Genomic DNA, 57,032 nt, shown 5'->3' with positions numbered 1-57,032 from the left:
ATTTTTATTTGATAAAAGAAATGAAAAAGAGATTGCAAAATCATTTCACGATTTGGGAGCAGAGACTGTTGTCGTTAAATTAGGGGAAAATGGCGCATATTATTCAACGAATGAAGAGAGTGGTCATGTCCCTGCCTTAAACATAAAAAGGGTTGTTGACCCTGTAGGTGCGGGTGATGGATTTGCTACAGGTTTTCTTTCGGGAATACTGGAACAGTTACCAATTCAAGAAGCTGTTGCTAGAGCTTGTGCAATAGGAGCAATCGTTGCAACAGTTAATGGAGATGTGGAAGGTTTACCTGATAGAGCAGGTTTAGAAAAACTCATGCATACCACTAATAATGAAGATGTTAAACGATGATGCGATTATATTGGAAAGGAAGAATAGATGATGGATACACTTTCGGCCATTCAAGATCAAAAATTGATAGCGATCATAAGAAATCTACCTCCAGCTGATGTATTAAAAGTGTCTAAAGCTTTGCGTGATGGTGGTGTACGAATAATTGAAATTACGATGAATTCACCTAAAGCACTAACAGTAATTGAAGAGCTAACGAGTGAACTTGGAGATGACATAATAGTTGGAGCAGGTACTGTGCTGGATCCGGAAACTGCACGTGCTGCTATTTTAGCAGGTGCAAAATTCATTTTATCTCCAACGGTAAACCTTGAAACGATTAAGTGCACGAAAAGGTACGGAGCTTTAAGCATTCCAGGTGCATTTACACCAACCGAAATTTTGACTGCATTTGAACACGGAGCCGATATAGTCAAGGTTTTTCCTGCTTCATTAGGATCAGATTATATTAAAGATATACTTGGACCATTGTCACAAATCCCGTTGTTACCCACTGGCGGTGTAAATTTAGGGAATATCCAGTCCTTTATTAGAGCAGGTGCGATTGGCTGTGGTATTGGGGGCTCACTGGTGAACTCAGAAGAACCAGTTACTGAAAAGTATTTAGCAGGGTTAACAGACAAAGCAGAACAATTCATTTCAGTCGTTCGTAATCTGTGAAATCTATTAACTAAATTTTCAATCAGCAAGATTCTGGGGTTTGCAAGAATGTATTTAGGGGGAGAGGGATGACTATGAAAATCACAAATATGGAATGTTTTATCGTTCCACCACGCTGGTTGTTTTTAAAAATAGAAACGGATGAGGGTATTGTTGGATGGGGCGAGCCTATTGTGGAAGGAAGAGCCCATACAGTAAAAGCGGCAGTCGAGGAGCTTAGTGACTATTTAATTGGTAAAGATCCTATGAGAATTGAAGATCATTGGCAAACTCTTTATCGTTCTGGCTTCTATCGTGGTGGCCCGATATTAATGAGTGCCATTGCTGGAATTGACCAAGCGTTGTGGGATATTAAAGGGAAATTTTACAATGCCCCCATTTCTGATTTGTTAGGTGGGGCATGTCGCGATTCTGTTCGTGTTTACTCTTGGATTGGTGGTGATCGGCCAATTGATGTAGCTAAAGAGGCTAATGAGAAGGCAGATGCTGGTTTCACAGCTATTAAAATGAATGGGACAGAAGAATTACAATATATTGATTCACATAAGAAGATTGATGAAGTACTTGAAAGAGTCGCTGCAGTGCGAACCGCAGTTGGAATTGATTTTGGGATTGGCATAGACTTCCATGGCCGTGTTCATAAACCGATGGCTAAAGTTTTAGCTAAAGAGCTTGAACAATTTCGTCCGATGTTTATTGAAGAGCCCGTGTTAGCTGAGAATAATGAAGCACTGCGTGAGATTGCACATGCAACTACAATTCCAATTGCGACCGGGGAGCGCATGTACTCTCGTTGGGATTTTAAAAAATTATTATCTGATGGCTATGTGGATATTATTCAACCGGATCTTTCGCATGCGGGTGGCATAACAGAATGTAAAAAAATCTTCGCGTTGGCAGAAGCATATGATGTTGCGGTTGCTCCACATTGTCCATTAGGTCCTATTGCGTTAGCTGCTTGTTTACAAGTGGATGCTACAGCACACAATGTTTTTATTCAAGAACAGAGCTTAGGGATTCATTATAATGAAGGTAATGATTTATTAGACTATCTCGCAGATCATTCTGTTTTCGAATATAAAGATGGCTACGTAAAAATATTGGACAAACCTGGGTTGGGAATTAGTGTGGATGAAGAGTTTGTAAGAAAACAGGCGCAAGTTGGTCATAGTTGGAAAAACCCTGTGTGGAGGCATAAGGATGGCACCATTGCAGAATGGTAGCTCATAAACTTAATTTTAACTAGACAAAATAGTGACATATATTATTTGTGGCTAGAAACTAAATAAGCAATTGGAGAGATGAATATTTCTTTACAGTTATAAATATGAATTTACTCGTAGATAGGCTTTTGATTATCAAAATGTGCTAATCAGTAGTAAACTAATCTGTGGCACTGGATTTACAAGTGAAAAATAACACGGAAAATGTTTTTCGTGTTATTTTTGTTGCAGAAATATTATATTACTAGAACTAAAAATATAAAAGAACGACTTTGTATTCAAATAGTTCATGCATCATCTTGCTATATACATCGATTTTATTATTTTAACGAGAAAATTTGCATCAGCAATCCCTACTTCATTTGTTTGTGACTATCTTTCTAAAAATTCCATCATAAATCTGATATAGGTATTATGCACTCACCTTGATAAACCCGAACATTACAATCGATTTCACTTTTGCGAAACGGACTTAGTATTGGGCTAGACTAACCAATTATAGGGAAACTTTTGAAGAGAGCGTTTTATGAATCTTTCAATCATGAACCTATTCGAATAACTCTAATCTATACTTAATTTGTAAGGCAATTGAAAAATAAATATATCGGAAGAAGTTGCAGTTATAAATTTCTATTTAGTGCACATCGAAAAAAATCCCAGGGAAATATATCTTTTTCACTACTTTAGCTCTTATTTAGAAAGCGCATCAGTTACATATAATCAAAGCGAAGTTGCTATTAGAAGACTGAAGACACGGCCTTGTCATGGATCCAAAAATAAGGCTTCTGGATCTTTATCAGATGGATACTTATATTGAACAATCAAATAAAGCACAATGAATAAAGGGTTGTCCAAAAGAAGTAAATTCTGGACAACCTATTAAAATTTCGAAATAATTGATTCACATCGCCGAGGACAGGCACCTTTTTTTAGCATGAGCCTATTGATTCATATGTCTTTGATATGAAGATGTGGCAAATCATATTAAGCTTATTATTGAAAGTGATTTCGCAGACTGGAAAACAAAGGAGAAGACTTTAATTAATTTAATGTTCCATACTTTAAGTTACTTAAAGGTAAGGATTAAAAATGGAAGATATAAATGCCTACCAGAAATTTTCTAAATAAATAAGAGGGGCTTGATCTAAATGTAGAGAAACATCATGAAATGGAAGATAGGCCAAATCAATATGCGGTTAGCGGTGTCAATATCTATTGTAAATATGGATTTTTAAATACAATAATATAGGTATTTGCATATTCATTGGGAAATTGTGTTCCACCCATATGTCTCAAAGTGGAATTGATGCAGTTATAGAATTTTAACTTTGTTAATATTTGTGACGGCAAATAGTTAAATTATAATTTTGAATGAAAATGAAAGGATAAGGAGAATTTATGATTACATTAACATCGCTTGACTCGGTAGAAAAATTTATCAGGGATCATCAATTTAGTTTTTTATATGTATCAAGAACTAATTGTGGAGTATGTCATGTTATACTGCCTCAGTTGATAGATTTGCTGGAAGAATTCCCACTAATACAGCTAGGTCATATAAATGCCGATGATCTCGAAGAAATAGCAGGACGCTTTTCGATTTTTACTGTACCGGTACTGCTATTATTTGTAGATGGTAAGGAAGTTATAAGGGAAGCTCGATTTGTTCATATGCAATCTTTGCATGAAAAAATAAGCAAAATTTATAACATGATGGTTGAAAAGTTAGATTAATATCAAATGCAAATGAATTAAATCAGCGCTCTGTAAATGATCAGGGTTTATAGGCATTGGATAAAGCTCCATAACTAATTTCGGTTAATTTACCTTATAAAGTAAGAAATTAGTTCCAATCATGTCACTTTGCAATTAGAGATTCAGAAATTACAAAGAAAGGATGATAAATAGATGAATCATTGGCATACCCGCTTTCAAACAGAGAATTACGTTTATGGTAAGGAAGCAAATGCATTCTTGACGGAATTTCAGAAGGAAATAAAAGTAACCGGTGACGTTTTGGCTATCGCTGAAGGGGAAGGTCGTAATGCAGTTTATTTAGCTGAGCAAGGAATGAACGTCACAGCATGGGATTACGCAGAATCAGGGCTCGCAAAAATAAACAAGCTCGCAGAAGAAAGAGGGGTAGTGGTATCGACTGAACTGGTTGATTTAAAGGAAGCTAACTGGAGTAAAGCCAAATGGGATGAAATTGTATGTATCTTTGGGCACTTTCCAGTAGAACTTCGAAAAAGAACACTTCAAGGTATTAAGGAAGCCGTAAAGCCAGGTGGTTATTATCTGACAGAGGTGTATTCACATTACCAAATCCCTTATAAGAGTGGTGGACCGAAAGATCTGAATTTTTTATATACACCGGAAGAGTTTTTGCAAAACTTTGCCGATTGGCAGATCATTCACTTTTTCATGGGAGAGGTTGTCCGTCATGAGGGAGAACTCCATAATGGACTGTCACATGTCATTCAATTTGTTGGAAAAAAACCAGTGGAATAACAGAATTAAAGCAATAATATTGGTTTGGAGAAATGATTCAATATAGTTAATCAATAATAATAGACGACTCTGGAAAATTTATTCCAGTCGTCTTTTTTGATGAAGCCATTTAAATTGAATGATTATCCATTTTCATCAAACTTTCATAAACCTTTCGTAACATAGACATTGAGCAATCTTTATCTGGAGGTTTGAGTGTGGGAATGTCGAGTATACAATCGTCAATCGGTATTATCATTTTAAGTTTCAGTGTGGGATCTCTCACATACTACTTATTAAGTGATTTAGCAAAAGAAAAAAAGAAAATCTATGTGGAAGAAATAGTGGGTCAACTGACAAACTTTATTATTTTTATTTGGCTTGGGAAAATCTTATTAAACTTTTCGGTCTTTATAGCAGATCCGTTGGCCATATTGTCTTATCCGAGTGACGCATATGCATTTTACTTAGCTATTCTATTGAGTGTAATAACAATCATGATTCAATCTAAACGTGGAAGAATAGATATACTTCCATTTTTAACGACCTTTACACATATATTTTTAATCTCCTCATTTGTGTATGAATTTATGCAAATTATTTGGAATGACAATACTTATTCAATCCGATATATGGGTTTAATCGCTTTATTAAATGTAGCATTTGTAGTTTTACGTGAGTATGTATCTATTTATTGGTTGAATCTATTGATATTCCTTGGATGGAGTGTGGGAAGTTTAGGATTGACAGTTGTGATGCCAATCACAATGGTATTTGGTTATACAATGGCATCATGGTTTTTGGTTTTACTTCTCATAATATGTTGTCTATTAATTGTTTTTCGGAAAAAGAAGGAGGGTGGCATAAGTGGGTGGGATTGAGACAGATACGATGTTAGTAATAGGAATGTTTTTGGCGTTAGGAGCAGGGACAATATCATTTTTATCGCCTTGTGTGTTACCAATTTTTCCTGCGTACTTATCTTATGTTACTGGAATCAGTGTTAAGGAACTGCAAGGAAATCATGATATTAAAATACGGAGTAAATTATTAAGTCATTCAATATTTTTTTTGCTAGGTGTATCCCTTGTTTTTATTAGCTTAGGCATTGGAGCTTCCTATTTAGGGCAGTTTATTCAAACACTATTAGTTGGTGATACAGGGCTCTTTATTCAACGTTTAGCCGGAGTGTTCATTATCTTCATGGGTCTTTTCGTCGGAGGGTGGATTAATTTATCAGTATTAATGAAGGAAAGACGTTTTCAATCTTCAAAAAGACCAGTAGGATATTTAGGCACTTTTTTTGTGGGCATGGGTTTTGCAGCTGGGTGGACACCTTGTATTGGGCCTATCTTCGGTTCAATTTTATTTTTGGCAGCTAGTAATCCGGGTCAAGGAATCATATATACGGTCATGTATGTAGTTGGGTTTGCATTGCCATTTCTTCTCTTAACATTTTTCCTAGGATCAACCAAGTGGATTACTCAACATAGTCTAGTAATTATGAAAACAGGCGCTTTGATTATGATCATTATGGGGTTTATCTTATTAACTGGCCAGATGCCACGGATCACCGAGTTTTTACTAAAGTTAGTGCAGGATACATGGTTCGAAAAATTAGGGTGAAGGGGGTAGTGAGGAATGAAGAATGTAGTATTTATTGTCATAGTCATAGGGTTAGTTGGTTGGACAACTTATGAGTTATTAGCCGCTTCAAATGAAAAAGCTGCTCGGGAATATGGTAGTGCAACCTCGGAGCAAATATATAATTCAGGAGAAATTAGTGAATATAGTAATCCAGGAATTCGTAAAGGTGAGCTTGCTCCTGATTTTGAACTTACTACTCTAGACGGAGAGGTAGTGAAGTTGTCGGATTATAGAGGTAAACGAGTCATGCTAAATTTTTGGGCAACATGGTGTCCGCCATGTCGCGCCGAGATGCCTGATATGCAAAAGTTCCAAGATAATAAAGATGTACAAGTATTAGCTGTGAATTTATCTGAAACGGAATCGAGTTCAAAAAATGTTCCTAAATTTGTTGACGAATTAAACCTGTCGTTAAAAATACCTTTGGATAACGAATCAGCTGTCTCAAAAGAATTTCAAGTTTTGGCGTACCCTACAACCTATATGATTGATTCGAATGGGCGCATCCAATTTGTAATGATGGGTGCAATGAATTATGATTTCATGGTACAGCAGTTTGAAATGATGCAATAGGACTCTTCTATTGTATAAACTAAGAATAGAGGTGATTCCTATGAAACAAAGGATTATGGTTGTCGAAGATGATAAAATGATTCGAAATCTCATACTCATCTATTTAAAGAAAAATGGATATGATGTTGTGGAAGCAAGTGATGGAGAAGAAGCGAAAGTGGTTTTTCTAGAACATCAACCTTGTTTAATCATATTGGACCTCATGCTTCCAAAGGTTAGTGGCGAAGAATTTTGCACTTGGATTCGTGAGCAAAAGCATAATGAGGTTTCGGTTATCATGCTTTCAGCAAAAGTACGAATTGAGGATAAAATTTGTGGTTTAAGATTAGGAGCAGATGCCTATCTAACAAAACCATTTGATCCAAATGAACTTATCGCTCAAATGGAGGCTGTATTACGGCGAACTGAACAGTTTTGTCAAAAAATTGTCTACGAGGGGTTATGTATCATGCCAAGAAAAGGAGAAGTCTTACTTTACGGAAAAGCTATAAAACTAACAAAATATGAGTTTAATCTATTGTATTACTTCATGCAGAATCCAGATATCGTATTGTCACGTGAGCAACTTATCGGGCAAATTCACCCTAGCATGGAAAGAAGTGTGATGGACCGTACCATTGACGCGCATATAAAAAAACTTCGTGAAAAAATTGAAGTATATCCATCGAAACCAAAGCGTGTCCAAACTGTTAGGGGAATGGGGTACAAGTTTGTCTCGAATATATAACTTTTTTGTCCGCTTCATACCAATCGGATTTCTATGGCGTTTAACGTTTTTAAATATTTTAGTTGTTGTGATGGTAACTGCCATAAGTGGTTGGGCTATTTATAGTACTGCATGCTTTTTAGCGGTAGAAGTAGGGAATTTGGATACACCCCGGCAACAGCGATTTAATCGTACCCTGCTTAGTTACCTATGGATCTTAATGATTATGGCTGCTTTTATTGGTAGTGTTCTACACTTTTATTTTATTAAACGTTTTATTCAACCGATCCGAGGTTTGATACAATCTACCAAAGAGTTGAAGCTTGGTCATTCTCCAGAACCAGTAGAAGTATATCAAGATGATGAAATCGGTCAGTTGGCTATACAGTACAACGGGCTAATTGCTCAGTTACAAATGAATGAACAACATCGGAACAGACTTGTTACAGACATATCACATGAAATAAGAACCCCCTTATCGAATTTAAATGGTTATCTGCTAGCATTGAAAGATGGAGATATTATAGGAGATCAGGTACTTTTCGCATCCCTACATCAAGAATCAAACCGATTGTCTCAAATGCTTGAACAACTTGAACAATTAAAAGAATGGGATTACCTGTCAGTCCAATCGATTGTTGAAAAAGAAACATATGAAATCAAACCTATACTGAATCAATGCGTTGCGATGTTTGAAAGGACTTTGGAACAAAAGAATATTCCGATACTACTAGAGATTGAATCAGGAAAGGTAGATATCCATGTCGTGGGAATACAACAGGTCATTAGCAATTTGCTGGAAAATGCTATTCGCTATTATGAGGGAGACGGGCCAATTTTATTGGCAGGAGAGAAGCGAGGAAAGGATTACTGTATTTCGGTTACAGGACCAAGCAAACCAATACCGGAAATAGAAAGAGAAAAAGTATTTAGCCGGTTTTACCGACTTGATTCTTCCCGAAGCCGCATGACTGGAGGTTCGGGATTAGGACTTGCGATCTCAAAGGAAATTATCGAACGACACCATCAAGGTGAAATTGGAATTGATACGACTAGTACGAGCAATACTTTCTGGGTGACTTTACCGGGAATTATATAATGAAATACCCTGGTATGGGCTCTTCTCGAACGCATGAAATTTACTAACATGTGTAGTGAAGGGAGACGGTTTTTCCCTTTAAAATTAACACTTTATATACCGTGTTGGGTATGTTGGAGTAGTTTTAGGAATAATAGTAATTATTTTTGGAATTTTAAATACCCCCTCGCGTGTTTTATCGTAGGATGGCCATCAGTACAGGGGCTGATGTAGCAATGGAAACGGCCAATGTGATGATCATGATCATTCGCGAGGATTTAAAACAGTATGGACGATGCAATCAGTATGTGTCGTTAAACAAAAACTTATTTGGATAATGGGCTAAGATACACTTAGTATTTCAATCGCTGCAATCAGGATATTCGACCCTTGGTTTGCGGATGCCGCATTGACATTTAGTTCCGTGTCAGTTGTACTAAACGCTTTATGTAAACAAAAAGTCAGATTAGAAGAGTGATAACTATCATCCGTAGAGTAAACTGCTTTCTTGATTGTTTTACTCTACAGTTTACATATCAGTTACTATGTTAATGAATAAATGTAGAAATGGGTGAATGAAAACAGATGTGAAGGCTGTTTGGAATGGTGCGAAATCCAAATGAGCTTATCGTATCTTTAACAACCACCTATTATATAGCTTCACTCGCTTTTATGATAGAAAGTAGAAAGTTACTCGTAGATGAACTAACTTTAAATTTTTGCAGCAATTTTTGATAATGGGTTTAACATTACTCACTATCTGTAAATGTTTTGTCCGTGGGCACGATAGAAGATCATGTTCAATTTGCACTAGAAGCAATAGAAAGTGCAAAAAGAGGATTTGAACTTGGAATTTTATAGAAAAAGCGAAAGTTGCTTTTGAAGCCAAAGGGAAAGTTTCTTGAAATAAGTTCGCATAGTTACTTTATTTAAACTATATGGAAGTTTCTGGAGTAAGGAACAATTTGAAGTGATTTCAATTGAATAATATCCTAGAATTTCCATAAAGTAATATATTTCTTGGGGAATTGTGGTCACTGCAGTTTAAAGAGATTGTTGAAACAAAGGATAGAATTACCAAAAGTCATTTCATTTCCTCAATGTTAGACAATTTAATTTGGTAAAATATTGCGATAAACTTAAGACGTTTGCCTACTAAAGATGACTTAAAGAAAAAAGAATGAGAGTTATCCGGCTAATATTCGATGAATGTTTCTAGAAAACGAAAAAAAAAGCATTTGAAAATAAGATCATTTACAAATGCCTTTTACATTTTTTTTGTTCTTGTGAATTTTGTTAGTTTTGTTGCAGGAAATCTTCAGTCGATTTTACATCGCAGTACATACCATTAAGTGCGCTAACAAATGCATAATGGACTTGCTCAGCTGTAACGGTCTTACCTTCATAAGACATGTCTCGAGTCGCACATGCATCTTCAATAAGTGTAGTTTCATATCCTAAATCCACTGCAGCTCTGACTGTTGCATCAATACACATATGTGTCATCATACCGACAACGATTACCTTGGTTATTCCTTTTTCTTTTAATTTGCTTTCCAAATCAGTCTCTAAGAAGCTGTTAGGGAAATGTTTGATGATCATAATTTCGTTTTCCAAAGGTTGAACAGTTTCATGTATTTCGGCGCCCTTTGTATCCGGAAGAAAGAATCCTAATGCTGGATCAGCTGCAATATGCTGGACATGAAAAATATTTTCTTTGTTGTTCTGCCTAAACCAATCAAGAACTTTTGCAGCATTAGTAGCCGCTTTATCTGGATTAACTAATTCCATCCTTCCATTTTTAAAATAGTCATTTTGAATATCTACAATAATTAGAGCTGTGCTCATAATTCTCCACCTCGTTCAAAGTATTTTGGTACACTATAATCATATATCGTATAATGCTTTTTATCGATAAGTTGACGAAACACTTTACTCCCAAACAATTTCATGGTGAAAGGAATTAATTATGGAACTTGATAATATTGATTTTCAGATCCTTCGGTTATTATCCGAAAACTCACGTATTCAATGGAAAGACTTAGGTGAACAAATTCATATGACGGGACAAGCGGTAGGGAATCGGATAAAAAAACTAGAGGATAATGGTGTCATTAAAGCCTACTCTCTACTAGTTGATGAAATGAAAGTAGGGCTTACGTATACGGCGTTTGTCATTATTTATATGAAAACAGCAAACCATGATTCGTTTATACGATTAATGAATGAATGGAAAGAGGTAGTGGAAGTTCACCGAGTATCGGGAGAAGGCTGTTATCATTTAAAACTAAAAGTTAACTCCCAGGAACATTTGAATCTTTTTCTGGATAAAATTCTTGAGTATGGGAATTATGCTGTACATCTATCGATTCAGGAGATTAAACAACAGAATCCGCTAACTGCTATATAATATAAACTAGTTGTTTTTCTATCAGGTCAAAAACTGCAAAAAAGGTATAACCCCTCATATTAATTGAAGTTTTATACCTTTTTGTGTAGAGACAAAGGAGCCTTCGGAACCTTTGTTTATTTTGCCCTTTTTATAAAAAGTGTTATTTTTAAGAAAGAAGGGAATAATTTACTTTTTATGGGGCACATATTCTATCAAAGGGTATGATTCCTTAATAACTTAGTAATCTAGCATTGTCCTTGTGAATAAGTTCAGGGAGTGGTGAAATTGATTCAAAAAGTTGAAATCCATAATTGGATAATAGAAGTAGATATCGAAGCAACAAAAAAACAATACAATAATGATTGGGAATTATGCCAATGCTTAGATTGTTTGAACTTTTACGAAGGTATGAAATCTTTATCAAATGTAGAGTTGGATTTTTTTAATAGTTTCGGTATTAATCCTACTAAGTGTGTTCAATTATCAGAATTGGGGACCAATAAAAAGGGGCTGCAATTATACAGTGGTTGCTACCATATCGTCGGCAAAATAATTAAGGGAAAACCTGTTAACTCTCACAGTTGGAATGATGAAAATGTAGTGGAAATTGGTCATTTCACTTTTGCTTTTTCAAACGATTTACAGTTTGTTCCCGCCGCATTTCCCAGACCAGCTCTTCAGATTGATTTTGAAACAGAAACACCTTGGGTTCTTAAAGAATCATAATGATTTCAATATTGTAATCATACTTAAGGAGAAGCGGTAAAACAGTACTCAACAAACAGAGGCTTTAATAAATTTATAACGCTTAGAGTAATAAATGAACTGCACCTCAATTGTTAGAAGATGTCTAATAATTGAGGTGCAGTGCAACTCTGAGCGTTTTTTTGTCATCTAAATGTTCAACTTTTTATCATCATGACCAAATTGTAGTTAGCTTTTTGACACGCTGAAATCAATATATTCCACCCATTTATCTATTGCTAAGTGCTTAACTCATGCAAGCCAGTGAAACCAATGATCGATTTCTTGGTAAACTTCTGGAGGTAAATCTAGTTTTATAGCTTCAAATAAGACAATTTATTGTGATTAATTCAATGAACTCTTCATATACATTTTCTCGCACACTAAACCCTCTCCGTAAATCGGATTATATCAAGGTTGAGCTGGTCTGTGGAAAAACCACAATCTATGCGAAAGCAACCATTATTTTTCATTATTATGCTCTCCCCATTGGCACATTTCCTGAATAATAGGCCAAAGGGTTTGTCCCTTTTCAGTAAGGCTATATTCCACCTTTGGGGGAATTTGAGGGTATTCTTCACGATGAACTAAGCCATCACTTTCCATTTCCTTTAATGTGGAACTGAGTGTTCTATAGGTTATTTTACCGATCATACGCTGAAGTTCGTTGTAACGCACGTCACCATGTTTTGATAAATAGTAAATGATGAGCAGTTTCCATTTACCGTTGATAATAGAAAGGGTGTAGCCAAAAAAAGTTTCTTCGTTATCGGCGACACTAACTTTGGATGTTTTCATAATTACACTATCCTCCTGGATAGTATGCGTCTAAAAACTGCATACTTGTTTGTTCGATTATACCAACTATATAATATATTTAGATTCAAGTAAAGCAGGTTTCAAAACATAAAAATATATTCCATCTCTAGATTTTACTATTGGGTATTTGAGAAGGGCATATATTGCTTAAATTTTTTTTAGCCATATTAACAGGAGGAAATATAGAGTATGTTTGATCAACTATATCAAGACAATATAGGAATATTACTTCAGAAAATCGAGGAAGCTGATGCAATTCTGGTTGGTGGTGCTGCTGGCATGTCTGCCGCTGCCGGATTCAACTGGTATCGGACTGACGAAACCTTTTTGAATCACTTTGGGAAATTCGCAGAAAAATATAATATTGAAAGTATTTTTTACGGCTTTTATTATCGTTTTATAACTAGAGAAGAACGCTGGGCCTATATCGCTACCTTAATCAAGTTCGTATATGATTCCAAAGTCGGTCAGACCTACCTTGATTTACTTCAACTAATCCAAGAAAAAGATTATTTTATTATTACTACAAATCAAGATGCACAGTTTTCAAAGGCTTTTCCTGAAAAGAGGGTTTCCTTGATTCAAGGAGATTGGCGCTATTTTCAATGCAGCGAACCTTGCCATGATCAGGTTTATCTAAATAAAGAGCAAATAGAGATAATATACGCAAAAATAGAGGGAACTAGAATATCTCCAGACTTGATACCAAAATGTCCAAAGTGTGGGCGGTTCATGGAACCATGGGTTCGTTCCCCTCAATTCTTAGAAGGAAGCACTTTTAAAAGCGAATTAAATAAATACCAAGTATTTATGATGAGAAACAAATATAAAAGGATTCTATTTTTGGAATTAGGTGTAGGCACAATGACTCCGAAGTTTATTAAAGAGCCATTCTGGGAGATGACTTATAGTTTGCCAAGAGCTTACTACATTAGTATTAACCCTAAGGATGCGATAATTCCTAGAAAGATAGAGGAAAAAGGAATCACAATTAATGAGGACATTGCCCGTGTATTTAAAGACACTTTGAACGTAAAGACAAATAAGGATCAACGAGACGCCAGCGGAATATACCGATTTTAAAAAGGTTTCTAATGTAATTGATTTAGTCGAATGCCTACCATTAATATTAACACTATCATATTGGATAGTATGTGCAGAAAAAGCGCATACTTGTCCGCGGATTGATACTCACTATATAATGCATTAGAACCCAAGTGAAAGAGGGGTCAGCTGAATAAAGACCTCTAGATTTCAAAAATATTAAGAGGGTGCTATATACGCGAACAAAATATCATTAGGGGGTCAAAATATGTTAACACAACAATATCAAAACATTATAGGCACAATACTAGAAAAGATTGAAGAAGCTGATGCGATTGTAGTTGGTGGTGCTGCCGGCATGTCTGCAGCTGGTGGATATAACTGGTATCTCGATGATGAGAATTTTCGGGAGCATTTTAATGTGTTTGCTGAAAAATATGGGATTGATAGCATCTTTGGAGGATTTTATTATAAATTCCGCACGGAAGAAGAACGGTGGGCATATCTTGCCACTTTAATAAACTTTGTCACGGAAGTCCCTATCGGTCAGCCATATAAGGATTTATATGAAATAATAAAAGATAAAAATTATTATATTCTTACTACAAATCAAGACACCCAATTTTTACAGGTGTTCCCAGAGGAAAAAGTGAGCGCTATTCAAGGTAACTGGACTTATTTACAGTGTAGTGGCCCTTGCCACGATGGTATTTATCCTTATGCGGAACAGGCAAAGGAATTATGTGCCCACATCGATGGAACGAAGATTCCGTCCGACATGGTTCCAAAGTGCCCGGAATGTGGCGGTCCTATGGAATTATGGGTTCGTTCCTTCGTATTTTTGGAAGGCGAGAAATATAGAGATGAGCATCATAAATATCGTACATTTCTTCTGGAAAATCAAAATAAGAAAATTCTCTTTCTAGAATTGGGTGTTGGTCAAATGACTCCGATGTTCATTAAAGAACCTTTCTGGAACATGACTTACACTTGGCCGGATGCTTACTATATCACCATCAATCCAAAGGATGCATTGCTGCCGCAAGAATTGAAGAATAAGGGACTTGCTGTTCATGAAGATATAGCAACAGTACTGAGTAATGTTCTGACTGAACAGCAAAAAGAAAGGAAACAAGGTGCGGTTTGACAAGAAATAGGAAGAGGATAAATGCAGATTTCGCATAAGTATTGTATGACCTGGTTTTGAATCATTATCTGATAAGGATGGAGAGCATATGGAAGAGAAATATAATAAGATTTTAACAAAAATAGAAGAGGCTGACGGAATTATTATTGGTGCAAGTAACGGCCTTTCCATTTCGGAAGGCATCCATATCTTTGCGGAAAACGAGGACTTTCTAGAGATTTTTGGAGATTTTCGTGAAAATTATGGTTTTCGTAGCATCATACAGGGATGTTTTTTCCCCTTTCCTTCCGAAGAAGAAAAGTGGGCATTTTTCAGCCGGATGTACAACTACTTCCTATATAGGGATGAAGCCAGTCCAGTAATGAAAAATCTTCATGAACTTGTAAAAGATAAAAACTTTTTTGTAGTCACCTCTAATATAGATGATCATTTTAGTCAGGCAGGATTTCCAATGGAACGTCTCTTCGAAATAGAAGGCAATTGCCGAAATCTGCAATGCTCACATGGTTGCTGTGATCAAATTTATCCTGGCGATGAAGTACTAAGCAAAATGGCAGAACAGCAAGAGAATGGAAAAGTGCCTTTGGACCTTATTCCTACATGTCCAAATTGTGGTGGTCCAATGCAAGTCCATATTGAAGTTGATCGGAATTTTCTAAGAGATGAGTCTTGGCAAAGGAGCTATCAGGCTTATCAAGATTTTATCGAAAATGCATATGGTAAAAAATTAGTCTTGCTGGAATTAGGTGTAGGTGCAAGAAATCAATTAATCAAAGCTCCGTTGATGAAGTTAACCAATGCGGAGATACATGCTACCTATATTACCCTTAACAAGGGGAGGGAGCTTTATATTCCAGATGCAATTGCAGCCAAGTCTATTGGTATTGATGGGGATATCGCGAAAGTGTTACAGCAATTGGTGGAGATGAAATAAGCTGTTTATTTGAAAAAGAGGAGGAAATAGATGATGTTTTTAGCGAACGTTCTGAATGATCCTATCTGCCAACCAATCAAAGAGCTTTATGAACGATGGTATGCATTCATGGAACAAAACGTTGAGTTTTGGCTTCCTGAGAGTGAATGGCATACGAAATCCCATTGCGCGCGCGTGCTACTTCTGGCTCTTCTCATCGCACATCGAAAAAACCTAAGTGAAGAGGAAAAGGACGCACTCGCCATGGCAGCTGTTTTCCATGATTCCCGTCGCCTCGATGATGGGATTGATAGAGGACATGGTAGTCGTGCGGCTGAGTACTACAAAGATTATTGTCGTAACCACGATTTGTCATATGATGAGCAAACCTATTACATCACCTATTACCACGATCAGGATGATTCGCTTGGTTTATCAGAGATTAAAAAGTCGTCTAGCTTAGATGAAAGGGCGGTGCTGCTGTATCAGATTTTCAAAGATGCTGATGCACTGGATCGGTTCCGTCTAGGCCCCGATGCTTTAGATGTACAATTTCTTCGGACCGAAGAAGCACAACAACTTGTCGACTTTGCTAAAGATCTCCTATGTAGAAGTAATGAAACGAATTCATAAAACCTATTAAACTTGAGCAAGCCTAGCTGTATTTTGTTAGTTTAGGAGGAAATGATTATGAACAAGTATATGGATGATAGCTTTGCTCTTCATATGGACTTGTACCAAATCAATATGGCTGAAGCCTATTGGGAAGATAATATTCATACCAAAAAAGCTGTATTCGATTTGTATTTTCGTAAATTACCATTTGGAAATGGGTATGCAATCTTTGTTGGACTGGAAAGAATGATTGAATATCTTCAATCATTCCACTTTTCTAAAAGTGATTTGGGGTATTTAACAGACCTTGGCTATCGAGAAGACTATATTGATTGTTTGCGAACGGTACGCTTTACAGGTACTGTTCGAGCGATGAAAGAAGGAGAAATTGTATTTGGCAATGAACCAATTCCTCGTGTGGAAGCACCATTAGTCGAAGCGCAACTCATTGAGACACCTTTGCTGAATATCGTAAACTATCAAACCCTTATTGCGTCCAAAGCTTCTCGAATCAAACAAGTCGTAAGAGATCAACCCGTCTCAGAGTTTGGATCAAGACGCGCTCATGAATTTGATGCCGCATTATGGGGAACAAGAGCTGCTTATATTGGTGGTTTTTCTAGCACAAGAAATATATTCAAAGGAAGTATTGATGAAAAGATAGGATGAATTGAAATGGAGAAAGCACCAAAAGACACACGTGTAATCGTAGGGATGTCGGGAGGAGTCGATTCTTCTGTGGCAGCACTCGTTCTAAAAGAGCAAGGCTATGACGTAATCGGAATATTCATGAAGAACTGGGATGATACAGATGAATTTGGTGTTTGTGCGGCTACGGAAGACTACCAGGACGTAATACGCGTCTGCAGTCAATTGGACATTCCCTATTATGCCGTGAATTTCGAGAAGCAGTATTGGGACAAGGTATTCATCTATTTCTTGGAAGAATATAAGTCGGGAAAAACACCGAATCCTGACGTAATATGCAATAAGGAGATCAAGTTCAAGGCATTTTTAGATCATGCTATGAGCCTTGGAGCGGATTATGTCGCTACAGGACATTATGCGCGAGTCGTCAGAGAAAATGGAAATGTTCACATGTTGAGAGGGAAAGATGAAAATAAGGATCAGACTTATTTCCTAAATCAATTAACAGAAGAGCAGTTAAGTAAGGTATTGTTCCCGATAGGCGATATGGAAAAACCAAAAGTAAGGGAATTAGCTGCGAAATCTCACTTGGTGACCGCATCCAAAAAAGACAGTACAGGCATATGCTTTATTGGTGAACGAAATTTTAAAGAATTCTTAAGTGGTTATTTACCTGCTCAAAAAGGAAATATGGAAACATTTGAAGGCGTAGTTGTCGGACAACATGATGGATTGATGTACTATACAATCGGACAAAGGCACGGATTGGGTATCGGGGGAAACGGCGATCCTTGGTTTGTAATTGGAAAGGATATGGAAAGAAATGTTCTATATGTTGAACAGGGCTTTCATCATGAAATGCTCTATTCAGACTGCATTATATCCGACCATGTAAGTTGGATTTCAAAGGGAGATATGCCTGATACATTTGAGTGCACGGCCAAATTTCGTTATCGCCAACCTGATAATAAGGTAACGGTAGAACGGTTGGGTGATTCCAAAGTTAAAGTCAAGTTCCACGAACCGATTCGTGCCATAACGCCTGGACAGGCAGTTGTCTTCTATCAAGGAGAAGAGTGTCTCGGTGGAGGAACTATTAACCAAGTGTTTCGTGACAACAAACAATTAACGTATGTAGGGTAAAGAGGTGGTAAACTGAATGTAAATGTAATAACGCATAGCTAGGGTAAGGGCGGTATTTCGCTTGCAATGTGCAGGTCACAGAATAGAAACCATCTTGCAATCAATTTAGCACCCATAATCAACCGGGCTATAAGGGAATTCATTAAAACGGAGTCACAACACAGAATTGGATGGAAATGCCTCCACACTAGTTGTATTGCTTCTAACTTTATAAAGCGAGGGATCTTTTTGCTAGACAAATTACTTGCAGAAATAACTGTTATCAAACGTAAGAAAGGTCTCCCGACAGTCATTAAGATTGAAGGCCGAACTTACATTTTACGTCATGAAAATCAATACCAAGCCGGTGGTAATCGAGGGAAAAAGATACAACTACATCACCCAAAATGACTATGAGTAAGCCGAATCACAAGAGATTCTTTTGTGATATATTATATTAAAATCACAAAGATTCCATTTGTTTGGGGGGCGTTGATGGCGGACATTTCAATTATACTTGCATTCGGCGCAGGAGCATTAACTTTTATATCGCCATGTGTATTTCCACTTTATCCTGCATTTTTATCATATATTACAGGAATGAGTGTAGTGGAAATACAAATGGGTGAATTAAAAGGACAGCGCAAAGCGATTTTGCATACAATTTTCTTTTTGTTTGGATTTTCGATAATTTATTTAGTGATTGGTTTCGGAACAGTTGGAAGTTCGACTTTATTAGAGACTTGGTATTTTCAATACGGAGATTTGGTTCGACAAATTGGTGCTATTTTAATGGTGGTCTTTGGATTAATAACTATCGGGCTAATACAACCAAAATTTTTGATGAAGGAGCATAAGTTACATATTAAAAATAAACCAGCTGGATATTTAGGTTCAGTACTAATTGGATTAGCTTTTGCAATAGGCTGGACACCTTGTATGGGTCCAATTTTAGCAGCAACATTAGCACTTGTAGGTGCAAATCCATCACAGGGGCTTTGGTATATGGCAGCTTATGTTTTAGGTTTTAGCCTTCCTTTTCTTTTTATGGCATTTTTCATTACTAAATTTACTTGGGTAAAAAAATACAGTGGTTCTGTAATGAAAATCGGCGGAGGAATAATGATAGTAATGGGAATTGTTTTGTTTTTGGATAAATTATCACTTATCAATTCATTATTAGCACCGATATTTGGAGATTTCCAAGGATTTTAGCCTTTCGAGAAACAAGAGTGTATTAATTAAAGAGCGTTTTAGATTTGAAGAAATAATTTGAATGTTGCTCTCTATTCTAGTTATTCTATTAACGGTCAATTGTTAATCAATATAGGGGAAATTATTCAACCTTTTTATAAAACTAAAATTTAAATTTACTGAATGAAAATCTAGCTTAATCTATTTTTGAAAATGGATTAAGCAGGTTCAATAAGGGTATCCATTCGATATCTAAAAAGAAGGAAAAAGACGAACTGTAGAAGTGCTTATTATCACAAATTGAAACATTCTCTTTTCGTAGCTAGAGGTCATAGCTGATAATGTGAATTAAAGTAGGTATTCCTTGTAATTTTTATCTAACAAACGAAAACTCCTATGCTTATAATAAATAAATGGGAGGTATCAAAATGTATGATCCAACAATTTTTGAAAATCTAAAAGTGGCATTTGAAAATCATGTATATGATCTAGACAATTTAGCTCACAAAATAACGATTCTAAATCGGGTGGATAGAATGGATTTTTCCATTATGGCTAGGGATTTTGCAATTGAATTTATCTTGGTGGATCAGCCTAATGTGACAGCAGAAATTGTAATAAAGGCTTCCTTGAATGACTTAGCAGATGAGATATTAGAGATACCTGAGAAAAATCCAGGCTGCTCTCTTTTATTGCGCTTTAACAAGCGTGTTCACAACGTAGCTGAGCAGTGTGAACAGATTGAAAAAACAATCTACGCTATTTGGGAAGATGACATAGATTTAACACAAACGCTGAGCTTCATACATGAACAAGAGTCATCAACATACTTGAATAGGATTGACTTAAAATTTAAGCATAAATTAAATGAAGAGAATATGGGGCAGATTGAAAACTTCCTAAATCATGTTCTAGAATCATTAAAAGAGCTAAATAGTAAATAAAACTTAAGTCCCTTTGTTATGTTGACCAATATAAAATGTCAAAAATGCCTTGATAAAGAATGTATTATAAAGTGCATTTGATTTGATATAGATATAATAGATGAGGATAAAGATGGTAGTTGGGATTGGATCAGCTTATGATGAAAATCAATAGAAATCGAATCATTAATACAGAGACTAATGGGAAGATAAATCATTTCATTAGTAGGCGAGAAGTCTCTTTCTATGAAATAGGAAAGCACATCAATGTAAGGGTTGATGTGCTTTTTGACTATATTTTGCTGATGGTACTTTTCATCCAAGAAGGGGTAACGGATAATTCATTTTTTCAAATCGCTCCATAAATAACTGAGCGTAATCTCGGTTGATGATAAGATTCGAAATTAGGCAGCATTTGTTGCATATAAACAGCAGACAATTTTTCTTTTGGATCTATTAATACCCAGGTGCCTAATAATCCTGACCATCCAAACTCACCTACTGAACTATTACTTCCACCTAATGCTGGATCAACCATTACTCGGACTCCTAAACCATACCCATACCCTGAGAGGTAATTCCAATTGAGATTTTGGTTGTTAGCTGTTGTGAGGTGATTCGTAGCCATAAGTTCAATCGTTTTCCGTCCTATTATCCGTTCCCCATCCAATTCTCCACCATTCGCTAACATATGAGCAAATCGGCTATAATCATATAAAGTGGATAGCAATCCACCACCACCACTTTCAAAAGCTGCATTAGGTTGAATATGTACGTCCATTTCAGTATTCTTTGTTAAGCTGCCATCTTCACCAAGCGAGTAAAAGCTACAAAGGCGACCTCGCTTATCCTCCGGTATGCGAAAAAACGTGTCATTCATATTTAAAGGATCAAAAATCTCACTTTTCAAAAATTGTCCGAAGCTCTTACCAGATATTACTTCAATAAGGGCTCCTAGAACATCATGACTCAAACCATAATGCCATTGTGTACCTGGGTCAAAAGCTAAAGGAATAGAAGCTAATGATTCGGACATTGTTCTTATAGTCATTTTTTCACCAAGTGCGTTATTCTGTTCTAATATCTCCATAGCTTTTGCTACATGACGTTCTGTTTCATTCGCGTCTCCAGGATAGGTTAAACCGGAGGTCATTGTAAAGAGATCTTTTACAGTAATTGACCTTGTAGCGGGTGAAATATAAATTTCACCACGATCATTTATTCGATAAACTTGTGGATCTTTGAACTCTGGTAAATATTCCTCTAGAGCATCATTTAGTAAAAATAATCCTCTCTCATACAACATAAGCGCAGCAGTACATGTAACGACTTTTGTCATCGAGTAAATTCGATAAATTGTATCAGATGTGATTGCTTTTTTCGTGTCGGTGTCTGCTAGTCCAACAAAATCTTCAAATATTGTATTCCCTCGATGTGTGACAGAACATGCACATCCTGCTGGACCGTTTTTTACAAAGTCGCTTAACAGTGGTTTTAGTTTTAATTGTAATGGATGCATATCTTGGCTCTCCTTTTTAAAACATTCTTTAATAAGTGCGAAAACAAAAAGTTGCCAAATTAGAAAAAGGAGTTGAAGGTTTAGGTGGTTGTACCTGCAAAGGATGTGAGTCAATCGACTTACAAAACATCCGTTCTACTGCTACGTGTGGACCGGTAAAACCGCGCAACGAAGAAATCCTCTTTTATCATTTGGGAATTTTTTGAATCGCCTCTCTTACCAGTTCTTTTTTATACCTCTAAAATCCTTTAATGAATCGAAAATTAAGTAATATTGTGTAAATCGTCAACCAAGGGAAACGAATATTATTTGGATAATTCGCCCTATTTAAATTAGGAGCAATAAGGTATAGGATGAAACCGTAATGGGATAATCATTTTTTCGTCAACAAATCCAAGAATCTACTTATCAAGTCCTTGTATTGGAGCGATGAAGTATGACGAGTAGGATGGAAAATGTCAGATTAATATTTAGAGAAAAATTAGAACGTACTAGTACATTCTTTCAAGCGTTCATCCATAAGCATCCAATGATAACACTCATTTATACGATTTTTTCCTGGATTTCTTTAATTATCTTCATTTTAAGTTTGATCTTCATGGAGGACTCCCGAAAAATATTCGTTCAGTTTTTTTGGTCTTTTTATGTAATTTTTCAATTTTGGCTACTATGTCGCAGCAAGACATTGTCCTGGAAGCAATATACATACTTCTTTTTGGCGGGCGCTTGGCTAATAGTGCCTCTGAATTCAGTTATCGTTATTACAATTACTTCTATTTTTGGAGGGCTGACTTCTGATGGGTGGAGTCAAGCTATTTTAACGCCTATTGTAGAAGAAATATCGAAATTAATTCCGCTTGGTGTATACCTATTGTTATCACGCAGAGCATCATCTTTAAGTTTAAGTGATTATGCTCTCATTGGGGCGTCCTCGGGAGCGGGTTTTCAATTTTTAGAAGAAGTGACCCGTCGGTTAATCACAGGGAGTAATTATGGAGTTACTTTTCTTGGGGGCAAAGTTCTTCATTGGGATATATTCACGTTGTTTCCGGGCTATTTTGAGGAGAGTTTTTTACCTACAAGAATGACATCTGGGCATGCTTTACTGACAGCTTTAATCGCAATGGGGATTGGCGTAGCCTTAAGATATAGAGATAGATGGCTGAATTATGTCTTCATTTTCCCTAGCTTACTTTTATTCCTTGCCATTTTCGATCATGCGTTGTGGAACGCTAATTATCAGGCACCAAAATGGCTCAGTGGAATTCATGAAGTGCTAGGAAGTGGTTATGCTGAAAAACCACTTTTTCTAATTATGCTTATTACTGCTTTATGTATCGATTATTGGGAATTGAATCGTATCAGAGACGAAATTCCCAAATTAAAATCAGAAAAAGTAATAAACCCTATTACCGAATGTTGGAATTTGATTGTAGCGCTAATAAAGGATAGGCAGCGATATGGTTACTTATTGTATTTTTATCGTGAACGAAGAGAACTAGGTTATACAGTAATACATGGAAATAAGGAAGCAAAGAAACGTCTACCTGAATTAAATGAGAACACACTTAAATATTCCAAAATGTTAACCGTTGTAACAATAACTATTTTGATCACCCTTATTTTATTAGGATATGATAGTTTATTTAGTAGTCCGGGCCAAGATGCTTGTTTTGCGTGTTTATTTGATAGTTTGCAAAACTGGTGGAACGGTCTATCTGGATGGGAAAAAGGAGCAATTATTGCAGGCGCATTTGCCTTATCCGTTCCCTTTCTCGGAGTCTGGTCAGCCATCGGTGCTGTCTCGATGGGCATGGGTGTTACAGCTAGCGGCCAACAAATAGCAGACATAATTAGGAACCCTAAAAGATTACTGACACCTGAATATGCAGCTGCAGCAGTCTTTACAATCGGGTTTAGTCGGTTTCCATTTGGGAAAATGGTCGCAGGAAAAGTATTAAAAACAGCAAATGGATTTACAAGACATGAATTTACCACTGTAGGTGGATTAACATACCGAACGACGCACGGAACTAAAGGAGAGCTACGATCTGTTTTTGCTAAAATAGAAAAGCGTCATCTCGGAACCGGAACAATTACTAATGCAGCTTCTAGACGATACGCTAGGACGCTTGGAAAACAAACAGACGATGCAGGTCATGGAATTGGTAATAATCTAGGTGGTCTTGGATCAAGGAATTCTGGAAATATATTTCCGCAAAGCTTAAACATCAACAGGGGAAGATTTAGGCAATTTGAAGGATTAGTCGCAGACGAAGTTCGAGCTGGCAAAGATGTTTTTGTTCGTGTTGTTCCTAAATATCATACCGGTTCAACTAGACCATACGAAATTCTATATCAAGTAAGGATCGATGGGGATACAATTACGAGAGTTTTCCCAAATCCATAAATTACATTGAACAAGTTAGAAGGTTATTTTGGCAAGGAGAAGTGGTATTGGTATTTATTATTTTCAGAAGATACTAGGAATAGGTAAACTAGTCTAAAATGCTGTACTGGAGATGAATATAATGGAATCTAGTTATTTATTAAAGTTAGACCAGTCCAATCAAGAACAAAAGGAAGTTGATTCATCTTTTATTGGTGGTCAGCCATGCATACCCGCTTCAATAGAAATGCCTGTCTGTGAATTATGCGGCGCGGAACAAACCTTCTTTTTCCAAGTAGCATTTCCAGAGGACCATGTTTGGCAAGGTTTCTCGATGGCAGTGTTTGCATGTACTTCTTGTGCATATGAAGATTATCTTATTCCGGAAATGCTTCAAGTAGCACTACTAAGTGCGAACATTCCGGAAGGATTTTTAGACTCATATCAAAGAAATTTCAAAATTATTGTTTTTGATACTAATGAAGGGACTTATAGAAAAAATTATAAGGAAAAGATTCAATTTAAGCGATGGAATCTGGTATCTACTAGTGGTGCAAGTAAAGGAGAAAATAAAATAGGTGGCCAGCCAAACTGGTTATTGGATGACGAAGCACCAGGTATGTATAAGACGACTGTTCCAATGTTTTTTCTAATGCAAATATGGGAGGGCTTTACATTTGATATTGTACAGGATGCCCCACCACAAATGATAATTGGTCTAAAAGGCAATCAAGAGCCTTCGAAACATCGATATTACGAGCTCTTTCTCGCGAATAATTTATACTTTTTTGGTACGAAAGAACGTTCAGAGCCTCTTGTGTATATACTTACGCAAATTTAAGTAAATATGAAAAAAGTTCGTCTCCATAGTAGCATTTGCTCCAATCTTTGTTGTCGCTACGGGATTTATCTTAGCGCGGTTGTACATTTATTAGTGTTAAAAGGAGATGCGATGTCTTTACTTATACAAACGAACAGTCAAATTTATTATGAAGTTGTAGGAGAAGGTGAAACGATTGTTTTTACCCACGGTGCCTCTTGGGACCATGCACAATGGCAACCCCAAATAAGATATTTTTCAAAAAGTTATCAAACGATTACTTGGGACGTACGAGGGCACGGGAAATCAACATTACCTGATGGAAAAGTGGATTCCAATGATTTTTCAAAGGATTTGATGATGTTATTAGATCAGTTGGAGATAGAAAAAGCACATTTATGTGGATTATCGATGGGAGGGCATATATCGCTTCAAGCAGCTGCTCGTTTTCCAGAGCGAGTAAGCTCCTTAATATTAATAGGTACACCATATACTAATACATTTAATTGGTTTGAAAAGCTTTTTATGCCGATAAACCGATTGTCGAATCGCTTTATATCTATGAAGACTTTGGGGGAATGGCAAGGGAGAGCATTATCAAAGTTCAATTCTAACAATAAACAATATATTGAAGAAGTAGTTTCTAGGATACCTCATAAGGTGTGGCTTCGTTTATGGGATGCCATATCTCGGATGGAAAGTGAGAATGAATTACAGAATATTGAATGTCCTACCCTGATCATGCAAGGTGAAAATGATACAATGATAAGAAGGCAACAGGAAGTTATGCATGAAAAAATAAAAAAATCAGAGTTGGAAATTATTAAACAAGCACAACATGCGACAAATCTTGATCAACCAGATGAAGTAAATAGATTGATACATACATTTATAAAAAAATAAATTGAATATGAACATGGTTAGAGATGTTAAAAGTTTTACTACTATGGCATCTCTATTTTTATGCGACTTATCATTACAGTGCAGTTTATTTTTCCATTGATATTAGTAAGATCAGTAAAAAGGTCAACCATTCTATTAATGTTGCAAAAATTCAAAGCCGGTGAACAGAAGAGCACCTGCGTAGCATTTATTTAATTATTAAAGATACGGTTACTGACTGATAGAAGTGCTATAGTCTTGCATTAGTCATACTGGTAATATCTATCATTCTTTTTTCATATCTTAGTAGAATTGTATCAACGATTGTCCTCTATAAACTTTTATAGAGGTTTTTTTGTATGGGCGAAGGATTCATTAACTCTAGCAAAACTTTTATAGAAAATTACTCATAGTCTATTATATGTTTCATATAAATGAATAGTAACTACATTCTTACTAAGGATTGAAGCCGATGTTAAAAATTGTTACAAGATCAACATTGTTCATAGTTGCTATTTTTTGCTTAATATCAATCATTGCATTTTCTAGTTTAAAAATTAGCTATTTGTCCTTTATTGGGAATGATGATTCACGTACGAAATCATTCCTATATATCATGTCTCTGGAAAACCATTCACTCCAAACTGTTTTGCCACATACTCCGAAACGGTCATTCGGTAAAGATGCCTTCGCATTACTAACGAATATTAACTTAAATGATATGAAAACATTTCTAATTAGTGAAATCCCAGGTTTATATGCAGCGAGCCCTAAAATACTGATTGCTGGTGATGGTACTGATTTTACTAATCTGCCGATTGAATCTCCACCTCCAAAAGATTTTGGTAAAGAAAGCGAAAGTGAAAAACCTGCGGAGGAGCCAAAGGAAGAGATAAAGCAGGAGACAAAAAATCAAACGAAGGACTATGTTGCTTATATCTATCATACACATACTAGGGAATCTTATATTCCGTTGTTAGAAGGTAACCAATCATCAAGCAAAGATAAAAATGTGACTTTACTTGGAAAAAGATTGGGAGAAAAGCTAGGAGAAAAAGGAATAAAAACATTAGTAGATACAACGGATGTGGAAGCATTACTTTTACAAAGAAATATGAAATATTATCAGTCTTATGCTGTATCTCGAGAATTAGTTACAGAAGCTATTAATCAAAATAAAAATGTTGAGTTGGTCTTTGATATTCATCGAGATTCACAAAGGAAAAAGGTTACAACGGCTACAATTAAAGACCAAAAATATGCAAAAACCATTTTTGTAATTGGTGAAGGTAATCCTCATTATGCAAAAAATCTAGAGTTTGCAGGAAAACTTCATAAGAATTTACAAGAAAAATATCCAGGACTTTCAAGAGGGGTTATGGCAAAGCCGAAAATAGATGGAAACAATGGGGTATATAATCAAGATTTGGCTGAAAAAGGTTTGTTAATTGAAATTGGCGGCGTTGATAATAATCTTGAGGAATTAAACCGGACGGTAGATGCGCTAGCAGAAGTGATAAGTGATTACTATTGGGAGGATTCAGTCGAAGCTAGTAAAAATAAATAGAGCCTTAACATGACAGGAGATGTAAAGGCTCTATCCACTTTTTAATGGATAACTTGTCGGTATAAACCAACAACTTTACCAAGAATGGAGACTTCACGTAAAATAATCGGTTCCATATTGGAGTTTTCTGGTTGTAGTCGAAAATAGTCTTTTTCTTTGAAAAATCTTTTCACCGTAGCTTCATTTTCTTCTGTCATTGCAACAACAATTTCACCATTATTCGCTGTTTGTTGCTGGCGAACAATAACATAGTCACCGTTTAAAATACCAGCCTCGATCATGCTTTCACCAACGATCTCTAGCATAAACACATGATCGTCAGCAGGGACAAGCTGTTCTGGAAGAGGGAAATATTCTTCTATATTTTCAATGGCCGATATAGGAAGACCGGCCGTAACTTTACCTACGAGCGGGACATTAACCGTATTTTGTTGTGGAATAAGATCTTCTTCCATTTTTATAATTTCGATTGCTCGTGGTTTAGTAGGGTCTCTTCTAATAAACCCTTTGCTTTCAAGTCTAGACAAATGTCCATGAACTGTTGAGCTAGAGGCAAGTCCAACTGCTTCTCCAATTTCACGAACAGATGGCGGGTATCCTTTAGACTTAACCTCTAATTTGATGAAATCAAGAATATCTTGTTGTCTTTTCGATATTTTCAACATAGTTTTCACGCTCCAATACTTTATATTAATCTTATATGCATTATATCACGGAAGTTAATAGTGTACAAACATAAGTTCGAATAATGACTTGACTTCAAACAAGTGTTCGTTTTATACTGTTGTTAACAAACAGAACAAACATTCGGAATCGGGGGCATATCAGGATGAATCTTATTTGGAAAAAATATTCTTTTATTATTATTTTATTTATCATAACTTTGGGTATGGGACTTTATTTTATATTTAATACGAATAGCAATTCAGATGAGTATGTTATTATTACTGTAAAAGATGGAGAATCACTTTGGTCAATCTCAGAAAAATATGCCCATAGTCTGGGCGTATCAACTGGTGAGTTCGTTAAAATTTTGGAGAAAGAAAACCAATTAACGCATAAATTATTGAAAAGTGGAGAGCAATTAATGATTCCCACACCTTTAAATAAATTTGATGATAGTGAAAGGCATTTTGTAATGCAGACAGAGTAAGGAAGTGGATTGTAATGAAAGCAATTATTTATTGTCGTGTTAGTACGGATAAAGAGACGCAAGAAACATCGCTTAAACGACAAGAGGAAGAGCTTATAGAAGCAGCACACAATTGGAAACTTGAAATAGATTCGGTTATCTGTGATCAGTCGAGTGGCTATGATTTAGATCGACCAGGTGTATTGTTGATGTTAGAAAAGATTCAAAAAGAAAACATAGATGCGATTCTCATACAGGATGAAACTAGACTCGGGAGAGGGAACGCAAGAATTGCCTTGCTTCATTGCATAATGAAAGCAAAGGTGAAATTATATAGCTTTTCTCATCAAGGGGAACTAGAGCTGTCTGAAACAGACTCAATGGTTCTAGACATCATTAGTATGGTAGAAGAGCATCAGCGTAAGCTCCATAATTTTAAAATTAAAAAAGGCATGAAAAGAGCTGTGGCGCGAGGATATCGACCAGAAAGAAATTTGAAAAACAAAGGTAATATTGATGGTCGAGAACGGAAAGAGATTCCGTTGGAAGAAATAATTCGCTTTCGAAACAATGGACTCACTTTTGCAGAAATTGCTGCAACAATGAGAGGTTTTGGATACGAAGTATCAAAAGCTACTGTACATAGAAGATTTCAAGAGTATGTGAAGGAATCAGAAAATGTTGAAACCATAGATAATGCTTAAGAAGATAGATGATTTGATGTCTATCTTTTTTTTTAGTATATTTACACTAACTTGATTTTACAAAGGCTATTAAATCTGAAATTGCTGAAAAAGGAGTTTTTAATATGTTGCCAAAAGAAAAAATGGCAAGAATCAATGAATTAGCAAAAAAAGCTAAGGAGCAAAAGTTAACAGAGGCTGAGGCAAAGGAACAAACTACGCTAAGGGCGGAATATTTACAAGCTTTTCGCGCAACGATGACTCAAACAATTGAAAACGTACGAGTATACGATGCAGAAGGTGATGATGTCACTCCCGATAAACTGAAGAAAATTCAGGAGAATAAAAGATTACATTAAAAACCGGAAAATCCGGTTTTTTTGTTAAATTAGAAAAAAATTTTAAAAAGTAATTAGTTTGAAAGCCATACAAACTAAGGGTGTATTTCCACTTACCATTTATAAACAGATTCAAGAGAATTTAAAAAGGTTGTTAATTCAGCCAATTAACACTATTATAGAGATAGTAAAAGGAAAGAAAGGTTGATGGAAATGTTTGAAAAGGTAGATCAATTAGCAGTAAATACAATCAGAACTTTATCTATTGATGCAATTGAAAGATCCAATTCTGGCCATCCAGGATTACCGATGGGTGCTGCACCTATGGCTTATACCCTTTGGACTCGTTTTATGAACCATAACCCTAAAAACCCAGCTTGGTTTAACCGAGATCGCTTTGTTTTATCTGCTGGTCATGGCTCTATGTTGCTTTATAGCTTGCTTCATTTGTCAGGATACGGAGTGGAAATGGAAGATATCAAAAATTTCCGCCAGTGGGGAAGCAGAACACCTGGTCATCCTGAATATGGTTTTACTCCTGGAGTCGAAGCAACAACCGGTCCTCTTGGACAAGGTATTGGTATGGCTGTAGGTATGGCAATGGCTGAACGTCATTTAGCTGAAGTTTATAATAAAAATAATTTAGAAGTTGTTGATCACTATACATATGCACTTTGCGGTGATGGGGATTTAATGGAAGGTGTAGCTTCAGAAGCAGTATCACTTGCAGCTCACTTGCAACTAGGAAAACTCATCATGTTGTATGATTCAAACGATATTACCCTCGATGGCGAACTTGATAAATCGTTTTCTGAAAACGTTGCAGGTCGCTTCGAAGCATATGGCTGGCATTATCTAAGAGTAGAAGATGGAAATAATCTTGAAGAAATAGCAAAAGCAATTGAAGCTGCTAAACAAGAAAGTTCCAAGCCGACTTTAATTGAAGTGAAAACTGTAATTGGTTATGGCGCACCTAATAAAGCAGGTAAGTCAGATGCACATGGTGCACCTCTTGGTGAAGCAGAAATGAAGCTTGCCAAAGAGTACTACGAATGGACTTATGAAGATGATTTTTATGTACCATCTGAAGTGTATGATGTATTTGAAGAAACAATTGTAAATAAAGGAAAACAAACAGAAGCTGAGTGGGAAGAATTATTCTCAAGATATAAAGCTGAAAATCCTGAGTTAGCAGCACAACTTGAGCAAGCAATTGCTGGAGAGCTACCTGAAGGATGGGATAAAGACATAACGGTCTATGAAACCGGTTCGAGCTTAGCTACGAGAGCTTCTAGTAGTGAAGTAATGAACGATATTGCTAAAAACTTGCCATCTCTTGTCGGAGGAGCAGCAGACCTTGCTAGCTCTAATAAAACGATGATTTCTGGACAATCAGATTACGGTGCTGATAACTACGCGGGAAGAAATATCTGGTTCGGTGTAAGGGAATTTGGGATGGCTGCGGCTATGAATGGTATTGCCCTTCATGGAGGATTAAAAGTATTCGGCGGAACATTCTTTGTTTTCTCTGATTACCTGCGCCCAGCTGTTAGACTTGCTGCTTTAATGGAGCTTCCAGTCACATATGTATTTACTCATGACAGTATTGCAGTGGGAGAAGATGGACCTACACATGAACCAATTGAACAACTTGCATCATTGCGAGCGATGCCAGGATTATCTATTATTAGACCAGCAGACGGCAATGAAACAGCTGCTGCTTGGCAAGCTGCAATGGAATCAAAACATAAACCAACTGCGCTAATATTATCCCGTCAAAACTTACCGACATTACCTGGTACTGCAGAAAATGCAAAACAAGGTGTAAATAAAGGTGCTTATGTTGTATCTTCTGCAACTACTGATTCTGCAGACGCGCTTATCTTGGCTACAGGTTCTGAAGTAAGTCTAGCGGTAGAAGCACAAGCAGCTTTGGCAAAAGAAGATATCCATGTTTCAGTTGTTAGTATGCCTTCATGGGACAAATTCGAAGAGCAATCAAAAGAATATAAAGAATCTGTTATACCAAAAACAGTTAAAAAGCGTTTAGCGATAGAAATGGCATCTCCATTTGGTTGGGAAAGATACACAGGAGATGAAGGGGAAATTCTAGCAATTGATCGCTTTGGCGCATCTGCACCAGGAGAAAAAATTGCGGAAGAATTCGGTTTTACTGTTGATAATGTTGTTGCTCGTATAAAAGCAATGCTTTAAAAATTAATTATTAAGAAGAGAACCGACATTCGGTTCTCTTTTTTTTGAAAAAATAAAGGAATTATGAATTGTTTATAGAAGTATAAATGTAAAGAGTGAGTAACTATCAAATATCCTAGAATGCCTATAATAGTTAAAAATATTCCTATTAATGATAGAAAAGCCGGCTAAGGAGTGAAATCAATGCGCACTTATTTCATTTATTTAATAGAAGATGAAGTTGCAGATTATTTTTATGGTCGGGAAATTAAATTCTATGAGTTGTTTGCTGCTAAATGTAAAGTCCAAGGTGAACTACAAGAAATTATAAAGAAACAAATTCAATTTATAACTAAACCTTTACCGTATTTAGAACTTCATCATCATTTGTCTTCTTCTGTTCAAAAAAGAGAAATGAAAATTAAAGGGAAAACTTATTATATAGGTGCCCCTAAAGCGGATAAACGAGCGGAGTTGCTTATCGGAAAGCGTTGCCTTGAACTTCATGCGCTCGGGGATTTTGAGTCAGAATCGGTTTTCTTTGAAGTATTACGCAAATTTGATGGTCGATTTTTAGCTGTAGATATCGAAAATAATCGATATGGATGGATTAAAGCTGTTAAAGAGAGGAAGTTTGTATGAAATAATGGTGGATTATTGTATAATATATTGGGGTTTAATAAACTGAACTGTAGACAACATGAAGGAGGAAATTCAATATGCTTTGGCAATTCATTTTAACGGGTGTACTTGCACTACTTGCTGGTGTTGCGTTAGGGTTTTTCGTTGCCCGTAAATATATGATGACATATTTAAAGAAAAATCCACCAATTAATGAACAAATGCTAAAAATGATGATGATGCAAATGGGACAAAAACCATCGCAAAAGAAAATCAATCAAATGATGCAGGCAATGAACAAACAAATGAAATAAGGATTTGCGCTATCATTGAGGTTGAAGGGGGATTTAGTGGAAAATCCCGTCGATATTTCTTTATTTGATTGATTTTCCTATACGCATTTACAAAAAGTCACTTCTCTGATGAAAAATCAATTAGGGAGGTGATTTTTTGTTGTTATTATCTTTACAAGGTTTCAATCTCTAATCCAAATCAAGCACTGAAATGCCCACCCAACTGTTAGCTAGATGGTTATTGAGTGTTGCCTGTTCTCAATAAAAACTAGCTATGATAAACTCATGTTATCATAACTTTTCAGATTGTTGAAAAAACGATGAAAGGGTGAAGAATAATGGGTTCGAGAATAATGCACTCAATTATTGGTAATAAAATTGCAGTAGCTTTATCCATAGAGGACAAAACATCATTTTTACTTGGAAGCGTAGCTCCTGACGCTGTTTTTTCACATGAAGAAAAAAACTTATCACATTTCTTTGTAGGTGAAGTACAAGATTATTCTAGATGTGTTGATTATAAAGGATTTTTACATAAATATAGTTCGCAAGTAGAAAGCAATAATTATTATATATTGGGATATTTTGCACATTTAATTGCTGATGATATATGGCTAAGAGGTTTTAATCTATCTTGGCTAAGGAACAGGATGGTAGCTGATGAAGGATTATATAAGTTATACCATAATGATTTTCGATTATTAAATGGAAGATTATTAGAACACTATGGTATTACAGAAGAATTGAGAAACACGTTTAGTCATTTTCCTGCAATTATAGACTTGGAAGAGGTTAAGACCAAAGAAATTAAAAAATTGGTTCCTTATGTATTAGGTGATATGGATTATGATAAGGAAGTTTTAAATGAAGAGCTTAATGTTTTTACGTTTAATCAGATAATTGGTTATATAGAGACATCAGTTGATGTAGGGGTATTGAAAATAAGATCTATACTTACTTAAATAGAATTATAAATATTTTCTTCAGTCAAAGGTGGCTTTAATGGAATTAAAGTAAAATGTAGTTGGTCAGTAAGTAGCGAATTATAGATAAAAAATTACGGCTTATATCATAACTATTATTTCATTTTTGTATAATTAGAATTGACAAGTTTCGACAAAGGAGGGTGTTCATAAAACGGAAGAAAAGGAGATTCCTTATGGATAAACAAACGTCGAACAGAATTTATATACAGTATTTAATATTGATATATTAATGATAGAGACACAAACCTTCATTTCCCGAATTGCATATACAGCAAGAGTAACAGATGTATTAAAAACATTGGCCTTTTTATACGGTATTGATTCAATTCAATGAAACAACCTGTTAATGCTTTTCTTACGGAATCTGATAAGTAACATAGATACATTAAGGAAGGAATGTAGGAGGTACTTAAAGTTTTCACAAGCAAATCAATCAGTTAGTTCTCCTCAGAAAAGACAGAAAATAATCAAGAAGAGAGGACTAAGCGTCCAAAGAATAGACAGGACGAATTAGTCTTATATTTCGAAAATAATTCGCCTGTCCAGGTATTGCGAGATATAAGCGATGGTGCAGAACCATCTTCTCAAGATGTACAAATAATAGAAAACATTTTAATACAGCAAAAATTGCCATGTTCAGTTTTGAATGTATTATTGCACTATGTTTTATTAAAAACGAATATGAATTTAAACAAAAACTATATAGAGAAAATAGCAGCTCATTGGGCTAGAAAAAAGGTAGGCTCAGCGAAAGATGCTATGTTGTTAGCCAAGCAAGAGAATAAGAAGTATAAAGAAATAAACGAAGTAAGGAAAGTAAGGAAAGTAAGGAATGTATCTGAATCAAGTAACACGAATGTTATCGACATGCCAAACGGAAAGGCACTTAAGTTAATAAACTTAACTCGTCACGTGGGATTCCACAGTGATGATGAAACAATTGGTTACTTGTTAAATGAAGCATATCAACAATTGTAGATACAAAAATAAGAAGCGAACAGCACCTCTATGACTATAAAATTGTAGTAGTTTATGCAAACAATAATGTACTCTTGAGGATTTAATGAACACTAAAGAGTTTTAGGACATAGTTAGAGAACTTTTTTGAAACATTAAGTTTGAAAAGAAATCATTTCATTACTTGTTTGCACGGTATCCAGTGTATATGAGATCCTATTTTCTTCTTAGTTTTATAATTAAATTTCAGTTTGTGCTATAGGGAGATAATGTTTGTGGATGAATTAAGAAAAGAGTTACACCATATAATAAACTTTATGGAAAAAGCCTCTCCTTAGTAAATGGAAAGGCTAATTTGTCAACTTTATTTTAAATTGAAGAAAACTTTATTACCTACCCAAGAGTCATATTCCATTTTGGCTTCTTCTCCAGCCTTAACTAGCCCAGATATATAACCTTCTTTTTCATTCCCTTTATACATTTCAAAGGAAAAGTCAGGATCAGTAGTTCCAATAATGTCACCACTGTATATATCTCCACTTTCGCTTACAAATTTAAAGTTCATAATCCCATCAATCGTAAAAGGATAATCTTCAGTTTCGGATTCTACAACCTTAACCTTCGCATTAACTAACAGCCATTCATAACCTTCAGGAGCTTTTTCATTAAATTCATTCATTTCTTTTAATTTTTGCTGTGCTTCTGCTCCGCGAACAACTTCTTCAACAGACAGGTCAACTTTAGTTTTATATTCATTCGATTCTTCATCATAAGTGACAGTATCAATTGAGGCAATTTCATTTATCTTTATAGGATTCGAACGGGTACCAACTTTAGGCTCTTTTTTGTTATCCTCTTTTTGTATTTGTGCTGTATCATCAGATTTCTCTTTAGTTGAAATATCACTTTCCCCACCACATGCAGTAAGGAGCATTGCTGATAATGCACTAACTGATAAAAACTTTGCGAATTTAATTAATTTCAAAACAAACCCTCCAGTAATTAGTATCTATGACAATAATACCATTTCACTGTTAATCTTGCCATGATTTATAGCTAATCTTCTTCCGTTCTATATAAAAAAGCAAACTTTATACCTATTAGAATAGCCGAAACATTTATCAGCACTCTTTATCTACCAATGTATAAGCTAATTCGGAATAAAAATAACAGATTTTTCAAAGATAACGGAAGAGAATGTTTATTATCGCCATGCTGGTTCCATTTTGGGGATGTTCTTGAACACTTAATTAATCCTACAGAGGTACTTAATAAGATCAAACCAATATTATATCGTGGGTTGCGTGTTAGCTAGTATTACACATATAGGACATATATCTATTATTTAAGGATTATTGGTTGGAATATGGACCTATACCGATGCAGTTTGTTAGATAAAACACATTATCGCTTTATTACTCGAAAAGAGATTATTCAACTTTTTCTATCAAGCGGTTATGTAGTGGAACAAATACAGATCATTCCATATTCTAATCCTCGATACGATAAGTTAATAGGAGCACTTGAACCAATAAATAAAAACTTTGAAATTAGCACAGATCATTTTAAGAATGAAGCTTCTGCTTATCAATAAGTAGTTATGGCGAAATTGAGTGGCCAGTAGGGGGTGCCTTTTGAACGAGAAGAAGGTTTGCTTTATTTAGAGTGTATACAGCATATTAATAATTTTCATGTACTTGCAAACGTGCATGGCGAAATTCTACCTATACTCTTTTGCGAATAAACATTAGGTCTAGAAAATATGCTTTGCGTCCGCGAAATAGAGGGAAGACTAACCCTATATTTACTTAATATGCCTATTTTCTACTCGCCACAAAAGATTCACATCTGTAACACGCGTCTTCTCTCTCTATTTTTGATAGAATGGAGTCAAACGATACAGGAGTTGTGATAAATGACAGGAGATATAAATTTATTTTTAGCACTTGGTGCTGGATTCTTAAGCTTCATATCACCGTGTGTGCTACCGTTGTACCCAGCATTCTTGTCATATATTACCGGAATGTCTGTTTCTGATCTAAAAAATGAAAATGCGATGTTTAAGCGACGTAGTATGCTTCATACGCTCTATTTCCTAATAGGTTTTTCCAGTATCTTCATTGCATTAGGGTTTGGGTCATCTTTTATAGGAAATCTATTTCAAGATTATCAAAGTTTAATCCGACAAATTGGGGCCATATTTATTGTGTTATTTGGATTGATTGTCGTTGGTCTTTTGTCACCCGAATTTCTAATGAAAGAGCGGAAGTTCGAATTTAAAAATCGTCCAGCTGGATTTATTGGTTCCATCCTTATAGGAATGGCTTTTGCGGCTGGCTGGACACCGTGTACCGGACCTATTCTTATGGCAGTATTAGGTTTAGCAGCAGCAAATCCTGGATCAGGCGTAATATATATGTCAGCTTACGCTATAGGTTTCGCTATCCCATTCTTCATTTTGTCATTCTTTATTAGTAGAATGAATTGGATTCGTAAGCATAATGTTAAAATTATGAAAATTGGTGGGACCATTATGATATTAATGGGTGTACTCCTCTTTTTTGATGGATTAACATTAATTATTAGCCTGTTTTCTACTTTCTTCGGTGATTTCCAAGGATTTTAGGAATGATCACTTAAGAAAATACATAATTAAAAACGAACACACAAAAGCAGCAACTCTATGTTGAGATGCTGCTTTTTCACATATTCAATAAAAGCTTGCCTATGATCATTCCGATAAACGCTAAAATAACTCCACCTATTACACTTATCAGTATGTACATAATTACATTTCTCCAATTATTCTCTTTTGCCAAGGTCATATTTTCTACCACGAATGTAGAAAAGGTAGTAAATGAACCTAAAAAGCCAATACCAAAAAAAAGTTTCGTTTCTGCATGTAGATGCAAAGCTAGGACGATTCCAAGCAGGAAAGAGCCGATTAAATTAACAGTTAAGGTTGCCGAATAGGTAGGCAGTTTAGTGAATGCGCGAAACATATTTGCAGTCCAGTAACGTGAAATAGCCCCTAAAAAACCACCAATTGCAATTAGAAAGATTGTCATGAACGCACCCCTCTATTACTTGACGGTTTTGCTCCCAAATAATAACCGTAGAATGCTAATAATAAACCCAATAAAATACTACTTGAAACATAGATTAGTGCGAGAAAATAATGTTCGTTTTGAAATAGCATAACTATTTCTGTGCTAAAAGTAGAAAAAGTTGTAAAAGAACCAATCATACCAGTACCGATGCAAACAGTAATTATAGGTGAGATTTTATTCGTTTGCGTAGTCAAACCAGTTAACAATCCTAGTAATAAAGAACCGATTAAATTAACAAGAAATGTTCCAATGGGGACATTCATCAGATTTAAAGTGATATTTCCGACAAAATACCGTAACACACTACCAACCATTCCTCCTAAGCCAACAGCTAAATACTTCATATGGATCATCCTTCCCGTAAAGAAACAAAGAAACTCCCAATCTGATGTGGGAGTTATTCAAATAAATGTTCATAAGGTGCAACATCAATATTTAATTGATCGAGTTTTTTGCGAAGAAACTTATGGTCACGCTTTGGTGTAGCGATAATATAACCTCTGATTACCAAATCTAACTCAATTTTTTTCACTCTTTCTTTAAGTGCAAGTTCACCTATTTTTCCAGCTATTTTCTGTCTAGCCACATCACGGAAAAGTTCCGGTACTGGGCTTACTAGTTCGTCTAGCAAATGATCTTGTTCAGGTGTCCATAAACGTTTTGATTTTTCAACGTAAAACTCTTCCCAATCCATATCGGATTTCCCATCTTGTTTAGGGAGTTTCTTTAAAAACTTTCTGAACATGAAAAAGCCACCGATTGCAAATAGTGATATGAGTACTACTACCCAAAATAATATAAACCATAAAAACCAACCATCTAGCATATCTCTCACCCCTAATAAATAACCGTAGATCATTAATATCTATTATAGCCAATTTGAAAAGCTACTGACAAGTATACGGCAGTACGTCTAAGATTATTAACTTACTAAGTTCACTAGATTGTCTTCATTTTCACATTTTAATAATTGGGGTGTCTAAAAATGGATGTCACGTCTATAAAGAAGGTGAAAGGAGGTGAGCAACATGGCTGAAGCCATACTTGAAAGGGACAAAGCTTAAACTTGTTTTTGATTATGGATTGGACAGTGAGAATAAACCTGTTTACAAAAGCAAGACATTTAACAATGTGCGTCGGAATGCTAGCAATGATGAGTTATATCAGGCTGCACAGGCGATTGGATCACTATCTATGCACCCGTTATGGGAGATAGAAAAGAATGATAGTTTTAATATTGATGAATAAGTTATTGAATCATACAAAAAGATGAGGTGATATTATGAAAACGCTGGAGCTAATTTTTGAAACAGCTGAAGGAAAAACAGCTAGGATATCTATTGATAATCCTCAAGATCAGCTTGATGCTGAGCAAGTGAAAACGGCGATGGAAAGTATGATTTCTGCCAATGTCTTTACCGATAGTAACGGTGATTCCTATGAGTCTTATAAAGGTGCTCGTTTAATTGAAAGAAGTGTAACTGAATTAGAAATTAATTAAATAGATAAGGGCTTGTCTCGTAGGGACAAGTCCTTATCACTTTCGAAAGGTGTGAGAAATGTGGAGCAAATTTTACCGTTCATAAGCGAAGTAGGTTTTCCAGTAGTCGTGACGTTTTATTTATTGTATCGAATTGAAACGAAACTTGAGGCTGTTATACAATCCATTCAAAGCTTACCTGGGCGGATGGAAAGAGTGAAATGAATATAAAAATTAGTCTGTAGTTATTACTGCAGGCTATTTTTTTGTGAAAATCGGATAGAGAAATAGAAGCAAAAAACCAATTTATTTCTGGAAGCTTCGACGCTCGTTAGTTTTTTTAGATTGAAAGGAATCCATTTGCTATAATAAGAATAATAGATACATAGACGGGGTGAACTTAATGAAATTTATTCATACTGCTGATTGGCATTTAGGCAAACTTGTTCATGGAGTGTACATGACAAATGAACAAAGGTCTCTACTTCATCAGTTTGTAACGTTAGTAGAGGAAGAGAAGCCTGATGCTGTTATTATAGCAGGCGATTTATATGATCGTTCTGTACCGTCGACGGATGCGGTGGAACTATTAGAAGAAACACTTTATAAAATTAATGTGGAACTCCAAACACCTATTCTAGCTATATCAGGTAATCATGATAGTGCAGAGCGACTTTCTTTTGGTTCTTCATGGTATCGACATAGTGATTTACATATCCATGGCAAAATGGAGGATTGTTTTAAACCGGTTCAATTAAATGGAGTGAATTTTTATTTAATACCATACGCAGAGCCTGGTATTATTCGAGAATGGTTCGATGATCGAACAGTTACATCCCATGATGATGCGATGAAACGGATCGTAAACGAGATAGAAGCTACATTAAATCCTAATGAACCTAATGTTTTTGTTGGCCATGCATTTGTATTGGGCGGGAAAACGAGTGATTCAGAGCGCACTTTATCTGTAGGAGGAAGCGGATGTGTGTCTGCTGATAATTTTGCACCCTTTTCATACACTGCTTTAGGTCATTTGCATAGCCCTGATGCTATCCGTCATGAGAAAATCCGTTATTCTGGCTCATTAATGAAATACTCATTTTCAGAAGTGAATCAAAGAAAGAGTGTCTCGATTATTGAAATGAATAATAATGGATTTTTTGAAATCGAGGAAAGAATATTACAACCGGAGCAAGATATGAGAGAAATCACTGGATTTATCGATGAATTACTCGATCCTAGCTTTTATCAAAGTCAAAAGTTAGATGATTATTTAAAAGTAGTGCTTCTTGATGAAGGAGCGTTAATAGACCCTGTAAATAAATTAAGGGAAGTTTATCCTAATATATTGCATTTGGAAAAGAAAATTGATCAAACAGATTTAAGAAAAAAATACGAATTCTTCTCTAGTAATGAGAGAAAATCAGAACTAGAACTATTTAAAGAATTTTATGGTGAGATGACTACAAGAGAATTTACAGATAAAAAGCACCATTTAATAGCAGAAATGATTGATCATGTGAAGCAGGGGGTGAACAAATGAAGCCCATAAAATTGACGATGCAAGCATTCGGGCCATACGCAGGTAAAGAAGTAATCGACTTTTCGCAACTCGGTAATAGAACAATGTTCGTTATTTCCGGAAAAACTGGTGCCGGAAAAACGACGATCTTTGATGGAATTAGTTTTGCTATTTATGGAAGGGCTAGTGGAGAAGGTAGAATGGGGCCAGATTTGCGCAGTCAATTTGCGGAGGATGATTTATTGACGGAAGTATCACTGGAATTTTCTCTACGGAATCAGGTTTATTATATATGTCGGTCTCCGCAGCAGGAGAAAAAGAAAGCACGTGGGGATGGCTATACAACGGTCAATGCAAAAGCGGAAATGTATATGCTTGATGAAGATGGAACGCAAAAGTTAATTGCGGCGAATGTAAGGGAAACGGATGAAAAGATTAAAGAAATCATCCAGCTTGATGCTAACCAATTCAGGCAAATTTTAATGATTCCCCAAGGGGACTTTAGAAAATTGCTTACATCAGATAGTAGAGATAAAGAAGTAATCCTCCAACGTTTATTCCATACGGAGTTGTATAAGCAAATTGAAGACAAATTGAGGGAAAAGGCTAGTTTGTTAAAAAAAGAAGTAGAGCTTGGAATGACAGAAAGAACTCGACTTCTAAAAGGAATCTCTACCAATAAAAATACACACTTAGAATTGGAATTAGAGGAAGAAATATTAAATGTGACAGCTGTGTTATCTCTGTTAGAGGAAGTCCAAAAAACATTACAGTCAGATGTAAATGAATTTACTAAGAAAATGAACGAACAGAAAATAGTCCGAGATGAAGCAAAGCGTAAAGCAGATGCCGCAGAAGATGTGATGAAGCAAATGGCCATTCGCGAGCAATTATCTCACAAACACAATGAGTTAAAGGCGAGAGAAAAAGAAATAGAGGAAATGAAATCCAGCGTTGAGCTAGCCCATAAAGCAGCCAATTTGCAACATCAAGAACAGCTATGTCAACGTTTAAAAAAAGAGTTAGATAGCTATAAGGCTAGACTTGAAACAGATATGAATCACTATAATGAAGAAAAGAAAAAGTTAGATATGTCTGAAGCTCGGTTGCGGAAAGAAGAGGAAAAACAAGAACAAAGAGATCAATTAGATAATGACCTCTCAAGACTCATTAATATGCGTGAAGATGTGTATTCATTTTCGCAAAAACAAGCAGAACTTGAACAGATTCAAGTGAAAAAAGAAGATTATCAAAAGAGTATTCTTCATGTAAAAGAGAACTTATCTCAGTTGAAAGATAGATCTGAAAAGCAAAGAAAGTTATTGAAAGACTTTGAACAAGCTCAAATGTTGGCTTTTCAAAATGAAAATAAATTGAGTCAAGTGGAATCCGTGAAGAAACAATTACTTACAGTATCGACAGCTTTGAAAAAGAAAACAGATTTACATAGTGAATTTAAATTAAAAACGAAGTTATTTGAAAAGGCAAAAGAAATATCAGAGGATGCTCACAGAACGCTGGAAAAAATAGAAGATAGTTGGCTTAAAGGACAAGCAGGTCATTTAGCGCAACATCTCGAAGACGGGAAAGCATGTCCAGTTTGTGGCTCAAACCATCATCCAGATTTGGCTAGGGTAACAGAGTCAGATCAATCAGCCGATGATGTCAAAATAGCGAAACTCGCAGTATCCAAAAGTGACCAAGAATTGTTGGAAGCGGAACGTTCATGGATGAAGGTAAAAACAGAATCGGAATTTCATCAAGAGAATACTCAGAAGCTTGTAGACGACTTAACTCAATTGGTCCCGGGATTTACAATTGAAAATATGGATATGTTTATCCAAGATTATGAAAAGAAACATAAAGAAACAGCACAGTTTTTGTTAGAGGCAAACGCCAAAGTGCAGAAAATCCCTGAATTGAATGCGCAAATTTCTACATGTGAAGTGGAGCTGGAAAAGCAGAATAATAAGCTAAATGATATGTTAGATGTTGAAAAGCAATTATCCATTCAATATACAGGAGCGGCAACCATTATCCACACGCTTAGTAGTAAAATCCCCGAAAATATGAGGGGAAAAGAACAGTTTGATAAAGAGGTCGTAAAATTAGAAAAAGAGAAGCGGGTATTACAAGAAGCTTTAGATACAGCGAGAAGAGATCATGTAATGATTAGTGAGAACTTAGCGAGATTGTCGGGAACCATAACCAATTTAGAAATTCATATGAAAGAAAAAGAAAAAGCGATGGATATTGAACGTAATAACTTTTTAAATCAACTTGAAAAGGAAGCATTTGAAACTTATAAAGTGTATCATGCAGCAAAATTAGAGCCGATAGAAATTAAAAAAATAGAAAATGCGATTCGTGCCTATTATGAAGAATATAGATCCATTTCCGATAGGCTTAAAGATTATGAAGAAAGATTGCAAGGGATGGAAAAGCCAGATCTTAATCTATTAAAGAAGTCTTTGGAAAAGGCAGAACAATATTTAACTTTATTGGGCGATCAACATGCGCATTTGATTATGCAGGTTAAGCGGAACGAAGAAATAGCCCATATGGTTAAAAATATAAATGAGGAAATGAAGGCTTTAGAGGAAGAATATGATTTAGTTGGCCATTTATCAGATATTACCCGTGGTCAAAATACGTATAGACTGACATTTGAAAGATTTGTCCTTGCATCATTTCTAGATGGTATTTTAGAAGCAGCTAACTCGAGATTGACAAAAATGACTAGTGGGCGCTATCAACTACTAAGAAAAACGGATCGTTCAAAAGGAAATGTACAAAGTGGTCTTGAACTGCTTATTTTTGATCAATATACTGGTCAAGATCGACATGTAAAAACACTTTCCGGGGGCGAAAGTTTTAAAGCGGCGCTTTCATTAGCATTAGGTTTGGCAGACATCGTGCAACAACATGCAGGGGGAGTTTCCCTAGAAACAATGTTCATTGATGAAGGGTTTGGCACGTTAGATCCTGAATCTTTAGATCACGCAATTGAAGCATTAATGGATATTCAAAGCAGTGGACGACTTGTTGGAATCATTTCTCATGTCCCGGAATTAAAGGAAAGAATTGATGCCCGTCTGGAAGTAACAGCAAACCAATATGGCAGTAAAACCGCGTTTCATTTTACAGGTTAAGGCTGATGGATAGTGAAATGGGCTTATAAGGATGGTGAAATAATTGGAGAAAACCTATTTCATAGCAACACTTGCTTTTGGTTGGTTTATTACACTCGGTTTAGGAGTATTCACGTATTTCGGGTTTCGTTTGGGCTACCCATTGATTGGCATTATGTTCATTGCGATTACTATTGCTTCTGCTGCAATGAATATATTGTTGATCAAAAAGTGGAAAAGAACATTTTAAAATGAAAATACGGCTCATCCAAGCTGATTAAGCAGGCTGAACCGTATTTTTTTATTTCTTATTTTGATTTCTATTATATAAAATAAAACCGACGATGGCGGCAGTAAACAAAATAAACATGACTCCAGCCAGCATTACGGCAATAAATGTCGTCCCCACTCCACTCACCCCTTTATTAACCTAACCATAGCATACGTTGTATCAAAGAATGGAGGAAATATTTGACGAAAATACGAAAAGCGAAGGTTGATAAACTGACGATCACTTAATTCACCGCAATCTGGCCAATATTGCAATAGCAAAAATATAGTAAGAAAGAACAATTTATATAAAGAATAATTTTGTAAAGCTGTTGTTTATAATATAAAAACAGACGTATCAACAATTGAACTTTTCTAGGAACACTGTCATGTTGATGGTGTAAGGGCTGTTTATTTATATCTTGGAAAATGGACTTTAGTAGCTATAAAAACACTTTTAAGTATTAGTTTGTGAATTGAAGCCAAGGAGTTAAAAAACAGATAGTCTGACCTAGAGGTCTTACTATCTGTTTAGAGTGCAGTTTATTATAAGTGTTAGCGTTCTAAGGTCTAAATGATCCTAAAAGCTGCGACAATGCCTTTAAAATGATCGCTGCTGCAAACAGTAATACGACGATGACAACGATGACAATCCCAGTTAGTAAGAGGGGCGATGCGGCGGTTATTAATCCTGGAACGTAAACGATTAACCCAAGGATTGCGTAAGCTGATAAAATACTTGCAAGATACAATACAACATCTTTAGACATAAAATACACCTCCTTGCCTTTAATATATGTACAACCTAAAAAGGGTGTGCAAGGTTGAAATGAAATTGATATAAGCAGCCATCATTCACTAGTAAATTAGCTAGTTAGTTTTGTAAATAATGATCCTACGATAAAATTCCGAGTTCCGAACTAGTTTGCTTGTTTTTTTCATTCTTTCGCTATATCTTTAAGTAATATATAAGTTCACATGTAGTGAGTATTAGATATGATGGAGGAAGTGTAGGTGAAGTCTTTGCAAGGAATAAAACAAACGAATGAACGGCTTTGGACAAAATCATTTACAATGATTGTTATCGCGAACTTGTTCGTGTTTATGAGTTTCCAAATGTTGATTCCAACATTACCGCCATATGTGAAGTCATTAGGGGCTTCTGGATTTGAAATTGGGCTTATTACAGCAATGTTCTCGGTTGGAGCAGTAATCATAAGACCATTTATTGGTTATTTATTGGAGTTTAGCTCCAGAAAAAGTCTTGTATTAATCGGGGCAGCCGCTTTATTAATGATGACCATTATTTATCCGCTTACACAAATAGTTATGCTTCTATTACTCATTCGTATGTTGCATGGCGTTATGTGGGGGTGGTCGACAACTGTAAATGGAACGGCCGCAGTGGATGTAGTGCCTAACTCTAGACTTGGAGAGGGTATGGGGTATTTTGGTCTATCTATAACAATTGGGATGATTATTGCACCAAGTTTGGGTATTTATATTTATCAAAACTATAATTTTTCCGTTATCATTATTATTTCTGCGATACTAGGGACGATAGCATTTATTTTATTATCAATCATTAAGTATCAAACCCCTGAGGCTGTGAAGAATTTGTCTCGCGATGATGTGAAGTTTTCTTTTCTTGGTTCGCTTATTGAAAAATCTAGTTGGTATCCTGCTCTTGTAACTTTATTAGCTACTTTTGGCTATGGAACAATTGTGACATTTATCGTTATTTTTGCAGAAGAGAAAGATATTAAGCAAATATTTCTTTTTTATTTAGTTAATGCGGTGATGGCTACCGTGATTCGGCCAATTACTGGTAGATGGTTTGATCGAAACGGACCGAAAGCATTAGTGATCTATTGTTCTTTATTTACTTTCATTGCAATGTGGGTTTTATCTTATTCTAATTCATGGGTAGGTATTGTCTTTGCGGGTATTTTCTTTGGGATTGGTTATGGATCCTTAATCCCTGCACTACAAGCGTGGGTACTTGCCAAAACTCCTAAATTACGAAGAGGTGTAGCGAACGGAATGTTTTATTCAGCTATTGACCTTGGAATAGGAATGAGTGGACTAATATTTGGCGGTCTCGCTAACTTTGTAGGAATTGGACATTTATTTCAAATTTCCAGCTGTTTTTTTCTGCTAGTTATCATATTTACACTACGAGCAAGTAAGGAAAACCTTGCAATTACTGTCCAAAATAAAGGATGAATATATACTATATGTAATGAGATAGTATATTAATCCTAAATTTCAATTCTCGAATCACTGAAATAAATTTGTAATTAGATGAACATCTCATTGATATTCCATTGCAACATCCTTCTGTTAGTCTAGACATTGTTAGTTTATCACTGCTAACAAAAAAGGAGGATATTAATGAGAAAAACAATCACTGCTATTGCGACGGTAGCAACTTTTACAGGTTTAATGGCTGGGGGAGCGTCCGCGTCTACATATGAGGTCCAACCAGGTGACACGTTATGGAGCATTTCGCAAGAACAGGGCTCAAATGTTGAACAATTACGTACATTAAATGAGCTAACTTCAGATTTGATATTACCTGAACAAAATCTAATCATAGATGAAAATAAGGAAAATGAAAAATATACAGTAACTACAGGTGATACGCTTTGGGGTATAGCGAAAAATTCTGGTATTTCTGTCACAGATTTAAAACAGGTAAACCAGCTAGCTTCAGATGTGATTCATCCAGGTGATCAATTGATCCTACAAAGTGAAAATAATACACCTAAGGCTCAACCTGAAACTGCACCGGCATCAAATGTAAAGAGTGACAGTGCTGATGAGAAAGCACCAGCTTCAACTCAACAGGCAGTAGAGGGCAAGGAAATGACTGTTACAGCTACCGCTTATACTGCATACTGTAATGGATGTTCAGGCGTAACAGCGACCGGACAAGATTTACGTGCTAACCCAGAACAAAAAATAATTGCGGTTGATCCTACAGTAATACCACTTGGAACAAAAGTTCATGTAGAAGGATATGGGAATGCTGTTGCAGGTGATGTAGGGGGAGCAATTAAAGGAAATAAAATAGATATATTTATGCCATCAAGCTCAGATGCAACAAACTTCGGTGTACAGACTGTAAAAGTAACTATATTAGATTAAAAAAATCCGGCTTAAGCAGCCGGATTTTTTTAAGTTTAATTTTCACAATGTCTAGCCCTGAGAAAAGCATAAACTTAGGATAATCACCAAAGCCACTTCTGATATACCCAGTTACCAAGAAACAGGGTACTTGCCAAAACCACATACATCCATCCTAAAAATTTTGCAAACTTATGCTCTTTATTCATTTTATCCTTTTTATATCTTTTCACATCTAGGATTAACATGAACATGCCCGTAACGATCATGAGCCCGATTATATAATATAGATATCCAATATCTAACATATAGGCGACTCCTTTTTATTCTTTATTTCGCTTTCATGCCGACTTGTCGTATATGTGTGTTCATGTCTACATGAACCTCTAAATCTTTATAAACTTTCCGCCAATTTTCCTTTGATTTGATTTTCTTACGCCAATACGTTGGATGTTTAGCTCGAATTTGTTCACCGAAACCGAAGATATCAGATTCTTCCTCCTGCATTTTTCGAATTAGATTATTAAGAGAATTAGTTACATCTTTTGTTGCCTTTTTTTCTATTTGTCGCAGTAGTTTAGAATTATCCAACTTTATTGTATCGTTTTCGTTTTCCACAATTTCACTTTCATATTGTATTTTTATTCGGATGACTGGTTTACCATTTTTTATTGTTGACTTCATTCTTGATTTCCTTCTTACAGCCCGTACTAATACACTTTCCTCGGTACCGGGGACTTTAATGAATGCTCCATATCCACCTTCTGAATATCCAAGGACTGACATGTAACTACCTATTTCAATAGGGTCAATTATTCCTTTCATCTTATCGTCCTTAAAAAAAGAAAGTCCCTTCATTTCAATATTTTGAGATCCCTTTATTTTCAAGTAAGGAAGATAAGCGTCTTGACCTTTACTCGAAAGGCTCCTCCAAAATATTCCAATGTCGCCTTTTGGAAATTTGCCTAAATCGACTGCATTTTTTACCATATATGTAAGATACAATGTTGGCACACGTTCCAATTTTGGTGCTACCTCCATATATTTTGCTGCTTCCTCTTGGGATACGGCCATCCATGCCGTTCGCCGAACTTCAGGTTGTCTGCGTAAATAATCATTAAATCGTTCGATGCCTTCTTTTGCTAATTCCTCACTAATGACAATAATTCTTAAATGCCCTAAAAATAGCTCATCTGCTAACTCTTGCTGTAAATTCAATAATGCATCCTCAAGTGTATGACCGTTTGCTGTAACTACCCAGACTGGTTCTTGTTCCCCACCTCCACCGCCAGATTGAGGTCCTAGGGGAATCCGTCCTGGTACAGAGATCTGAGCAGTCAAACGAATCATCTCTTGATCCGAGTTAGGTAAGGTATTAGGAAAGTGGGTGATATGATCCTCATTTAGACTATCTGAGTCGATTTTATCAATAGCTAGACCTAGCACTGTTGCTCTTTTTTCAATATCTAAACTATCCCAACAGCCAGATAAGAAAGGAATGGTCAACAATATAACACATAGCGAACCAAGCGATTTGCTAAGCATTTCAATCTTCCCCTTTCTTCACGGTTAATTTGCGAAGTTTAGCTATAATTAATAACAAAAAAGGGGACACGATTGTAATTAGAAGTCCAATTTTCCCTACAAAACCAATAATCTGGTACATCTGAAGCGTATTTTCGGGGAGCATAGCAATCACAAAAACAATCGGTAATAAAAAATATGAAAACAATTTATGGTCTTGCAAGCGAAATATTTGTTTTAATGCTTGCACACTAAACATATAACTGGAAAAAATTGTTGTAAAAACTGCTGTTACCCAAACCGCTAAAAACACAACATCTAGGCGCTGTAAAATGTTTCCAGGTAAAGAAGTCGCTCTTGCGAGTTCTAGCGTTGGCCACATAGTCTTTTTCATTTCTTCTGGACCAAAAACTGCAAGCGTTGCTATAACAATCATTATATATAATGCTCCAGATATGAAGATTCCCCAAATAGTTGCTTTCATTGCTTTTTTAGGCTTTTGCATAAAAGGGATGATGATTGTCATAATAAATGCACCTTGAAACAAGGCAGCTATAGTTAGCGTTCCATTGAGGAGCATTCCGGTTGATTCACTTACGAAAATAGGTTGTAAGTATAAAGGATCGGCATTTTTTAATGAAACTGCCACAATAATCAATACTGGTACCAAAATGATAGGAACGTAAAAATTATGAATATAGGCAAATGTATTTATATTGTCCCGAGTAAAAATGGCAGCCAAGAAAAGCATGACAATGACAGTAACTTCAAGGGGGGTTTCTTTTAACACAGCGGTAACCACTACAGCGCCAAATTCTCTTGAAGTGAATCCTGTTAAAGCTAAAAAGAATATAATAATCATCCAGCCATACAGCCGGCCTAACCATTTCCCTAAGATTTTTTCGCTGTAATGAATAATGGATTGGTTAGGAAATTGTATTCCGAGTTTAGTAATCGCCCATAATCCAATAAAAGAAATGATAACCGCTAAAAATGTAATAAAGGGAGCTCCAGTATCAGCAGCTCGAACAGCAATTAGCGGTAGCCGTAATACTCCAACTCCGATAATCGTGCTAATGAGTATGGTCGTCGTCTGCACGAGTGTTATTTCTCGAAGTTGTGTCATCGTCTTGTGCCTCCCATCGCTCAGTGTTATCAATTGCTTGATCCAATGGATTGTTGTTCGTAGTTTTTATATCTTTATTTGTCCCAACACGGATATTGTCGGCAGGATGGAGAAAGGCGGGTCTTCTCGGCATCCATCTAAAAGGAAATCTGACTACTACATCTTTTATCCCTTGAGCATCACCAGGAGAAATGGGGCTCATATATGGAACACCAAATGATTTTAAAGAGAGCATGTGATTAAATATTAATATGATACCTAACATCACACCGTAAAGACCAAAGATTCCTGCAAGTATTGCAAGTGGGAAACGTAACATTCGCAAAGCAAATGAGGCATTGTAAACAGGGGTTGCGAATGATCCAATCGTTGTGATCGCGATTACGACAACTGTAATAGGGCTAGCAAGTCCAGCTGATACTGCAGCATCCCCGATGACTAAAACCCCTACGATTGATAAAGCACCGCCAATTTGCTTAGGCAGGCGAACGGTCGCTTCCCTCAATATCTCCATAGCACCCTCCATTATTAAAACTTCAATAACAGCAGGGAAAGGGACACCCGCTCGGCCTCCAGCAACTGCAACTGCAAATTCAGTAGGGAGCAATTCGGGATTAAAAGAGATAAACGAAACGTATAAAGATGGGATGATCAAGGAGAATACGAGCGCAAACATACGGACCAATCTTGTAAAACTTCCGAGTAAAAAACGAGTGGAGTAATCTTCTGTTGCCTGATAGAACTGATTAAAAACAACAGGCACAAGTAAAGCAAATGGTGATCCGTCGACTAGAACGGCCACTCTACCTTCAATTAAATTTCCGACTGCACTATCTGGACGTTCAGTTAATAGCGTTTGAGGAAAAGGAGAAAAATGGTTATCTTCAATAAACTGTTCCAGATAACCGACATCAAGTATGGCATCCATATCAATCTTTGATAGGCGTTTTTCTACTTCATCGACCAAGGCTTGATTTGTAATGCCTTTCATGTAACAGATAGCTACTTTTGATTTAGTAAGCCGTCCGATTTTCATTGTTTTTACGCAAAAATCAGCAGTTGGTAGTCTATACCGTAACAAACCAATATTTGTGCCTAGGCGTTCAATAAATCCTTCTCTTGGGCCGATGATCACTTGCTCTGTTTCCGGTTGTGTCACTGCTCTTTTTTCTACATAGCGTGTATCGATATGAAGAGCATGTTGTGCATGATGAATGACAATGACTGTCTCACCGGCTAATATTGCTTCCACAAGTTTCGTCAGATCTGTTTCAATTCGCGCTTCGCTATGATAAAGCACTTCGTTTAATAGAACTGTAATAATGTTGTTATTTATTTCTTCTAATTCTTCAAGGTCTGGTGAAACCATAAGCGGTTTTAAAAGATCATTATTGATCACAGTTTGATCAACTAAATTTGAAATATAGAATATGGCAGCTTGATGCTTCCCAAATATGTTAAATTTCCTAATGATGAAATCTTCATTATCTCCCAATAAATCGTTTATAAAGACTAATGAATCTTCCAAATCTCCGTTGATTTCTTTATGATCTTGCTCAGTTAACATTTTACTCGGTGCTTTTTCCATTATTCTCTTGCTGTTTTTTCGTTTCCAAATCGACATATATCTATCCCTCATTGGTAGTAAGACGTACTAATGAACAGTATGTGTAACTTGAAAGCAATTATGTAGGGAAAGGGGTTATTTGACGACTAATGCGGAAGAAATGGTTGAAATAACAAATCATTAAGGAAGATTGTAAAAAAATAAATAAAAAGTAAAGGAGGTACTTTTGTTTCGAAGAAAATAAAATTGGGTAATCTATATCGTATAGAGGAGGGATCATGATGGCTGCAAAAGTGATAGGTGTTTTTGATAGTGAGCGAGAAGTAATTAATGCAATTAAACAATATCAGGCAGACGGCTTAGATCCAAATCATTTTTCCGTTATGGCAAGAGATGAAGAAAAAACCGAATATATTCATGAGAAAACAGATGTGGAAGAGATGGAACCTGTAAACGAAGGAGCATTCGGAATTATTGGAGGCTTTTTAGCAGGCATTGGCGGCGGACTATACGTTCCTGGAATGGCAACTCCTGGTGTAGGTCCTTATATAGCCGCTGGACCTTTAGCCTCTACATTTTCTGGCGGAAGTTATGAAGAATTAAAAAAGATGTTTACTAATCTAGGATTGGATGAACACTCGGCAGATAATTATATTGAAGAATTAAATGAAGGCAAGATTATTCTGTTCTTAGAAGAATAAAAGTTATTTACAGTTGGAGGAACACCGCGATCGTAATTCGTGGTGTTTTATTTATGTTCATTTCATACATTAATGCTTGCGAAATGTATGGAAATTTTCCATACTAGATGTATATCATATTATTTATAGAATTGAAGAAGCTAAAGGAGCAAAGAAATGGAAAAAATTGAACAACAATTACATCAATTTATGAGTGAAAATATATCAAACATGACTACCGAATTGTTTGATAATATTTACTCAAGTGGTGTCGGGGTATACGCGGAACCAAAAAACTCAGAAACATTTGAGAAAATGAGAGAAATGAACTATAAATTTAACCGGGCAGTAACGGAAAGCTTAGTTGGCGAAGAGGCATATCTTAAAGATTGGGCGGATGCCATTGCAGCTAGTCGATCGCAAACAGCAACACCATTGTATGATGTGATCGTTAATTTTTCTATTTTCAGGAGTATTTATTATTCATATATTGAACGCTTTATAGATAATCATGCTATATCTGGGAAAATGGTAATAAGCTGGGTAAAAATCATTAGTAAAAAATTTGATGAAGCGACACAACTTGTTACGAGAGAATATATTCATGAATACGAGCATGTTTTTTCTTCCCAACAAGAAATTATTCTTGAATTGGGTACACCTGTAATCAAAGTAGACGAAGGACTTGGAATTATTCCACTTGTCGGAGAGATTGATACATATAGGGCATCTAAATTAATGGAACATAGTCTTCAGAAAGCTAGTCATATGCATTTAGAAAATGTCATTCTCGATTTGTCTGGTGTACCGGTAATTGATACAATGGTGGCGAATCAAATTTTTCAATTAGGGGAGACTTATAATTTACTGGGAATAGAAATGATTATCACTGGTATTAGACCGGAAATAGCTCAAACTAGCATTAGTCTTGGATTAGACTTTTCTAAGATGAAAACTTTTGCACACCTACATCAAGCAATAAAGCATTTACGTAATTAATTCTTCATCAAATGATGAAAATGACCACCGGATGCGATACCGGCGGTTTTTTGGTGCAAGGAGGAGGTTTATATGAAAAAAACAAGCAAAAAAAGACCGACTACAAATGGTTCTCAATCATCCAGAAAGCGTCTTGTTTTGCTCATGTTCTTTATCCCAATTATTATTTTTATTAGTATTGCCATATATAGCAGCACTGATATTAAACAGCAAGTAAAACAATCTACTATTCCTGCGGAGTTTATCCCTATTTACGAAGCGGCGGAGAAAGAATATGGCGTTCCTGCCTATTTATTAGCAGCACATCATCGAGTGGAAACTATTTTTTCTACAATGGACCCGTTACTATCCCCGGCAGGAGCGGAAGGTCACTTACAATTTATGCCTTGCACTTTTGTTGGTTGGACACACCCGACCTGTGAGGGACTAGGACAAGGGGAAATACCGGAAGAAGAAAAATTAGATCCTGTTGTTATTGAAAAATATGGCGGATATGGTGTTGATGCAAATGGGGATGGTATAGCAGACCCTTATGATATCGAAGATGCTATTTTTAGTGCGGCAAACTTTTTATCCAAGTATGGAGCGGCAGATGGTGATTTAAAATCAGCTGTATATGCTTACAACCATAGTGATAAGTATGTAGACGATGTACTTTATTATGCTAACATTTATAAAGATTTATTGAACTAAAAAAAAACGGAAGCGCTGCTCCCGTTTTTTTCAGATTAGATTATGCTATTTTAGGCTTAACTGTTTCTACGTCCTTTTGCCATAGACCCCAAAATGAGACTTAGTATAAATACTAATACTAATGCACCGATTAAAGCTGGTATAATAGCGATACCAGCAATATCTGGTCCCCAATTTCCGAACACAGCTCCACCTATCCAAGCACCAATGATACCTGCGATAATGTTACCAATAATGCCACCAGGGATATCTTTACCTAAAATCAATCCCGCTAGCCATCCAATTATTCCACCTACGATTAGATATAATATAAAACCCATTTATATCCATCTCCTTTTGAATTTCTTAATTTTCTTGCCTGCTAGTATTATTACCGGATATGCTTAAGGATAAACATTTTTTTAAAGCTGGCTCTTTCCTCGCTAAAAAATCCATTTATATAAAAGAGGAAATGTAAAAAAGGTTGGAGAAAAAATTTTTACTTATATACATTTGCTTAATTGTTTTATTATTAGGATGTTCCTTTGCTAATCATTCAAGTAAAGAAAATAATCTAAGCGCCACGGTTATGCGTACGGTGAATGGTGACTCAATCGAGGTAAGAAGCAAAATGGAGATATTGAAAAAGTAAGGTTGATTTTAATTGATACTTCGGAAACAAAACATTCACGTCTTGGAGTACAGCCCTTTGGGCGAGAAGCAACTGAATTTACTGATGAGCATTTAACTGGCAAAGAGGTTATGTTTGAGCTTGATGTGTCAGAAAGAGATAAATAAGGGAGACTGCTTGCATACATTTGGCTAGATGAATTGAACTTAAATAAAAAGGGTTAGCACGTGTGGCTATTTTTCCACCAGATATTAAATATGTAGATGAGTTTGAAGAAGTGCAAGAGATTGCTCGCTCAAATGAAATTGGTATTTGGTCTATTGAAAACTATGCACATGATAAAGGGTTTGCTACAGCAGAAACAAAGGAAAAAAAGATAGGAAATCTGACAAATGATTGTCAAATCAAAGGAAATATAAATAAAAATCAGGAAAAAATTTATCATCTTCCATCAGGTCAATATTATGATTAAGTGAATCCGGAAATGTGGTTTTGTAGTAAGGAAGAAGCTGAAGCGGCAGGATTTCGAGCAACAAAAAGATAATCAGGTATTATTATCTGAAAATAAACGACAATAAAACCTATATATTTTCTTTATACGTTTTATTTGGTATGATTAAATGTGGAATTTTAATTGTTTAGACTAAATCCGGTTAATAAGTTTTTCTTATTAAAAACCATAACTTTCTCGTTATTTACTTATGTCGTTTCTTGTTATAAAATGAATTGTGAGATTGATTGATTTGTCTAATCAAAATGAATAGTTATGAAGAGTAAAAGAGGGGGATTGGCATGACACAATCTAAAACAGATGTTTTTAATGCACGGACTTCTTTTGATGTCAGCGGTAAACGTTATCATTATTATCGCTTGGCAGCTTTGGAAGAAGCTGGTGTGGCGAAAGTTTCAAACTTGCCTTATTCAATTAAAGTATTACTGGAATCAGTCCTACGTCAAATGGACGGACGCGTTATTACAAAAGAACATGTTGAAAATCTAGCCAAATGGGCTACAGACGAAGTGGTAGATGGAGAAGTTCCATTTAAACCATCTCGTGTTATTCTGCAAGATTTCACTGGGGTTCCTGCTGTAGTAGATCTTGCTTCCCTTAGAAAAGCGATGGCAGATCTAGGTGGAAATGCAGAGAAAATTAATCCTGAGATTCCGGTGGATCTCGTTATTGACCACTCTGTACAAGTAGACACGTACGGCACGCCATCTGCATTGCAAATTAATATGGATTATGAATTTGAACGAAATGCGGAGCGTTACCAATTTTTGAGTTGGGCACAAAAAGCATTCGATAATTATCGTGCTGTACCTCCTGCTACAGGAATCGTCCACCAAGTAAACTTAGAATACTTGGCGAACGTTGTACATGCGATTGAGACACCATCAGGTGATTATGAAGCGTATCCAGATACACTTGTTGGAACAGATTCCCATACAACGATGATTAATGGAATTGGTGTATTGGGCTGGGGTGTTGGTGGAATTGAAGCGGAAGCTGGTATGCTTGGACAGCCATCTTATTTTCCAATCCCAGAAGTGGTTGGTGTGAAACTAACTGGAGAACTACCAAATGCTGCTACAGCAACTGACTTAGCTTTAAAAGTAACACAAGTGCTACGTGCGCATGGCGTTGTAGGCAAATTCGTTGAGTTCTATGGTGAGGGTGTTGCGAGTTTACCACTTGCAGATAGAGCAACGATTGCTAACATGGCCCCTGAATATGGAGCAACATGTGGATTTTTCCCTGTCGATGATGAAGCATTGAATTATTTGCGATTGACAGGTCGTAGTGAAGAGCAAATTAAGTTAGTAGAAGTATACCTAAAAGAAAACGATATGTTCTTTACAACAGATAAAGAAGATCCTGTTTATAAAGATATCGTTGAAATTAACCTATCTGAAATTGAAGCCAATTTATCAGGACCAAAACGTCCTCAAGACTTAATTCCACTATCACAGATGCAAAAGTCTTTCAAAGAAGCGATGCAAGCACCTGTAGGGAACCAAGGTTTTGGACTAGAGCCTGCTGAAATTACAAAAGAAGTAACGGTTAAATTTAATAATGGTGACGAAGCAACGATGAAAACTGGAGCTTTAGCTATTGCAGCAATTACTAGCTGTACAAATACTTCTAATCCATACGTAATGTTGGGTGCTGGATTATTGGCTCAAAAAGCAGTCGAAAAAGGTCTTGAAGTTCCTAAGTATGTGAAAACATCTTTAGCACCAGGCTCAAAAGTTGTTACTGGTTATTTACGCGACTCAGGCTTGATGCAATATTTATCTAAACTTGGCTTTGATCTAGTTGGATATGGCTGTACAACATGTATAGGGAACTCTGGTCCATTAAAAGAAGAAATAGAAGCAGCTATTACGAAGAGTGATTTACTCGTTACATCCATTCTTTCAGGTAACCGAAATTTCGAAGGAAGAATCCATCCACTAGTAAGAGGAAATTATCTTGCATCTCCTCCATTAGTTGTAGCATATGCACTAGCTG

64 protein-coding genes and 1 pseudogene (2 of these 65 only partly in view) are annotated in these 57,032 nt (G+C 36.0%); 51 read left to right on the top strand and 14 right to left on the bottom strand.

The window, feature by feature from the left end; genetic code table 11:
* The 11 genes from BLE01S_RS07370 to BLE01S_RS21270 form a co-directional block, all read left to right on the top strand.
* Nucleotides 1-361, top strand: partial view of a sugar kinase gene (locus BLE01S_RS07370; protein WP_066139127.1) — the 3' portion only. It extends 593 nt beyond the left edge of the window; 361 of the gene's 954 nt are visible here — the last part of the coding sequence; its start codon lies beyond the left edge, outside the window; the stop codon is at nt 359-361.
* Between the two features lie 30 nt (nt 362-391).
* On the top strand, nt 392-1,021 hold the full coding sequence (locus BLE01S_RS07365) for a bifunctional 4-hydroxy-2-oxoglutarate aldolase/2-dehydro-3-deoxy-phosphogluconate aldolase (protein WP_066139123.1): 630 nt from the start codon (nt 392-394) through the stop codon (nt 1,019-1,021).
* A gap of 74 nt (nt 1,022-1,095) precedes the next feature.
* Nucleotides 1,096-2,244: a galactonate dehydratase gene (dgoD, locus tag BLE01S_RS07360; RefSeq protein WP_066141011.1), complete on the top strand. Its 1,149-nt coding sequence runs from the start codon at nt 1,096-1,098 to the stop codon at nt 2,242-2,244.
* A 1,398-nt stretch (nt 2,245-3,642) separates the two neighbouring features.
* Nucleotides 3,643-3,978, top strand: a complete 336-nt coding sequence (locus BLE01S_RS07355) for a thioredoxin family protein (RefSeq protein WP_066139120.1) — start codon at nt 3,643-3,645, stop codon at nt 3,976-3,978.
* Nucleotides 3,979-4,152: 174 nt separating this feature from the next.
* On the top strand, nt 4,153-4,755 hold the full coding sequence (locus BLE01S_RS07350; protein WP_066139118.1) for an SAM-dependent methyltransferase: 603 nt from the start codon (nt 4,153-4,155) through the stop codon (nt 4,753-4,755).
* A gap of 203 nt (nt 4,756-4,958) precedes the next feature.
* Entirely contained in the window at nt 4,959-5,615 is a 657-nt protein-coding gene (locus BLE01S_RS21010) for a hypothetical protein (RefSeq protein ID WP_174521708.1), read from the top strand.
* Nucleotides 5,602-6,360, top strand: coding sequence for a cytochrome c biogenesis CcdA family protein (locus tag BLE01S_RS07340; protein ID WP_066139112.1), 759 nt, complete (start codon nt 5,602-5,604; stop codon nt 6,358-6,360). Before BLE01S_RS21010 ends, BLE01S_RS07340 begins: the two co-directional genes overlap by 14 nt.
* Before the next feature lie 15 nt (nt 6,361-6,375).
* Complete coding sequence (locus BLE01S_RS07335) at nt 6,376-6,954, top strand: TlpA disulfide reductase family protein (protein WP_066139109.1); 579 nt, start codon at nt 6,376-6,378, stop codon at nt 6,952-6,954.
* Between the two features lie 40 nt (nt 6,955-6,994).
* A complete protein-coding gene (locus BLE01S_RS07330) occupies nt 6,995-7,681 on the top strand; it encodes a response regulator transcription factor (protein WP_066139102.1) in 687 nt (228 codons plus the stop codon).
* Nucleotides 7,665-8,759, top strand: coding sequence for a sensor histidine kinase (locus BLE01S_RS07325; RefSeq protein ID WP_231955818.1), 1,095 nt, complete (start codon nt 7,665-7,667; stop codon nt 8,757-8,759). The genes BLE01S_RS07330 and BLE01S_RS07325 overlap by 17 nt, the downstream gene beginning before the upstream one ends.
* 185 nt (nt 8,760-8,944) lie before the next feature.
* Nucleotides 8,945-9,076, top strand: a complete 132-nt coding sequence (locus tag BLE01S_RS21270; protein WP_274379902.1) for a hypothetical protein — start codon at nt 8,945-8,947, stop codon at nt 9,074-9,076.
* A 958-nt stretch (nt 9,077-10,034) separates the two neighbouring features.
* Here BLE01S_RS21270 and BLE01S_RS07320 read toward each other — a convergent pair.
* Nucleotides 10,035-10,586 carry a cysteine hydrolase family protein gene (locus tag BLE01S_RS07320; protein ID WP_066139100.1) on the bottom strand — a complete coding sequence of 184 codons (552 nt, stop codon included), beginning with the start codon at nt 10,584-10,586 and terminating at the stop codon, nt 10,035-10,037.
* Between the two features lie 121 nt (nt 10,587-10,707).
* Between BLE01S_RS07320 and BLE01S_RS07315 the strand changes: the two genes are divergently transcribed.
* A complete protein-coding gene (locus BLE01S_RS07315; RefSeq protein ID WP_066139098.1) occupies nt 10,708-11,148 on the top strand; it encodes an Lrp/AsnC family transcriptional regulator in 441 nt (146 codons plus the stop codon).
* 267 nt (nt 11,149-11,415) lie between these two features.
* The gene (locus BLE01S_RS07310) at nt 11,416-11,856 is read left to right on the top strand and encodes a hypothetical protein (protein WP_066139096.1); all 441 of its coding nucleotides are present in this window, start codon (nt 11,416-11,418) and stop codon (nt 11,854-11,856) included.
* A 480-nt stretch (nt 11,857-12,336) separates the two neighbouring features.
* Here BLE01S_RS07310 and BLE01S_RS07305 read toward each other — a convergent pair whose 3' ends face one another.
* On the bottom strand, nt 12,337-12,672 hold the full coding sequence (locus BLE01S_RS07305) for a winged helix-turn-helix transcriptional regulator (RefSeq protein WP_066139095.1): 336 nt from the start codon (nt 12,670-12,672) through the stop codon (nt 12,337-12,339).
* 210 nt (nt 12,673-12,882) lie between these two features.
* Between BLE01S_RS07305 and BLE01S_RS07300 the strand changes: the two genes are divergently transcribed.
* The 9 genes and pseudogenes from BLE01S_RS07300 to BLE01S_RS07260 all read left to right on the top strand — a co-directional run bounded on the left by BLE01S_RS07300 (nt 12,883) and on the right by BLE01S_RS07260 (nt 20,320).
* Nucleotides 12,883-13,776, top strand: coding sequence for an SIR2 family NAD-dependent protein deacylase (locus BLE01S_RS07300; RefSeq protein WP_066139091.1), 894 nt, complete (start codon nt 12,883-12,885; stop codon nt 13,774-13,776).
* A 229-nt stretch (nt 13,777-14,005) separates the two neighbouring features.
* Nucleotides 14,006-14,884 carry an SIR2 family NAD-dependent protein deacylase gene (locus BLE01S_RS07295; protein WP_066139086.1) on the top strand — a complete coding sequence of 293 codons (879 nt, stop codon included), beginning with the start codon at nt 14,006-14,008 and terminating at the stop codon, nt 14,882-14,884.
* A gap of 88 nt (nt 14,885-14,972) precedes the next feature.
* The gene (locus BLE01S_RS07290) at nt 14,973-15,818 is read left to right on the top strand and encodes a Sir2 family NAD-dependent protein deacetylase (protein WP_066139080.1); all 846 of its coding nucleotides are present in this window, start codon (nt 14,973-14,975) and stop codon (nt 15,816-15,818) included.
* Between the two features lie 30 nt (nt 15,819-15,848).
* Nucleotides 15,849-16,430, top strand: coding sequence for an HD domain-containing protein (locus tag BLE01S_RS07285; protein ID WP_197713554.1), 582 nt, complete (start codon nt 15,849-15,851; stop codon nt 16,428-16,430).
* A 51-nt stretch (nt 16,431-16,481) separates the two neighbouring features.
* Nucleotides 16,482-17,063: pseudogene (locus tag BLE01S_RS07280) on the top strand (beta/alpha barrel domain-containing protein); the annotation flags it as partial.
* Between the two features lie 24 nt (nt 17,064-17,087).
* Complete coding sequence (gene mnmA / locus BLE01S_RS07275) at nt 17,088-18,203, top strand: tRNA 2-thiouridine(34) synthase MnmA (RefSeq protein ID WP_066139077.1); 1,116 nt, start codon at nt 17,088-17,090, stop codon at nt 18,201-18,203.
* A gap of 228 nt (nt 18,204-18,431) precedes the next feature.
* Nucleotides 18,432-18,593, top strand: coding sequence for a hypothetical protein (locus tag BLE01S_RS20740; RefSeq protein WP_157419485.1), 162 nt, complete (start codon nt 18,432-18,434; stop codon nt 18,591-18,593).
* Nucleotides 18,594-18,674: 81 nt separating this feature from the next.
* Complete coding sequence (locus tag BLE01S_RS07265) at nt 18,675-19,397, top strand: cytochrome c biogenesis CcdA family protein (protein WP_111703645.1); 723 nt, start codon at nt 18,675-18,677, stop codon at nt 19,395-19,397.
* Between the two features lie 407 nt (nt 19,398-19,804).
* The gene (locus tag BLE01S_RS07260; RefSeq protein WP_066139070.1) at nt 19,805-20,320 is read left to right on the top strand and encodes a hypothetical protein; all 516 of its coding nucleotides are present in this window, start codon (nt 19,805-19,807) and stop codon (nt 20,318-20,320) included.
* Between the two features lie 328 nt (nt 20,321-20,648).
* Here the strand turns inward: BLE01S_RS07260 and BLE01S_RS07250 are convergent, their stop codons facing one another.
* Nucleotides 20,649-21,818: a serine hydrolase domain-containing protein gene (locus BLE01S_RS07250; protein ID WP_066139064.1), complete on the bottom strand. Its 1,170-nt coding sequence runs from the start codon at nt 21,816-21,818 to the stop codon at nt 20,649-20,651.
* 436 nt (nt 21,819-22,254) lie between these two features.
* Between BLE01S_RS07250 and BLE01S_RS07245 the strand changes: the two genes are divergently transcribed.
* The 4 genes from BLE01S_RS07245 to spoIIP all read left to right on the top strand — a co-directional run bounded on the left by BLE01S_RS07245 (nt 22,255) and on the right by spoIIP (nt 27,476).
* Entirely contained in the window at nt 22,255-24,228 is a 1,974-nt protein-coding gene (locus tag BLE01S_RS07245; protein WP_066139061.1) for a PrsW family glutamic-type intramembrane protease, read from the top strand.
* 121 nt (nt 24,229-24,349) lie between these two features.
* Nucleotides 24,350-25,048, top strand: a complete 699-nt coding sequence (locus BLE01S_RS07240; protein ID WP_066139058.1) for a hypothetical protein — start codon at nt 24,350-24,352, stop codon at nt 25,046-25,048.
* A gap of 111 nt (nt 25,049-25,159) precedes the next feature.
* Nucleotides 25,160-25,930: an alpha/beta fold hydrolase gene (locus BLE01S_RS07235; RefSeq protein ID WP_066139056.1), complete on the top strand. Its 771-nt coding sequence runs from the start codon at nt 25,160-25,162 to the stop codon at nt 25,928-25,930.
* Nucleotides 25,931-26,381: 451 nt separating this feature from the next.
* The gene (gene spoIIP, locus BLE01S_RS07230; protein WP_066139053.1) at nt 26,382-27,476 is read left to right on the top strand and encodes a stage II sporulation protein P; all 1,095 of its coding nucleotides are present in this window, start codon (nt 26,382-26,384) and stop codon (nt 27,474-27,476) included.
* 41 nt (nt 27,477-27,517) lie between these two features.
* Here the strand turns inward: spoIIP and lexA are convergent, their stop codons facing one another.
* Nucleotides 27,518-28,141, bottom strand: a complete 624-nt coding sequence (lexA, locus tag BLE01S_RS07225) for a transcriptional repressor LexA (protein ID WP_066139050.1) — start codon at nt 28,139-28,141, stop codon at nt 27,518-27,520.
* A gap of 164 nt (nt 28,142-28,305) precedes the next feature.
* Between lexA and yneA the strand changes: the two genes are divergently transcribed.
* From yneA to BLE01S_RS07185, 8 genes are all read left to right on the top strand, one after another.
* Nucleotides 28,306-28,629 (top strand): cell division suppressor protein YneA, encoded by a 324-nt coding sequence (yneA, locus tag BLE01S_RS07220; protein ID WP_066139047.1) that lies wholly within the window; start codon nt 28,306-28,308, stop codon nt 28,627-28,629.
* 14 nt (nt 28,630-28,643) lie between these two features.
* On the top strand, nt 28,644-29,312 hold the full coding sequence (locus BLE01S_RS07215; RefSeq protein ID WP_066139045.1) for a YneB family resolvase-like protein: 669 nt from the start codon (nt 28,644-28,646) through the stop codon (nt 29,310-29,312).
* A 104-nt stretch (nt 29,313-29,416) separates the two neighbouring features.
* A complete protein-coding gene (locus BLE01S_RS07210; protein WP_066139042.1) occupies nt 29,417-29,650 on the top strand; it encodes a DUF896 domain-containing protein in 234 nt (77 codons plus the stop codon).
* A 192-nt stretch (nt 29,651-29,842) separates the two neighbouring features.
* Complete coding sequence (gene tkt, locus BLE01S_RS07205; protein ID WP_066141002.1) at nt 29,843-31,843, top strand: transketolase; 2,001 nt, start codon at nt 29,843-29,845, stop codon at nt 31,841-31,843.
* 183 nt (nt 31,844-32,026) lie between these two features.
* Nucleotides 32,027-32,464, top strand: coding sequence for a sporulation inhibitor of replication protein SirA (gene sirA, locus BLE01S_RS07200; RefSeq protein ID WP_066139040.1), 438 nt, complete (start codon nt 32,027-32,029; stop codon nt 32,462-32,464).
* Between the two features lie 77 nt (nt 32,465-32,541).
* Nucleotides 32,542-32,757, top strand: coding sequence for a YneF family protein (locus tag BLE01S_RS07195; protein WP_066139036.1), 216 nt, complete (start codon nt 32,542-32,544; stop codon nt 32,755-32,757).
* Nucleotides 32,758-33,074: 317 nt separating this feature from the next.
* A complete protein-coding gene (locus BLE01S_RS07190; RefSeq protein WP_066139034.1) occupies nt 33,075-33,698 on the top strand; it encodes a zinc dependent phospholipase C family protein in 624 nt (207 codons plus the stop codon).
* Between the two features lie 573 nt (nt 33,699-34,271).
* Nucleotides 34,272-34,700, top strand: coding sequence for a DnaD domain protein (locus tag BLE01S_RS07185; protein ID WP_066139030.1), 429 nt, complete (start codon nt 34,272-34,274; stop codon nt 34,698-34,700).
* A gap of 343 nt (nt 34,701-35,043) precedes the next feature.
* On the opposite strand, the gene BLE01S_RS07180 is transcribed toward BLE01S_RS07185, so the two are convergent.
* Nucleotides 35,044-35,664, bottom strand: coding sequence for a hypothetical protein (locus BLE01S_RS07180; protein WP_231955817.1), 621 nt, complete (start codon nt 35,662-35,664; stop codon nt 35,044-35,046).
* Nucleotides 35,665-36,045: 381 nt separating this feature from the next.
* Here BLE01S_RS07180 and BLE01S_RS07175 point away from each other — a divergent pair, with 381 nt between their 5' ends.
* Nucleotides 36,046-36,273: a hypothetical protein gene (locus BLE01S_RS07175; RefSeq protein ID WP_145981928.1), complete on the top strand. Its 228-nt coding sequence runs from the start codon at nt 36,046-36,048 to the stop codon at nt 36,271-36,273.
* A gap of 321 nt (nt 36,274-36,594) precedes the next feature.
* Complete coding sequence (locus BLE01S_RS07170; protein ID WP_066139026.1) at nt 36,595-37,305, top strand: cytochrome c biogenesis CcdA family protein; 711 nt, start codon at nt 36,595-36,597, stop codon at nt 37,303-37,305.
* 76 nt (nt 37,306-37,381) lie between these two features.
* Here BLE01S_RS07170 and crcB (BLE01S_RS07165) read toward each other — a convergent pair whose 3' ends face one another.
* From crcB (BLE01S_RS07165) to BLE01S_RS07155, 3 genes are read right to left on the bottom strand one after another with little or no spacing between them, the layout of a single operon-like run.
* Nucleotides 37,382-37,747: a fluoride efflux transporter CrcB gene (gene crcB, locus BLE01S_RS07165; RefSeq protein ID WP_066139021.1), complete on the bottom strand. Its 366-nt coding sequence runs from the start codon at nt 37,745-37,747 to the stop codon at nt 37,382-37,384.
* A complete protein-coding gene (gene crcB / locus BLE01S_RS07160; RefSeq protein WP_066139019.1) occupies nt 37,744-38,133 on the bottom strand; it encodes a fluoride efflux transporter CrcB in 390 nt (129 codons plus the stop codon). The genes crcB (BLE01S_RS07165) and crcB (BLE01S_RS07160) overlap by 4 nt, the downstream gene beginning before the upstream one ends.
* A 53-nt stretch (nt 38,134-38,186) precedes the next feature.
* On the bottom strand, nt 38,187-38,615 hold the full coding sequence (locus BLE01S_RS07155; protein WP_066139016.1) for a DUF2621 domain-containing protein: 429 nt from the start codon (nt 38,613-38,615) through the stop codon (nt 38,187-38,189).
* Nucleotides 38,616-38,833: 218 nt separating this feature from the next.
* Here BLE01S_RS07155 and BLE01S_RS07150 point away from each other — a divergent pair, with 218 nt between their 5' ends.
* The 6 genes from BLE01S_RS07150 (at nt 38,834) to BLE01S_RS07125 (ending at nt 44,172) form a co-directional block, all read left to right on the top strand.
* Entirely contained in the window at nt 38,834-39,037 is a 204-nt protein-coding gene (locus tag BLE01S_RS07150; RefSeq protein ID WP_231955816.1) for a DUF1659 domain-containing protein, read from the top strand.
* 34 nt (nt 39,038-39,071) lie between these two features.
* Complete coding sequence (locus tag BLE01S_RS07145) at nt 39,072-39,290, top strand: DUF2922 domain-containing protein (RefSeq protein WP_066139011.1); 219 nt, start codon at nt 39,072-39,074, stop codon at nt 39,288-39,290.
* Between the two features lie 60 nt (nt 39,291-39,350).
* Nucleotides 39,351-39,494, top strand: a complete 144-nt coding sequence (locus tag BLE01S_RS07140; RefSeq protein ID WP_066139008.1) for a YvrJ family protein — start codon at nt 39,351-39,353, stop codon at nt 39,492-39,494.
* A gap of 178 nt (nt 39,495-39,672) precedes the next feature.
* On the top strand, nt 39,673-40,812 hold the full coding sequence (locus BLE01S_RS07135) for an exonuclease SbcCD subunit D (RefSeq protein WP_066139006.1): 1,140 nt from the start codon (nt 39,673-39,675) through the stop codon (nt 40,810-40,812).
* Entirely contained in the window at nt 40,809-43,943 is a 3,135-nt protein-coding gene (locus BLE01S_RS07130; protein ID WP_066139004.1) for an AAA family ATPase, read from the top strand. Before BLE01S_RS07135 ends, BLE01S_RS07130 begins: the two co-directional genes overlap by 4 nt.
* Nucleotides 43,944-43,986: 43 nt before the next feature.
* Nucleotides 43,987-44,172 carry a hypothetical protein gene (locus tag BLE01S_RS07125; protein WP_066139002.1) on the top strand — a complete coding sequence of 62 codons (186 nt, stop codon included), beginning with the start codon at nt 43,987-43,989 and terminating at the stop codon, nt 44,170-44,172.
* Nucleotides 44,173-44,755: 583 nt separating this feature from the next.
* On the opposite strand, the gene BLE01S_RS07120 is transcribed toward BLE01S_RS07125, so the two are convergent.
* Entirely contained in the window at nt 44,756-44,962 is a 207-nt protein-coding gene (locus BLE01S_RS07120; protein ID WP_066138998.1) for a hypothetical protein, read from the bottom strand.
* Nucleotides 44,963-45,266: 304 nt separating this feature from the next.
* Here BLE01S_RS07120 and BLE01S_RS07115 point away from each other — a divergent pair, with 304 nt between their 5' ends.
* Together BLE01S_RS07115 and BLE01S_RS07110 are read left to right on the top strand one after the other, a co-directional pair.
* Nucleotides 45,267-46,418 (top strand): MFS transporter, encoded by a 1,152-nt coding sequence (locus BLE01S_RS07115; RefSeq protein WP_066140994.1) that lies wholly within the window; start codon nt 45,267-45,269, stop codon nt 46,416-46,418.
* A gap of 168 nt (nt 46,419-46,586) precedes the next feature.
* Complete coding sequence (locus tag BLE01S_RS07110; RefSeq protein ID WP_066138995.1) at nt 46,587-47,342, top strand: 3D domain-containing protein; 756 nt, start codon at nt 46,587-46,589, stop codon at nt 47,340-47,342.
* 83 nt (nt 47,343-47,425) lie between these two features.
* Here the strand turns inward: BLE01S_RS07110 and BLE01S_RS07105 are convergent, their stop codons facing one another.
* From BLE01S_RS07105 to BLE01S_RS07090, 4 genes are read right to left on the bottom strand one after another with little or no spacing between them, the layout of a single operon-like run.
* Nucleotides 47,426-47,629 (bottom strand): CLC_0170 family protein, encoded by a 204-nt coding sequence (locus BLE01S_RS07105; RefSeq protein WP_066138991.1) that lies wholly within the window; start codon nt 47,627-47,629, stop codon nt 47,426-47,428.
* Between the two features lie 22 nt (nt 47,630-47,651).
* Nucleotides 47,652-48,866, bottom strand: coding sequence for a Ger(x)C family spore germination protein (locus tag BLE01S_RS07100; RefSeq protein WP_066138989.1), 1,215 nt, complete (start codon nt 48,864-48,866; stop codon nt 47,652-47,654).
* A gap of 1 nt (nt 48,867) precedes the next feature.
* Nucleotides 48,868-49,971, bottom strand: a complete 1,104-nt coding sequence (locus BLE01S_RS07095) for a GerAB/ArcD/ProY family transporter (RefSeq protein WP_066138987.1) — start codon at nt 49,969-49,971, stop codon at nt 48,868-48,870.
* A complete protein-coding gene (locus BLE01S_RS07090) occupies nt 49,919-51,595 on the bottom strand; it encodes a spore germination protein (protein ID WP_066138983.1) in 1,677 nt (558 codons plus the stop codon). Before BLE01S_RS07090 ends, BLE01S_RS07095 begins: the two co-directional genes overlap by 53 nt.
* A gap of 221 nt (nt 51,596-51,816) precedes the next feature.
* Between BLE01S_RS07090 and BLE01S_RS07085 the strand changes: the two genes are divergently transcribed.
* The 3 genes from BLE01S_RS07085 to BLE01S_RS07075 all read left to right on the top strand — a co-directional run bounded on the left by BLE01S_RS07085 (nt 51,817) and on the right by BLE01S_RS07075 (nt 53,910).
* A complete protein-coding gene (locus BLE01S_RS07085; protein WP_082788609.1) occupies nt 51,817-52,239 on the top strand; it encodes a general stress protein in 423 nt (140 codons plus the stop codon).
* 156 nt (nt 52,240-52,395) lie between these two features.
* Nucleotides 52,396-53,217 (top strand): STAS domain-containing protein, encoded by an 822-nt coding sequence (locus BLE01S_RS07080; protein ID WP_066138977.1) that lies wholly within the window; start codon nt 52,396-52,398, stop codon nt 53,215-53,217.
* A 72-nt stretch (nt 53,218-53,289) separates the two neighbouring features.
* Nucleotides 53,290-53,910: a lytic transglycosylase domain-containing protein gene (locus BLE01S_RS07075; RefSeq protein WP_066138974.1), complete on the top strand. Its 621-nt coding sequence runs from the start codon at nt 53,290-53,292 to the stop codon at nt 53,908-53,910.
* A gap of 56 nt (nt 53,911-53,966) precedes the next feature.
* On the opposite strand, the gene BLE01S_RS07070 is transcribed toward BLE01S_RS07075, so the two are convergent.
* Nucleotides 53,967-54,230, bottom strand: coding sequence for a GlsB/YeaQ/YmgE family stress response membrane protein (locus BLE01S_RS07070; protein WP_066138970.1), 264 nt, complete (start codon nt 54,228-54,230; stop codon nt 53,967-53,969).
* Nucleotides 54,231-54,543: 313 nt separating this feature from the next.
* Here BLE01S_RS07070 and BLE01S_RS21085 point away from each other — a divergent pair, with 313 nt between their 5' ends.
* The 4 genes from BLE01S_RS21085 to acnA all read left to right on the top strand — a co-directional run.
* Complete coding sequence (locus BLE01S_RS21085) at nt 54,544-54,687, top strand: thermonuclease family protein (protein WP_231955815.1); 144 nt, start codon at nt 54,544-54,546, stop codon at nt 54,685-54,687.
* A 62-nt stretch (nt 54,688-54,749) separates the two neighbouring features.
* Nucleotides 54,750-54,992 (top strand): hypothetical protein, encoded by a 243-nt coding sequence (locus tag BLE01S_RS21080; RefSeq protein ID WP_066138968.1) that lies wholly within the window; start codon nt 54,750-54,752, stop codon nt 54,990-54,992.
* A gap of 12 nt (nt 54,993-55,004) precedes the next feature.
* A complete protein-coding gene (locus tag BLE01S_RS21475; RefSeq protein WP_432806472.1) occupies nt 55,005-55,064 on the top strand; it encodes a sunset domain-containing protein in 60 nt (19 codons plus the stop codon).
* Between the two features lie 248 nt (nt 55,065-55,312).
* On the top strand, nt 55,313-57,032 hold the 5' portion of the coding sequence (acnA, locus tag BLE01S_RS07060; RefSeq protein ID WP_066138965.1) for an aconitate hydratase AcnA. The gene runs 998 nt beyond the window's last position; only the first 1,720 of its 2,718 coding nucleotides appear in the window; its start codon is at nt 55,313-55,315; the stop codon falls past the right edge of the window.

This window comes from Lederbergia lenta NBRC 16444 (genome assembly GCF_001591545.1).
Lineage (GTDB): Bacteria > Bacillota > Bacilli > Bacillales > Bacillaceae_C > Lederbergia > Lederbergia lenta.
Note: the sequence above shows the minus strand (reverse complement) of the source record. Positions and strands in the feature narration are given on the sequence as shown.

Excerpts from the sequence above, each read along its gene's own strand:
- BLE01S_RS07170 (WP_066139026.1), top strand. The coding sequence starts at position 36,595 with ATGACAGGAGATATAAATTTATTTTTAGCACTTGGTGCTGGATTCTTA.
- BLE01S_RS07315 (WP_066139098.1), top strand. The coding sequence starts at position 10,708 with ATGGAACTTGATAATATTGATTTTCAGATCCTTCGGTTATTATCCGAA.
- BLE01S_RS07335 (WP_066139109.1), top strand. The coding sequence starts at position 6,376 with ATGAAGAATGTAGTATTTATTGTCATAGTCATAGGGTTAGTTGGTTGG.
- crcB (WP_066139021.1), bottom strand. The coding sequence starts at position 37,747 with ATGACAATCTTTCTAATTGCAATTGGTGGTTTTTTAGGGGCTATTTCA.
- BLE01S_RS07135 (WP_066139006.1), top strand. The coding sequence starts at position 39,673 with ATGAAATTTATTCATACTGCTGATTGGCATTTAGGCAAACTTGTTCAT.
- BLE01S_RS07080 (WP_066138977.1), top strand. The coding sequence starts at position 52,396 with ATGGAAAAAATTGAACAACAATTACATCAATTTATGAGTGAAAATATA.
- BLE01S_RS07115 (WP_066140994.1), top strand. The coding sequence starts at position 45,267 with ATGATTGTTATCGCGAACTTGTTCGTGTTTATGAGTTTCCAAATGTTG.
- BLE01S_RS07260 (WP_066139070.1), top strand. The coding sequence starts at position 19,805 with ATGTATGATCCAACAATTTTTGAAAATCTAAAAGTGGCATTTGAAAAT.
- spoIIP (WP_066139053.1), top strand. The coding sequence starts at position 26,382 with ATGTTAAAAATTGTTACAAGATCAACATTGTTCATAGTTGCTATTTTT.
- BLE01S_RS07195 (WP_066139036.1), top strand. The coding sequence starts at position 32,542 with ATGCTTTGGCAATTCATTTTAACGGGTGTACTTGCACTACTTGCTGGT.
- BLE01S_RS07215 (WP_066139045.1), top strand. The coding sequence starts at position 28,644 with ATGAAAGCAATTATTTATTGTCGTGTTAGTACGGATAAAGAGACGCAA.
- tkt (WP_066141002.1), top strand. The coding sequence starts at position 29,843 with ATGTTTGAAAAGGTAGATCAATTAGCAGTAAATACAATCAGAACTTTA.
- BLE01S_RS07240 (WP_066139058.1), top strand. The coding sequence starts at position 24,350 with ATGGAATCTAGTTATTTATTAAAGTTAGACCAGTCCAATCAAGAACAA.
- BLE01S_RS07250 (WP_066139064.1), bottom strand. The coding sequence starts at position 21,818 with ATGCATCCATTACAATTAAAACTAAAACCACTGTTAAGCGACTTTGTA.
- sirA (WP_066139040.1), top strand. The coding sequence starts at position 32,027 with ATGCGCACTTATTTCATTTATTTAATAGAAGATGAAGTTGCAGATTAT.
- BLE01S_RS07145 (WP_066139011.1), top strand. The coding sequence starts at position 39,072 with ATGAAAACGCTGGAGCTAATTTTTGAAACAGCTGAAGGAAAAACAGCT.
- BLE01S_RS07285 (WP_197713554.1), top strand. The coding sequence starts at position 15,849 with ATGATGTTTTTAGCGAACGTTCTGAATGATCCTATCTGCCAACCAATC.
- BLE01S_RS07245 (WP_066139061.1), top strand. The coding sequence starts at position 22,255 with ATGACGAGTAGGATGGAAAATGTCAGATTAATATTTAGAGAAAAATTA.
- BLE01S_RS07070 (WP_066138970.1), bottom strand. The coding sequence starts at position 54,230 with ATGGGTTTTATATTATATCTAATCGTAGGTGGAATAATTGGATGGCTA.
- BLE01S_RS07175 (WP_145981928.1), top strand. The coding sequence starts at position 36,046 with ATGGACCTATACCGATGCAGTTTGTTAGATAAAACACATTATCGCTTT.
- lexA (WP_066139050.1), bottom strand. The coding sequence starts at position 28,141 with ATGTTGAAAATATCGAAAAGACAACAAGATATTCTTGATTTCATCAAA.
- BLE01S_RS21010 (WP_174521708.1), top strand. The coding sequence starts at position 4,959 with ATGTCGAGTATACAATCGTCAATCGGTATTATCATTTTAAGTTTCAGT.
- BLE01S_RS07210 (WP_066139042.1), top strand. The coding sequence starts at position 29,417 with ATGTTGCCAAAAGAAAAAATGGCAAGAATCAATGAATTAGCAAAAAAA.
- BLE01S_RS07110 (WP_066138995.1), top strand. The coding sequence starts at position 46,587 with ATGAGAAAAACAATCACTGCTATTGCGACGGTAGCAACTTTTACAGGT.
- BLE01S_RS07355 (WP_066139120.1), top strand. The coding sequence starts at position 3,643 with ATGATTACATTAACATCGCTTGACTCGGTAGAAAAATTTATCAGGGAT.
- BLE01S_RS21270 (WP_274379902.1), top strand. The coding sequence starts at position 8,945 with ATGGCCATCAGTACAGGGGCTGATGTAGCAATGGAAACGGCCAATGTG.
- BLE01S_RS07305 (WP_066139095.1), bottom strand. The coding sequence starts at position 12,672 with ATGAAAACATCCAAAGTTAGTGTCGCCGATAACGAAGAAACTTTTTTT.
- BLE01S_RS07095 (WP_066138987.1), bottom strand. The coding sequence starts at position 49,971 with ATGACACAACTTCGAGAAATAACACTCGTGCAGACGACGACCATACTC.
- dgoD (WP_066141011.1), top strand. The coding sequence starts at position 1,096 with ATGAAAATCACAAATATGGAATGTTTTATCGTTCCACCACGCTGGTTG.
- BLE01S_RS07290 (WP_066139080.1), top strand. The coding sequence starts at position 14,973 with ATGGAAGAGAAATATAATAAGATTTTAACAAAAATAGAAGAGGCTGAC.
- BLE01S_RS07365 (WP_066139123.1), top strand. The coding sequence starts at position 392 with ATGGATACACTTTCGGCCATTCAAGATCAAAAATTGATAGCGATCATA.
- BLE01S_RS07120 (WP_066138998.1), bottom strand. The coding sequence starts at position 44,962 with ATGTCTAAAGATGTTGTATTGTATCTTGCAAGTATTTTATCAGCTTAC.
- BLE01S_RS07320 (WP_066139100.1), bottom strand. The coding sequence starts at position 10,586 with ATGAGCACAGCTCTAATTATTGTAGATATTCAAAATGACTATTTTAAA.
- mnmA (WP_066139077.1), top strand. The coding sequence starts at position 17,088 with ATGGAGAAAGCACCAAAAGACACACGTGTAATCGTAGGGATGTCGGGA.
- BLE01S_RS07090 (WP_066138983.1), bottom strand. The coding sequence starts at position 51,595 with ATGTCGATTTGGAAACGAAAAAACAGCAAGAGAATAATGGAAAAAGCA.
- BLE01S_RS07235 (WP_066139056.1), top strand. The coding sequence starts at position 25,160 with ATGTCTTTACTTATACAAACGAACAGTCAAATTTATTATGAAGTTGTA.
- BLE01S_RS07100 (WP_066138989.1), bottom strand. The coding sequence starts at position 48,866 with ATGCTTAGCAAATCGCTTGGTTCGCTATGTGTTATATTGTTGACCATT.
- BLE01S_RS07295 (WP_066139086.1), top strand. The coding sequence starts at position 14,006 with ATGTTAACACAACAATATCAAAACATTATAGGCACAATACTAGAAAAG.
- BLE01S_RS07190 (WP_066139034.1), top strand. The coding sequence starts at position 33,075 with ATGGGTTCGAGAATAATGCACTCAATTATTGGTAATAAAATTGCAGTA.
- crcB (WP_066139019.1), bottom strand. The coding sequence starts at position 38,133 with ATGAAGTATTTAGCTGTTGGCTTAGGAGGAATGGTTGGTAGTGTGTTA.
- BLE01S_RS07075 (WP_066138974.1), top strand. The coding sequence starts at position 53,290 with ATGAAAAAAACAAGCAAAAAAAGACCGACTACAAATGGTTCTCAATCA.
- BLE01S_RS07085 (WP_082788609.1), top strand. The coding sequence starts at position 51,817 with ATGATGGCTGCAAAAGTGATAGGTGTTTTTGATAGTGAGCGAGAAGTA.
- BLE01S_RS07350 (WP_066139118.1), top strand. The coding sequence starts at position 4,153 with ATGAATCATTGGCATACCCGCTTTCAAACAGAGAATTACGTTTATGGT.
- BLE01S_RS07130 (WP_066139004.1), top strand. The coding sequence starts at position 40,809 with ATGAAGCCCATAAAATTGACGATGCAAGCATTCGGGCCATACGCAGGT.
- BLE01S_RS07105 (WP_066138991.1), bottom strand. The coding sequence starts at position 47,629 with ATGTTAGATATTGGATATCTATATTATATAATCGGGCTCATGATCGTT.
- yneA (WP_066139047.1), top strand. The coding sequence starts at position 28,306 with ATGAATCTTATTTGGAAAAAATATTCTTTTATTATTATTTTATTTATC.
- BLE01S_RS07155 (WP_066139016.1), bottom strand. The coding sequence starts at position 38,615 with ATGCTAGATGGTTGGTTTTTATGGTTTATATTATTTTGGGTAGTAGTA.
- BLE01S_RS07330 (WP_066139102.1), top strand. The coding sequence starts at position 6,995 with ATGAAACAAAGGATTATGGTTGTCGAAGATGATAAAATGATTCGAAAT.
- BLE01S_RS07300 (WP_066139091.1), top strand. The coding sequence starts at position 12,883 with ATGTTTGATCAACTATATCAAGACAATATAGGAATATTACTTCAGAAA.